This window comes from Campylobacter sp. RKI_CA19_01122 (assembly GCF_025771325.1).
GTDB lineage: Bacteria > Campylobacterota > Campylobacteria > Campylobacterales > Campylobacteraceae > Campylobacter_D > Campylobacter_D lari_D.
Window position 1 is genome coordinate 1 of sequence record NZ_JAKMPZ010000003.1, and the last position, 57,671, is coordinate 57,671.

The following is a 57,671-nucleotide window of genomic DNA, read 5'->3' on the forward strand; positions in this document are numbered from 1 at the left end:
TCTTTAAAGATGAAAATGATAAATTTGTTTTAGAGATTGTTTAAGGCTTTTCACCTTAAACACCAGCTAAAGCTAAAAGATCGCTTACTTTTTCACATTTTTTAAGATCATCACCGCTAATTTGTTTGCCAAGTGAGTTTTTAAATAATACCATGATAGATACAAAAGCTAAGCTATCCCATTCATCAATATCATCTAAAATCATATCTTCTTTTAGTGTTTCATCCATATGCATAGCTTCGCTAATAGCTTCTAATAATTCTTCTTTAGTCATTTTTTTCTCCTTTATAAATTGAAATTGTATCAGTTTTAAAGTTTTTATCAAAATTTATATAAGCACTCCCCCAGGCATATCCAGCACCAAAAGCACTTAAAATGGCACTAAAATCATTTTTTTGTATTTCACAAAGTAAAGCAGGTAAAGAGCAGGCACTTAAATTAGCATATTTTGACATCAAAAAATTTGGTGCTTTAGAGCTATCAATACCCAAGTCATTTATAATAGAATCAACTAAAAATTGATTGGATTGATGCAATAAAAAATAATCCACTTCATCTTTATCTTTTTCACAAAAATCAAGTATTTCTTTTATGCTTTGGCTCTCAAGATTAAGCGCTTGATTAAAAATTTCAGCCCCATCCATGTAAAGATTATCTAAGCTCCTATGCTTATTGGTTTGAAATATTTCTTTATTGGAGCTTTTACTCTCATCAAGTTTAGCAAAAGCTCTATTAGGTATGATGAGTTTATCAAAACCTTCTCCATTAGAATAAAGTTTAAAAAACGATTTTTCATTTGCACAGCTTATGAGTGTTGCGCTTACTCCATCGCCAAAGATTGGAGCTAAATTTGGATTTAAAGGGTTTATGGTTTTGCTTAAAGTATCACCACAAATTAATAAAATATTTTTTGCATTTTGATTTTCTAAAAAAGAAAAAGCTATAAATAAGCCATATAAATACCCAGAACATGCTTGATTTACATCAAAAGCTATGGTTTGAGGTTTTAAATTTAATCGTTTGTGAAGATAGTTTGCGCATGATGGCATAAAAAAATCAGGAGTTTGTGTAACAAAAATCACCATATCAAGCTTATTTTTATCAAAATCAAGCATTTTAAATAAATTTATACTTGCTTCATAGGCTAAATCTGTTGTGCTAATATTTTCATCAGCAATAAATCTTTCTTGTATGCCTGAAATTTTTTTCATTCTTTTTAGCATTTTGACATCATTTTGAAAAACATCTTCTAAGCAATCATCTATATTTATACATTTATTAGGCACGCAAACGCTTATACCTGCTATTTTGGCTTTATTAAAACTAGCTTTCAATTATAAGTCCTTCGTAATTTATCATTTCTTTTTGGATTAGAGCAAAATTTTCTTTTATATTTGCATTTAAACTATATAAAAATTCTAAAAATGGCATATTTCTTTCGCCCTTTTGAAAGTATAAAATACATTCTTTTGTATTAAAATGCACATGTAATAACTCTATAGCCTTATATAACATAATTTTTTCAAGCTTTCTTCCTAAGGCTCTACAGCTTATACAAAGATCTTTTATGATTAAATTTGTTTCATCTTTATAAGCTAAAAAAATTGCTATAATACCACTATCACTTAATTTATCACTCATGCTTATAGTCAAAATAGCATGTTTTTGCATAAATTCTTCACATTCTTTTAAGCTTAATCTTGAGTAATTTGATATAAATTGATTAGTTTTATTAAGTAGTTGTGAAATTCTTTCAAGTTCATTCGCGTGGTTGATATGAAATTTCAAACAAATCTGTAATTTTTCAAAATACTCTTTAGGGCTAAGCTTGCTAAGTTCTTGTCTTTGTAAATTTGCTTTAATATCAGCACTTCTTAACTCATCTTCTTTGCTAAAGCTTGTTTTTAAAAGTCTAGGATGGAGCTTTAAACTATAAGCACTATTTTCATCAGCTAGCAAGGTGTTAATATGAAGGTGTGATACATTTTCAATTTCGGCTATATTATCATCAATAAATAGCACACTATCAAAAGCTATATTAAAAAAATTTACAATTTCTTTAATATTTTCGTCTTTACTTTTCCAATTAGCCCTGATCATACTAAAATCATCAAGTTGTAATAAAAAGTCTTTTCTTTGTGAAAAAAGTTTTTTTACATCTTCTTCTTCATTTTTTGAAGCGATGGCAAGTAAAAAACCTTGATTTTTTAAATTTAAAAGCTCACTTTGCAAGGCTTTATGATTGCTAGATAAAGTAAGATTTTCAATACCATCTTCGCCTAAAATTCCTTGGTATAAGGTATTATCAAGATCTATGATGATTGCTTTTAAAGTTGGTTGTAAAAGGCTAGGTAGGATTTTTAGTCCTAGAATTTGGGCTAATTTTACACAAGCTTTATTACTAAGTCTGCTTGCATTTATTTCAAAATTACTATCATCTATGATGAGATTTTCATCTAAAAAGGGCTTTAGTATTTTGCAAATACTATATTCTTTTAAGCTTGTATCGCCAAGTAAAAGTGTGATGATAGGAGCGTTGCTAATGCTTGATAGTTCTTGTATTTTTTCTTTGATAAAATCATCTACATTTTTTTTATAATTGTTTAAATCTATAAATATAATATTTAAATCTGCTTTTTGAAAATTATCATAACTTAAACTATCATCATAAGAGCTTATGTTAAATTCAGCCTTTAATTTACTAAAGGCTAAAAATGCATTTAGTATGCTTGAAATCACTTCAAAAGAGTGATTTCTAAAAACATTAATAGTAATTTTTTTATAATGATTTTCCTTACTAAGTTTTATGAGATCATTTCTTTTTAAATTTGGTGAAAAAAGATTCATTTTAGCTCTACTAATTCTATTAATAAATTATTACTCATCATCACAAAGCAAAGTTTTGCAAAATAACTTGCTTTCATTATGTCAACAACTAACAAACCATCATTTAAAAGCAAAGATAAATCTTGCTCTATATTTTTGCTTTCATAAGCTATATGATACATTTTAGTTTTATTTTTCAAATAGCTATCTAAAACGCCTTTTTCATTTAAATTTGACAAAAGTTCAAAGCGATATTGGGGGAATAAGTTATTTTTTGGAATGATAAATTCTCCTTTTACCCCTTGTTGTTCGTCTATAAATTCAGCTTCTTTAATAAAACCTAGCTTTTCAAATATTTTTCTTTCTTTTTCTAAAGATTTACATGCTACACCTATATGGTGGATTGGTAAATTTAAATTCATTTTTCAAATACCACAGCCATAGTTATAGCATTTTTAAATTTTAAAGCTTTTTCTAAAGAATAGTCATTTGCCATAAAACATTCATATTGTTTTATTTTTAAATCTGCTTTTTTTGCCATTTCAAAAATTTCAGTTGGATGTGTAAATAAGTATATATGATCAATTGCAGGTGCGTTGATAGGTATGGTTGCAAAAATTTCACCTTCATCGCTTAATAAGTCTTTTGCTCTTTTTAAAAATTCTAAAGGCTGTTCAACATGTTCTAAAACTTCTCCAATTACTATTAAATCAGCTTTTTTGTGAAATTGAAATTGAAAAAAATCTTTACATAAAAATTCACAATTATTAATTAAATTTTTAACTTGATTTTCCACCATATTTTTTGTCAATTCGCAACTAGTAGGGGATAAATCTAAACCTAAATAATAATCAAATTTCAAACTTTTAACAGCTTTAGTAAAAAATTCTCCATGTCCTGGGCCTATTTCAAAATAATTATCATGTTTGCTTTTTGATTGAAGATAATTTTCAAAATACTTTCTAACTTTTATATGAGCAATCCAAATATAAGATGAAAGCGCAAGCCCTATCATGTATTTTTTCATATAAGTTTCATTAAAATAGACTTTATCTTTTACTTCTTCAAAACTTTTATATCTATATGAGTTATTTTCTATGAAATATTTTGTTTCTTCTAAAGTGTCATTAAGTATAGTTAAATAGCATTCGCACTGCTCTTGTAAAGAAATATTGTTTTGAAGATAATATGAAATGAGATTTTCAAATTCCATTTCATCTTCATTTGTTAGACTGATTTTATTTAAATATTTTGCGTGAATTGGATTTTTTATAGCTATTAACTCAAATAAGTTTTTAATATTTTTCATTTTTTACCTTTGATTTGATAGCTTGCAAAAGTTCATTTTGTGATTTTAGCTGACTTAATTCATCTTTGCTAAATTTGATTTCAAATTCTTCTTCTAAGCTCATGATTATATCAATATGATTTAAAGAAGTCCAATTTTTGCAATTTTGCATGCTTAAATTTGAATTTTCATCAACTTTTACTTCTAGTATATTTTCTAAAATTTCATAAAATTTATTTTCCATTTTTTAACTATCCTTTAGAATAAGTACATTTTTATTCATGTTTAAGGCTCTTATTATGGCATTTTCATATTCTTGAGCAATAAAAATACTTATGTAATCATTGGCAAATTTTATCATATCGCTTTTAAAAGATGATAAAGCTATTTTAATAATATTTTTAATATTAGGAAGAGAGTGTTTGTTTAAATCTCTAACAAAATATAAGATTTCTTTTTTTTGTTTTTCTCCATTTTCATCAAGAATAAAACCCTGGAATTTTTTAAAATATCTATAATCTACTTGATATTTTTCTTCAATATGGTGGGTTATGGTGTGTCCAATACCCCCAAAAGTAAGAAATTTTCCATTTTCTTTTATTAAAACATCATACACACAATTTTCACCAAAACAACTTGTAGTGTCTTTTAAAAACAATTCTTCTTTGGCTCCTTTTATAGCAAAGGAAAATATAGGATCATTAGTGCGTTTTACCCCTGCTTGTTTGCGAAAATATTCATTTAAAGCACCCATTTTTGTAGGAGAATTTAATTTATCATAAACTTCATTTTTGCAAAAACTATAGGTAAAAGTAGGCATGATTAAAGTACCTTCTTTACCTATAACTTCAAAAAAACAATCTAATATAGTTTGTAAAAATTCATTTCTAGGAAGCAAGGGTGTGCCAAAATTAAAAAGTTCAGTATGCGCACACAAAATATCGCCTTTTTTGATACTAAGTTTTTTAAAAGCTTCTATTAAATCTACATTAGAGTATTTTTTATCATTGTATTTTAAGAAATATTTCATTTTATCAATCTGTGAAATTTTAATTTTTCTATTAAATCTTTTAATTCATAAGCTTGCATGTTTAGTTTTGAGGCTATATCTAAAACATCGTTTTTACCATCACAATATGCTAAAAAATTACATGATATTGGTATATCATTGGTTGAAGAAGTATTGATAGTATGGTATAAGCCTCTTTTACCTAAATTAGGTTCGCAAAATATCGTATTTTGATAAATTTCATTAACCTCTAAATTCATAATGATTTTTTGCATAGCTTTTAAGCCACCTTGCAATCCCTCTTCACTGATGAAATTTAAGTCATCCTTGCTAGTATGATATTCTTTATACTCTAGATACTTACTTCTACAAATTCCGACTACGGGTAAATTTACTAAAGGAGAGCAGTATTGTCTCTCATCGCTTCCTCTATCTAAAAAGCTAAATTCTTTAAAATTATTTTTTTCTTTTAAGGTATGCAAAGCTACTTTATCTGCTAGGGTATTTTCACTTGGAGTGTGAATGAGTGAGTAAGCATTATCATCACCTATGCAAGAGAGTACAAATCCTGCTTTAGTGTGTTTTTGCAAATACTTTAAATGTTTACTAAGATAAACTATACTTCCTATAGTTTCAGGAGCAAAAACAAAACGATAATTATATTTTCTCTCTTTAAGTTCTAAAAGCCATTTAGCTAAAAATGCAGCTACCACAGGACCACTTAACTCGTTATTTGCCATAGATGGATGGCAAAGATAAGTGGAAATTAAAATTTCATCTTTTGTTTCTTGCGTGCTAGGTATGAGCAAGTCAGCATAGTTTAAAACTCCATTTTCATGGTGCTTTGCATCTATGAAAACTTTATATTTTCCTTCTTTTAGTTTAACTCTATCTTCATGTTTTATACAAAACCCCCAACGCCTTTTATAATAGCTTGTCACATAAGGTATAGCATCAGGTATTTCTTCTATAGAGTAAAGGTGTTCTTGTAAGCTTGCTAGATTAAGCTCTGTGTCTATGCCTGTGCTATAGTTTAACACATGAAGATTATTTTGCTTAAAATCACAAATTTTTTCTCCATCTGGAGTGATGATATAAGCATCGTTTATCTCCCATTCAGCAGGCACTTCCCAATCAAACACTTTGCTCCCGCTTGCTATAGAATGAATTTTTAATATACCCCCCCCCATAGCTTCATCAAGTATTTTTAAGCTTTGTCTAAAGCCTTTCCCGGTAATACTTCTGCATATAGGAAAAAGCTCACAAGCTAGCTCATACATACCTTTACTCACAACAAGCCTTTTTAGTTTCTTCTAAAATCTTAAATAAACTATCTTTAATAAATTGTGCTTCTTTTAAATTCATTTCTTGATGAGCAGGTATGCTAAGTTCAGCTTTATAAAAATTATCCGCATTTTCTAAGAATAAATTTCCATATAAGTTTTTATAATAACTAAACTCATAAGTAGGCTTATAATGCACTTGTACACCTATGCCCAAATTTAATAATTTTTCAAAAATAATCTCTTTTTGGCAATAAAACTCAGGAAAAAGCAAAATAGGATATAAATGTCTTGAGCTTTTTTTATAATCTTTGATTTTTATAGTGCTAAAATAAGGATTTTTTTCAAATTCTTTATCATAAAAACTTGTGATGATTTCTCTTTTTTCTAGCATATTGTCAAGTTTTTTAAGTTGATTTATACCTAAAGCACAAGCTACATCACTTAAACGATAATTATAGCCTAGTTCAATCATATCACTATCCCAAAGCCTCTTTTTGACTATGCCATGACTTCTTAAAAGCTTGATTTTTGAGATTAATTCCTCATCATTGCTAACGACCGCACCACCCTCAAAGGTTGTGATAGGTTTAACCGGATGAAAAGAAAATATGCTCAAATCCCCCATAGAACCTACTTTTTGATCTTTATAAATAGCACCTAGGCCATGACTTGCATCATCAATTAGTGGGATGTTGTGTTGTTTAGCTAAGGCTAAAATTTCATCCATTTCTACACTATTTCCCGCAAAATCAACCACGCAAATTGCTCCTATATTAGAGCTATCTTGGCTTAATCTTAAAGCAAGTTTTTTCTCATCAATATTTCCATCGCTTTTTACATCTATAAACTCAACCCTAGCACCTGCCATTAAAGCTGCATTTGCAGTTGCAGCAAAGGTAATGGGGGTTGTTAAGACAATTTTATCTTTTATATTTAAAGATAAATATGCAAGGTGTAAAGCAGAAGTAGCTGAATTTAGCACGCAAGCATATTTTACACCTATATATTCACAAAGGGCTTGTTCAAATTCTTCAACCTTTTTTCCACCGGTTAAAAAATCATCTTTTAAAGCCTCACAAACTACTTGTATGTCTTGTTCGTCGATATTTTGATGAGAATAAGTTATCATTTTTCAAGCTCTGTATGATTTATTATATTTAAAAGCTCTTCTTGGTTAATCCATGATGGATTATTATCAGAGCTATAAGAAAAGCCATTAGAAACTTTTTTGCCCTTTTGCCCTTTTGCATTTATGCTAAAATCAACATTAATGTTATTAAATTGAATACTTGGACTAATGGCATAATAATTTTCAAATTCATAAGTTAAATGACTATCATCACTTGAAATCATAATTTCATGTAGTTTTTCACCTGCTCTTATACCTATGATTTTATGAGCTAAATTAGGAGCCATAGTTTTAGCTAAATCAACGATTTTCATAGAAGGAATTTTTGGTACGAAAATTTCCCCTCCATGCATATAGGCAAAATTATTCAGCACGAAATTAACCCCATCTTCTAAGGATATCCAAAATCTTGTCATTCTCTCATCTGTGATAGGAAGTTCTTTAGCACCTTCATTGATTAGTTTTTTAAAAAATGGTATGACAGATCCTCTTGAACCTACTACATTACCATATCTTGTAACGCTAAATTTAGTATGAGAATTTCCTGCGATGTTGTTTGCTGCTACAAAAAGCTTATCACTTGCAAGCTTTGTAGCTCCGTATAAATTAATAGGATTACAAGCTTTATCGGTTGAAAGAGCGATACATTTTTCTACATTATTTTCCAAACACGCATCGATTACATTTTGTGCTCCATGGATATTAGTTTTTATACATTCCATTGGATTGTATTCTGCAATTGGCACATGTTTCATAGCAGCTGCATGAATGACAAAATCGACATCTTTCATTGCTATGCTCAATCTTTCTTTATCTCTTACATCACCTATAAAATAACGCATACAATCATCATTAAATTCTCTTGCCATTTCAAATTGTTTTAACTCATCTCTTGAATAAATGATGATTTTTTTAGGTTTGTATTTTTGAAGTAAAGTTTTAGTATAAGTTTTTCCAAAACTTCCTGTACCACCGGTGATTAAAATGCTTTTTCCATTAAACATATATATTTTCCTATTACTTGACTAAGTTTTTATATCGGTTGAAAATAAAATTATTTTAAAATTCTTGGTAAAGTTATACCTGTTTGAGCTTGGTATTTACCCTTTTTATCAGCATATGTTACATCACAAGGCTCATCTCCTTGTAAAAATAAAACTTGAGCTATACCCTCATTAGCATAAATTTTAGCAGGTAGTGGGGTTGTGTTTGAAATTTCTATAGTGATATGTCCTTCAAAACCTGGCTCAAAAGGAGTTACATTTACTATAATGCCACATCTTGCGTAAGTACTTTTGCCAAGACAAATAGCCAAAACATCATTTGGCATTTTAAAATACTCAACCGTTCTTGCAAGCGCGAAAGAATTTGCAGGTACTATACATACATCGCCTACAAAATCTACTACATTTTCTTCTACAAAATTTTTAGGATCTACAACGGTGGAATTTACATTAGTAAAAATCTTAAATTCTCTTCCAACTCTTATATCATATCCATAGCTTGAAAGCCCATAACTAACTATACCTTTACCTATATTTGCTTCACAAAATGGCTCTATCATATTGTGCTCTAATGCCATTTTTTTGATCCAATTATCCGCTTTTAAGCCCATTTTTGTCCTTTATAATTAAAGTGAATTTTTAAATTATATCTTAAAATAAAAGTAAAAAATAAATAATTGAAGTTATTTTTAGTATTTTTATATATAATTATAAATTAAGTCTTATAAATTAAGGAGAATATATGACAAAAGAAGAAATCAAAGAACTAATGCAACTTTTTGCAGAAGCAAATATAAGTAAGATTAAAATAAAAGAACAAGATGGATTTGAAATAGAACTTGAAAGAGATATGTGTTGTGAATTACCAGCTCCAGCTCCTGTTGCTCCAGCTCCACAGCCAATTAATGTAAATGTAGTTAATGAAACCAAAGCAAGCTCAAACTCTTCTAATAAACCGACCATCAATAGCCCTATGGTAGGTACTTTTTATCAAGCTCCAAGCCCAGGTGCAGCACCTTTTGCCAAAGCAGGACAAACTATCAAAAAAGGAAGTACTATAGCAATTATTGAAGCGATGAAAATTATGAATGAAATCGAAGCCGAATATGATTGTAGGATAGTAGAAGTATTAGTTGCAGATGGTCAGCCTGTAGAATTTGGTATGCCTTTATTTGTGGTGGAGAAATTATAAAATGGAAATTAAAAAAGTTTTAATAGCAAATCGTGGAGAAATTGCATTAAGAGCTTTAAGAACTGTAAAAGAAATGGGAAAAAAAGCAATTTGTGTGTATTCTACTGCAGATAAAGATGCTTTGTATTTAAAATATGCTGATGCGAGTATTTGCATAGGAAATGCTAGAAGTTCAGAAAGCTATTTAAATATCCCAGCTATTATTAGTGCAGCTGAAATTAGCGAAGCGGATGCGATTTTTCCAGGATATGGATTTTTAAGTGAAAATCAAAATTTTGTTGAAATTTGTGCAAAACATAATATCAAATTCATAGGCCCTTCAGTAGCTGCTATGGCACTAATGAGTGATAAAAGTAAAGCAAAACAAGTAATGCAAAGAGCAGGTGTGCCTGTAATCCCAGGAAGCGATGGGGCTTTAAATGGGGTTGAAGCAGCAAAAAAACTTGCTAAAGAAATAGGCTATCCTGTGATTTTAAAGGCAGCAGCAGGTGGTGGCGGCCGTGGTATGCGTGTAGTTGAAGATGAAAAAGATTTAGAAAAAGCTTACTGGTCAGCAGAAAGTGAAGCGATGAGTGCTTTTGGCGATGGAACTATGTATATGGAAAAATACATCCAAAACCCACGCCATATAGAAGTGCAAATCATAGGAGATAGCTTTGGAAATGTGATACATTTGGGTGAGAGAGATTGCTCTATGCAAAGACGCCATCAAAAACTTATAGAAGAATCTCCTGCAATTTTACTAGATGAAAAAACAAGAGCAAGACTTCATGAAACAGCAGTTAAAGCTGCTAAGGCTATTGATTATGAGGGTGCGGGAACTTTTGAGTTTTTAGTGGATAAAAATTTAGATTTTTATTTTATCGAGATGAATACGCGTTTGCAGGTTGAGCATTGTGTGAGTGAGATGGTAAGCGGGGTAGATATTATTGAACTTATGATTAAAGTAGCAGAAGGGTATCCTTTACCAAAACAAGAAGAAATTAAACTTAAAGGTCATTCTATAGAATGTAGAATTACTGCTGAAGATTCTAAAACTTTCTTACCTTGCCCAGGTAAAATCACAAAATATGTAGCTCCTGCAGGACGCAATGTAAGAATGGAAAGCCATTGTTATCAAGATTATAGTGTGCCTCCTTATTATGATTCTATGATTGGAAAATTAGTCGTTTGGGGAGAAGATAGAAACACAGCTATAGCTAAAATGAAAATAGCCTTGCAAGAGCTTATCGTAGGTGGGATAAAAACAACCAAAGATTTTCATTTAGCAATGATGGATAATGCAGATTTTATCAATAATAATTATGATACAAATTATCTTTCAAGACATTAATTGAAGATAGGTTTTAACCTATCTTAATTCTTCTATATGAGCATTTGCTCTTATTTTATCAAGATGATTTTTTAAGGCTTGTTCTTTTTGAGTTAGGGTATAGACATTGCTAACTTGATCTTTGATTAAATCAAATTCGATAGGATTTTTACCATATTTTTCTTTTATAAAATACACTATATAAGCGTTTTCGCCATTTAACACTGGAGTAAATTCTCCTATTTTTGTATTATTTAACAAAGCAAGTAATCTTGGATCTAAACTAGCTGCGTTTAAACTAATAGCTTTTGATTTAATTTGAGAATTTTTATACATAGGATTTTGTGCAAGCTGTTGTAAAAGTTCAGGATTAGTAGAATTATAAACAACTAAGTCTATATTTGAAAAAGTGCTAAATTTATCAAGATTGCTTTCATAAAAATGTTTTAGTGTTTCATCATCAATATTGATTTTTGCATTTTGCATTATGCTTCTATAAAGTTTTTCTCTTTCAAGATCTTTTCTAACTTTGTTTTTAAAAACTTCAAAACTTAAACCATCTTTTTCTATCTTTGCTTGCAAACCATTAATGTCAGTTTTATTGCCTTTTGCTATTTGGGCTAATTTTTCATTAAGTTCAAAAGTGCTTACATAAATTCCTAGCTTTTTAGCTTCACTTTGTTGAACTTTATCATCTACTAAAAATGCTATAGCTTTTTGTTTGTCATTAGTTTTTAATTCTTTCATAGTTTGTTCTATATCATAAAGAGTAATAGGTTGATTTTCTACTACCATTGCTACACCACCAAGGGTTTGAGCATATAAAATATTTGCAGCAAAACAACAAGATATTAAAAATTTTCTCATATAAAACCTTTATTTAAGTGTAAATATAGCATTATAACAATAAAAATTTAAAAAAGGTAAAAATATGCAAGAAATCACAACGCGTTTTGCTCCTTCTCCAACAGGATATTTGCACATAGGAGGGCTTAGAACAGCTTTATATAATTATCTTTATGCAAGAAAAAATAAGGGTAAATTTTTATTGCGTATTGAAGATACGGATTTAAAAAGAAATTCACAAGAAGCTACGCAAGCTATTATAGAAGCATTTAAATGGTGCGGACTTGATTATGATGGGACGATTGAGTATCAATCTCAAAGATTTGATATTTATAAAAAATACATTCAAAAATTATTAGATGAGGGCAAGGCTTATTATTGTTATATGAGCAAAGAAGAGCTTGATGAGTTAAGAGCTAAGCAAGAAGCAGCTAAAGAGCGTCCAAAATATGATGGTAGATATAGAGATTTTAAAGGAATTCCGCCAAGTGGTATTGAGCCTGTGGTGCGTATAAAAGCACCACAAAGTGGAGAGATTAAATTTATAGATGGCATTAAAGGCGAGGTTAGTTTTAAGGCTGAAGATATCTTAGATGATTTTGTAATTGCAAGAAGCGATGGTAGCCCAATTTATAATTTAACCGTTGTAATTGATGATGCACTAATGGGTGTGAGTGATGTTATAAGAGGAGATGATCATTTATCAAATACCCCAAAACAAATTGTCCTTTATGAAGCACTAGGCTTTAAAATACCTAAATTTTATCATGTAGCTATGATACATGGTGAAGATGGTAAAAAACTTTCTAAGCGTCATGGAGCAACTGATGTGATGGAATATAAAAATATGGGGATTTTACCTCAAGCCTTGCTTAATTTCTTAGTGCGTCTTGGTTGGAGTCATGGCGATGATGAAATTTTTTCTTTAGAAAGTATGCAAGAGCTTTTTGATCCAAATCATATTAACAAAAGTGCTTCTTGCTATAATTTTAAAAAATTAGAATGGCTTAATGCTCATTATATTAAAACTTTACCTTTTGAAGAAATCAATAGACAATTAAAAGATTTAGGTTTTGATTTAAGTCAGTATGAAAAAGCGGGATTTTTACTGGATATGTTAAGAGAGAGAGCTAAAACCTTACATGATATTATTAGTGGGGCTAAAGTGTTACTAAATAACCCAAAAGAATATGATCAAAAGGCTGTAGATAAATTTCTCAATGTTACAAATTTAACTTATTTGGAAAAATACGCTATGGTTTTAAATGAGCAAAAAAATGCTTGTGAATTTGAAGAATTAACTAATCAATTCTTAGAAGAAAATAATCTTAAGTTAAAAGATCTAGCTCAAGCTATACGCATCGCACTCACAGGAAACTCGGTTAGTCCTAGTATATTTGAAGTATTGGAATTTTTAGGAGTGCAAAAGGCTAAACTTAGGATAAAAAATTTACTAAATTATATGAAGGAAAAATAATGAATTTAAAAGAAGAGGCTTTAGAATATCACTTAGGTGGTAAAGTAGATATTGTTGCTAGAAAGCCTATGGATAGTGCACATGATTTATCTTTGGCGTATTCTCCTGGGGTTGCTGAACCTTGCATTGAGATAGCAAAAGATGAAACTTTAGCTTATAAATACACTAATAAAGCTAATTTAGTTGCTATAGTAAGCGATGGTAGTGCAGTTTTAGGGCTTGGCAATATAGGAGCGAGTGCAAGCAAACCTGTTATGGAAGGAAAAGCTTGTTTGTTTAAAAAATTTGCTAATGTTAATGCTTATGATTTAGAAATTAATGCTCATAGTATAGATGAAATTGTTACTTTTTGTAAAGCTATAGCGCCTACTTTTGGAGGGATTAATTTAGAAGATATTTCAGCACCAAAATGTTTTGAAATAGAAGCTGCCTTGCAAGATCTTGGAATTCCTGTAATGCATGATGACCAACATGGAACCGCGATCATTTCTACAGCAGGATTAATGAATGCTATGGAAATTAGTGGTAAAAAATTTGAAGATATTAAAGTAGTGGTAAGTGGTGCAGGTGCAGCAGGTATTGCAAGTGCTAGAATGTATAGAAATTTAGGGGTTAAAAATATCGTTTTAGTAGATAGTAAAGGTGTAATTAATACTCAAAGAGATGATTTAAATAAATATAAACTAGAATTTGTAAGCGATACCAAAGATAGCACTTTAAGAGAAGCTTTAAAAGGTGCTGATGTATTTTTGGGTTTGAGTGCACCTAAGATTTTAGATGATGAGATGATTTTAAGTATGGCAAAAGATCCCGTGATTTTTGCATTAGCTAATCCTGTACCTGAAGTAATGCCAGAAGATGTTAAAAGAGTTAGGAACGATGCTATAGTTGGAACAGGTAGAAGTGATTATTCAAATCAAATTAATAATGTTTTAGGTTTTCCTTTTATCTTTAGAGGAGCTTTAGATGTAAAGGCAACTAAAATTACTGAAAATATGAAAATAGCAGCCGCAAAAGCTTTGGCTGATTTAGCTAAGCTTGAAGTAACTGATGAGGTAAAACAAGCTTATGGAGTAGAAGAGCTTAGTTTTGGTAGAGATTATGTGATACCAAAACCATTTGATAGCAGAGTAAAAGCTGTAGTTAGTGCTGCGGTAGCAAAAGCTGCGGTTGAAGATGGAGTAGCTTTGATAAATAATTTTGATTATCAGAGATATTTTGATAGTTTAAAATAATTTTTTATAAATTAAGTTTTATTTAAAATAATTTTTTATTATAAAACTTAATTTTATCTATTTTTTATTGTTTATATGAGTTATAAAAACATATTTTTTAAAAATCATTTAAAAAATATGTTTTAAATGTTACTTTTTTTCTTTTTAAATTATATAAATTTGATATTACTAGTGTTTTTAATAAAATTAATTTATATTTAAGATATTTTTTAATAGGATATTTTTACTTAATCATAGAAAGGTCGAGATGATTTTTGGTAAGATAGATTATCTTAATTTACTCCCTTTGCATATCTATCTTAAAAAATCAGCTTTTCCTAGCTATGTTAAGCAAACTACAGAATACAAAAAAGGGGTTCCTAGTAAGCTAAATCGCCATTTGTATTTTAGACGCATTGATGCAGCGATTATCTCAAGTGTTGAAAGTCGTAGAAAAAAATACAAAACCTTAAATGTGGGGATTTGCGCAAGCAAAAAGGTAAAAAGCGTTTTAGTGAAAAAACAATCTGAAAGCAAAGAAGATGCAAGCTCTGCAACTTCTAATGCTCTTGCAAAAGTTTTAAAGCAAAAAGGGGAGGTTATCATCGGTGATAAGGCTTTAAAACTTTATTTGCAAAATCCAAAAGATTATATTGATTTATGCGAATTATGGTATGAAAAGACAAAACTACCTTTTGTTTTTGCTCGATTTTCTTGTATTAAAAATTTTTCTATTTATAAAAAAATGATGAAAAATTTCACAAAAAGTAAAATTTTCATTCCGCAATATATTTTGCTAGATTATTCTAAGTCAAGAAATCTTTCTCAAAAAGAAATTAGTGCATATTTAAAGCTAATTTACTACAAAATAGGAACAAAGGAGCAAAAGGCGCTAAAAAAATTTTTAGCTAATGCAAACAGCAAGATACTATAAAAAGGACAATTTATGAGTATAGCTAAACAATATATCAATGAAACCTTAGAAAAAATTCAAGCAACTTCCCCAAGACAACCTATCTTTTTTCAAGCAGCAACTGAAGTGTTAAATTCTTTAGAACCTTTACTTGAATCTAACAAAACTTATCAAGATCATGCTATATTAGAGCGTATTGTTATGCCTGAAAAAACGACTATATTTAGAGTTGTATATATCAATGATGCGGGTAAAGCTCAAACGCATTTTGGTTATAGAGTGCAGTTTAATTCTAGTTTAGGACCTTATAAAGGTGGGATCAGATTTCATCCTAGTGTAGATTTAGATGTTTTGAAATTTTTAGGTTTTGAACAAATTTTCAAAAACTCTCTAACAGGTTTAATGATAGGGGGAGCTAAAGGTGGAGCAAATTTTGACCCTAAAGGCAAAAGCGAAGCAGAAATTATGCGTTTTTGTCAAGCTTTTATGGCCGAGCTTTCAAAAATCATAGGTGCAAGCACTGATGTGCCAGCAGGTGATATAGGGGTTGGCGCTAGAGAAATTGGATATATGTTTGGAGCTTATAAGAAAATTAGCTCTAATTTTGATGGAACTTTAACGGGAAAGAAAATTCCATGGGGTGGAAGTTTAGTAAGAACAGAAGCAACAGGGTATGGTTGTGTGTATTTTACTCAAGAAATGCTAGCAAAATACAACAATGCATTAGAAGGAAAAGAGTGTGCAGTTTCAGGTAGCGGAAATGTGGCAATTTATACCATAGAAAAATTACATCAACTTGGTGCAAAAGCAATCACAATAAGCGATAGCGATGGATTTGTTTATGATAAAGATGGGGTAGATTTGGATTTATTAAAAGAAATTAAGGAAGTAAAAAGAGCTAGAGTGAGTGATTATGCAATGCTTAAAAAAGGTGCTATTTTTACTCCAAAAAGTGCGTATAAACAAGGTTGTAATGGAGTATGGAGTATACCTTGTGATATAGCTTTTCCAAGTGCTACGCAAAATGAATTAAATTTAGAAGATATTAAAACCTTATATCACAATGGTTGTCGTATGGTAGCAGAGGGAGCTAATATGCCAAGCACACTTGAAGCGATCGATTTTATGTTAAATCAAAAAGACTTTTTATTTGCGCCAGCTAAGGCTGCTAATGCAGGTGGTGTAGCGACTTCTCAACTTGAAATGCAACAAAATGCAAGTATGTGTCAATGGAGCTTTGAGGAAGTTGATGCAAAATTACATAAGATTATGAAAAATATTTTTGAAAATTCATACGAGTGTGCAAAAGCTTATAATCATGAAGGAAATTTAGTAGTAGGTTCAAACATAGCAGGCTTTAAAAAAGTAGCTGATGCGATGATTGATCATGGTTATATTTAAAAAGATGGCTTAAATGCCATCTTTAGTGTATATAAAAAAAGCTTGTTATTTGATTGGCGATTTTTTCTTCTAAAGACTCTTTGGCTCTGTCTATATTGCCAAGATAAGCAGTTCTTGCTAAAAGCGAGGTGCTTTGAGTAGAGTTTTTGGAGCTAATTTGTAAATTAACTTGCAAAAGATAGTAATTTTCTACTTCCATTTCAAAAACATCATCTATTTTATCAAAGTCATTATAAAAAAATCTCGCATTAGAAGCGCGTAATCTTTGTGCGTAAGAAAATTTCTTAAAATCTACTATATTGATATAAATTTTTATAATCACTTTGAACATTATTTAAAACTAAGCCTAAATTTTGTAATTTTTGAGCGAGCTTGGCTTCTAAATTTGTGTTTAATTTTGAAGGATTATTGATGTGTAAAGAAAAACTTTGATTTTTATTAGCATGCAGGAAAATACCTTCATTATTTGTTTGGATAAAAGTTTGCATAGAGCCTGTGCAAGCACTTAAAAATAGTGCAAACACAAGCAAGAAAAAATTATTTTTGAGCATCGATTATAGTTGGCACAGCACGAAGACCAAGTTTAGAGTATTTTGCGAAAGTTTCTCTTACTGCTTTAACCTCAGCTTCACTAGGTTTTTTATAATCTTTTAAATTTTTATCATAATATTTTTTCATGATAGCGATTTTTTGTGCATCATCTTTAGCATTTTTACTTTCTTTGTAAATTAATGCAGATTTTTCAAAAGCACTAGTATCATGGATAGGGGTTAAGATAAATTTCACTTGATGGGTTTTTAGTGTTTCTTCTATTTTATCTAAATGCATTCTACAATATGGACATTCAGGATCGCTAAAAACATAAAGTAAAGGTTTGTTTTTATCGCCTAAAGAAATAAACATTTTTTCTTTTTTAAGTTCAACTAGAGCTTTTTTTGAAAATTCAGCTTGTTGTTTTTCCATGAGTTTTGCTTGATAAACTTGAGAGTAAAATTCACCTTTTTTTACATCAATTACTTCAGTTGTGATGATATTATCTTGAGTGAAAACGATTTCTTGGAAATTTTTACCACTAATTTCAAAATTAACTATCACAGCTTCAAAGTTAGTGTCAGGAATTTTTTCTCTACTAGAAACACTAATGTTTGCATTTGATAAATTTGGATTTTTCTTAAAAAAATTAATAATTTCTTCATTGCTTGCAGCAAATAAAGAGCTAGCAAGGGTTAAGAGAGCTAAAGATTTTTTCATCATTTTCCTTTGTTTTAAAATTTTTGCACATTATAAAATGTAATCTTTAACACTTAGATTTTTAATATTCTTTTTTCCTCTATTTTTTTAACTTGAGGGTAGTTTTTATCAAGATATTCTAAATAAGCTATGGCATATTTTCTCGAAATTTTAAAATGATTTTTAACAAAAGCTACATCTAAATGATGATTTTGTAAAAGTTTTAAAAACTCTTGCATGAGATTTTCAAGAGTATTTTTTTCTATAAAAAGATTATGTGCTAATCTTTTGACTTTGTTTTCTTTGGTGAGTTTTTTTAAGATAAGATCTCCATTTTTCCTATCAAGCTCTAAATATTCATAAAGATTGTAAGGTGCGGTAGGTTTTATACCTTCTTTTTTTAAAATTTCATAAAGCTCACAATGAGCCTTTTCTTGTAATTTTTCAAAATCTTGTCCTTTTAAAAACCATATGCCATCTTTAAAATCTAATTTTTCTTGCATTTGCTTGAGTGTATAAGCGCAAAAGCTCTCACTTGCCCAGCTAAGCCTTAAGGCGATAGAATGAGGCGAGATTAAAGCATAAGGATTTTTAGAGAAAATAAAATCAATAAATTCTTTCAAAGTTTGCATAGCATTTAGATCATATACATTTAAAGCTTGCTCATCGACAAAAACATGATTTAAGCTTTTTGCTAGGTTTAGGGCTTGCTCATGAGTGAGTTTAAAGCGTTGATAGCTTGAAAGTAATCCAAAGCCAAGTTTGTGAGTTTGTTTTAAAAACTCAAATACCTTTTTTAAATCTTTTTGTTCTAAAAGTGCTAAATACTTAGCTTTTATATCTTTTTTTAAAGGCTCACTTACCGCATTAAGAACCACACCACCGCTTTTAATACGCCCATTTTCAAGCAAGATGAATTTATCATCAAAACACAAAGGTAAGCTTTTATCAAATTCTAAGTTAATATAAGTTTTATCTTCAAATTCTTTGATTACACTAATTTTTGTATTAAGCTTTTTTGAGCCGCTGCAAAATTCTAAAATACTTCCGTGTTTAATCTCTGCATTAAAAACAACCCCATCGATACTTTTAAAGCTTTTAAAAACACCTTTTTTACTTAATATATAGCCTTTTTTTAACTCATGATAATCACAATTTAAACTCAAAGCAACTCTATTATAAGCTTTTGCTTCTAAAACATTTTCTTCATGAATTTGTATGTTTTTTACAATGATATCTTTTTGATTTTCAAGGCAAAATATTTTTTCATTTTTGCTTATTTTTCCTTCATTTAAACTCCCTGTTACTACCGTTCCTATACCTTTTAGAGAAAAAACCCTATCAATGTAGTATCTAAAAATCAAATTTTCATCATTTTCTTTAGGCTTTAAACTAAGTAGATAGTTTTTTAAATTTAATATACTTTGCTCATCATAAATGCTAGTTGGAAAAACTTTTAAGATATTGATTTTAAAGGCTTTTAATTCTTTTAAAAGCTCTGCTTGCTTTTGTACTAAATCCTTGCATAAATCAACCTTACTCAAAATAAGCACTACATCTTTTACGCCTAAAAATTCCAAAACCCTTAAATGCTCTATACTTTGAGCCTTTAAACCCTCGTTTATATCTATGACAAACATACACACTCTAAAGCCAAAAGCACCACTTATCATAGTTTTAATTAAACTTTCATGCCCAGGCACATCGATAAAAGCAATATTTAAATTTTCACTTTTTAAATTTGAAAAGCTAAGATTAATCGTAATGCCTTTTTCTTGCTCTTCTTTTAAATCATCGCCTTCAAAACCATTTAAAGCTTTAATAAGCGAAGTTTTACCATGGTCAATATGCCCAGCAGTGCCTATGATGATACTATGCATGAAATACCTCTTTAATAATGCTTATTATTTTGTTTAAATCTTTTTCTAAAATACTTCTAAAATCTAGCACAAAATGCCCATTTTCAACACGGCCGATTACGCCTTTTTTTCTAAATTTTTCTTGTAAAAGCAAAGCTTTCTCATCAAAACTTAACACAAAAGTATCTAAGCTTTTATCAGGCATAGAGCCACCACCTACTAAACTTTTAGAAGCTTTTAACTCACATTTTATAGGAATTTTTTCTTTGACAAAGAGTGCTTTTTTTTCTATGGTTTTTAAATCATCATTTAAAAGTTTTAGTGTGGGGATTTTTTCATATTCTTTTTCTAAGTAAGCTTTGGCAGTTTCATTTAAAAAAGCTAGAGTGATTTTATCAACCCTTAGCATTCTTAGAAGTTGATTTTTCTTTAATTGTTGAATGTATTTTTTCTTTCCAAGTATAATGCCTGCTTGAGTAGAACCAAAAAGTTTATCACCGCTAAAACTTAAAATATCACAATGTTTTAAAAGCTCTTTCACACTCGGCTCGTTTTTACTAAGTTGTTTATTAATCTTTTCACACCAGCCAGCACCCAAATCATAATAAGATATGAGCTTTTTCTTTTTTGTCAAAGTGTGAATTTCGCTTAAGCTTACTTCTTCAAAAAATCCTTTAAAAGCAAAATTAGAGCGATGAGTTTTTAAAATCATCTTAGTATTTTCATTGATAGCTTTTTCATAATCATACAGATGAGTTTTATTAGTCGTACCTATTTCTTTTAGTTTAACCCCAGCTGCTAGCATAACTTCAGGAATTCTAAAATTTCCCCCAATCTCAACTAACTCACTTCTTGAAGTAATAACTTCTTCATTTTTTGCTAAGGTGTTTAAGATTAAAAATACAGCTGAAGCATTATTATTAACAACCAAACAATCTTCACAATTAAATAATATTTTTAAATTTGCACTAAGTGCGTCATACCTTGAACCTCTTTTGCCACTTTGCATGTTAAACTCTAAATTAGAATAAGAGCAAATGATTTCTTTAGTTCTTTCAAAAATACTCTCATCAATAATACTACGACCAAGATTAGTATGAATGATAACTCCAGTAGCATTGATCAAACTTTGACTTTGCATGTTTAAAAATTCATCAATACTTTGAGCAATTTTACTTAGCAAATCTTGCAAGCTAAAATTTAAATTTTCATTTTTATTTAGTTCTTTTTTACAATTTGAAACAACTATTTTTGCAAAATGAGATCTTAAATACAAAGGGTAGCTAGCCAAGTTTTCATCGTTTATGAGTGTGTTTATGGGTGGAAAATTTCTAAATTTGTTCATCTTAAACCTTAAGAATAAATTAGTAAAATTATAACTTTTTTATAATGAAATTTATATAATTAAGATTAAAAAAATTTAAAAGAGAGTGTTATGAAAGATTTTGTATTTTTAGAAAATGAAGATTTAATTCCTTTAAGTGATGATATTAGCATAGTTCAAAAAGCCTGTAATGAAGAAGTTTTTATAGGAAATTCAAAGCTTTTAAATCCTGAAGTTTATGCACCTGAGATTAATTTTTACCTTAAAAACTCACAAGATGATGTGCTTAAAAAAGCCAAAACTATTGAGTCCTTATATAAGATTAGATCTAAAGTTTATGATTTAGGGCTTGATTTAGAATACACCAAAGAAGTGGGTAAAAATGTAATTATTGTAAGCAATGAGGATCAAAATGAGCTTATTGAAAGCTTAAAAAAACAAGAATACAAGGTTTTAAAACTAAGTAATGAGCAATGTTTGGGTGTTTTAGGTTGCGTGGGCGAGCTTTGTGTGATAGCTTTAAAAGATAATGAGCAAGTAGAGATTGATTGTGATTTTTTCTTATATGATGTAAAAAAAGAAAGTTTTGATCAACAAAGTGGTTGCTATGATTTAACCACCTTAAGTCAAGAAGAACTTATAAAACTTTTAAATTCTAATTCTCCAAAATATAAATTTAGAAATTATACTAGTTATGATGATAGTATTTGTCAATACCATGAAAGAAGAAGTATTCATTGTGGAAAATGTGCTGAAATTTGTCCTAGTGTGGCTATTTTAAAAGATGATGAGCAAAGAAAATTAGAATTTTCTCATGTGGATTGTTTAAGTTGTGGTGATTGTGTAGGAATTTGTCCTAGTGGAGCGCTTGATTATGCACCTATGCCACGCAATAGCTTTTATGAAATTTTAAAATTTTATGAAGATAAAATCATTTTAATAATCCCTGAGAAAATGTCTATAGAAAATTTAAATATCACTTTAAAAGAAGATGTAATGCCTTTTATGATTAAAGGCGAAAACTATCTTGATCAAGCACATTTTTTAGCTATGCTTCAAACAAGTGGTGCGAGTGTGATTTTTTATAGTGATGGCTTATCGCAAGGTGCTTTAGAAGTGATAGCTTTGATGAATGAAATTTTTCAAAGAAAATTTAAACAAAATGCAATTTTTCTAGCTAAAGATGAAAAAGAACTTTTAGAAGCTATAAATCAAGCACATTTTATAGAAAATCTCAAATTTATTTCTTATAATCCTGCGCTTTTAAAAAGAGAAGATTTTGCTATAAGATTAAGAGAGCTTATAAAGGAAGAAAATTTAGGCAATATCCCAAGTAAAGAATGGATACGCTATGGAAAAATCACTATCAATACAGACACCTGTACCTTATGTCTGTCTTGTGTGGGAGCTTGTAATGTAGGAGCTTTAGTGGCTGATACTAAAGATAATTCTTTGAAATTTAACGCAAGTTTATGTACTACCTGTGGGTATTGTGAGGCAAGTTGTGCTGAAAAAGATACTTTAATGCTTCAAAGAAGTGGGATAGATTTGGAAAAAGAGTATTTTTCTTTTATGGTTTTAGCTCAAGATGAACTTTTTGCTTGTGTAGAGTGTGGGAAAGAATTTGCTACTAAAAAGGCTATTGAGAAAATCGCTAGCATTATGAAACCAAGATTTATGGGCGATGAAGCTAAGATAAAAACACTATATTGCTGTGCTGAATGTAAAGCAAAAGTAATGATACAAAGTATGAATGTGCTTTAAGCCAAAAGGCTTAAGCACTAAGTTTTAGCTTGTATTAAAAATTTTATATAATTTTTTAATATACAAGTTAATTTAAATTATAGTTTTTATGCTTTGCTTAAATTTAGCGCAAAAGCTTTTTGGCTCAAAAGCACTTCATCGTTTTCTTTAAAATCTTTAGCTTCTAAAGGGCTTAGTGCTACTTGGCTGATTTGATTACCTATGGCAAGTATGGCTATAAATATGCTATCTTGCTTTTGTAGTTTTAAAATGCGTGCTTTTATGGCAAATTTTTGCGAGCCTTGTGTCTTTAAAAAAACTTCATTAGGCGAGCCTTCTTTGATGATGGCTCCATTTTCTAAAATGATGACTTTATTAGCTAGTTTATAAACTTCACTTACATCATGGCTGATTAAAATAGTAGTGATTTTATAAGTTTTATGTATATTTAAAAGATAATCATGCAAGTGCAGTTTTATCTCATTATCTAAGGCACTAAATGGCTCATCTAAAAGTAAAAGTTTGGGTTTTTGCATAATGGCTCTTGCTAAAGCTACGCGTTGTTTTTGTCCCCCACTTAGTTCTAAAATATGACTTTTTTTGTGTTTGCTTAAATCTAAAAGTTTTAAAAGTTCATTAGCAAATTTTAGATCTTTTTTAGCAAAAAGTAAGTTTTGCTCTACATTCATATTTTCAAATAAAGCATAATCTTGAAAAACAAAACCAAGTTTTCTTTTTTGTGGGCTTAGAAAGTTTTTATCATCAAAAAATATCGTATTATTAAAAGTGCAAATTCCTTGTGCTTTTTCAAAACCTGCTAAAATTCTCAAAAGCGTAGTTTTACCACTACCACTTTTTCCAAAAATAGCACAAAATTCTCCTTCTTTAACTTCAAATTTAACCTTAAGTTTAAATTCTTTTTCTTTATTTTTAAAGATTTTTTCAAAGTCAAGTTTTAGCATAAATACTCTTTGATAAATAAAGCACTAGGATGTACATAAGCAAATACAAAATCATTTTTTTGATAATTTTGCTCTAAAAACTCATGGGTGCTAATTTGAGCTTCGAAAGTGCAAATTTCATTTTCTAATCTTACGATAGTGATGATTTGTCCTTGAAAAATATCAATGATTTTTGCATAAAAGGTATTTAAAAATGAATTTTCTAAATTTTTTTTACTAAGCAAGCACTCGCTACTTTTAAAAGCTAGTAAAACTTCTTGATCAATGCTTGCTTTTTCATCAAGTTCTAAAGCAAGCATAAATAATTTATGTTTATTTATAAGAAATTCTACCCAGTTTATATTTTCATGATTTTTTATAATATTTATTTTAGCTTTAATCATGGGATATTATAGCCATAAGCTTTGAAAATTTCCTTAGCCTTTTTGCTTAAAATAAAATCATAAAATTTCTTAGCTTTGGCATTATCTTTACCATAAGAAGTGATGATAATACCTTGATTGATTGGTTCATAAAGCTTTGGATTGATTAAAATATAATTTTTTCCTTCTTGGAGTTTATAAGATTTTAGCGTATCTTCATATAAAGCACTTGCTGCTATAAAACCCACATCGGCTGCTTTTAATGTTTGAGTAAGTGCTTCTCCTATGGATTTTGCCTCGATGATTTTAGTTTTTGTTTGCTCATAAATTTTAGCATTTTGTAAAGTTTCTATACTAGCTTGACCATAGGGAGCAGCTTTGGGATTAGCTATGGTGATGATTTTTACCTTTTCTTCTTTAAGCGTGTCTAATCCTTTGCTTAAATCCATTCTAACACTTAGTAAAGCTAAAGCTCCTTGAGCATAAATAACAGGTTTTGTACTAGCAAAATTATCTTCATACAAACTTTGTGCAAATTTCATATTTGCAGCCATAAATATATCAAATGGCGCTCCATTTTTGATTTGCGAAACTAAATTTCCACTAGCACCTAAGCTTACATTGATACTAATATCAGGGTTTTCTTTTTGAAATTCTTTTTGTAAGGCTTTAAAAGCGTAAGCTACATTTGCAGCTGCAGCGATATTTACATCAGCACTATAGCCAAAAATACACAAAAAAAGTAGGGTAAAAATTTTTTTCATTTTTTATCCTTTTAATAGTAAATTTTAAAAAAATTATAGCTTATTTTTAAAAGCAAAAATAAATTTATATTTTTTGCATATTTTCTAAGACTTATTTCATAAGCAAATAAAAATTACTAATTTTTTTTAAAGAATATTTTTAATGTAAAAATTTATTTTAATTTTTGTATAATATAAGATTTCAATTTATGAAATTTTAAAAGGAAAAAGCTTGTTAAAATACATACTAACTTTGTGTTTATTTTTTAACACTTTGATTTTAGCAAATGACTTTGAAGATTTTGAACAAGAATATCAAAAAAAAGAAGTCAAAGATAGCTTTTATACTTACAATAAAGCTATGAGTAAATTTAATTATGATCTTTATACTTATTTTTTAAGACCGGTTGTGCTTTCTTATAAAAGCATTACTCCAAGCTTTATAAGAACAGGTGTAAAAAATGCTTTTGATACCACAAGATCACCTTTTAGATTTATTAATCATCTTTTAAGTTTAGAATTTAGAAAAGCTGGTGAGGAATTTGGAAGATTTTGTGTGAATGTGATTTTTGGATTTGGTTTGTTAGATAGTGCGAGTAAAACTCCTTTAAAAAGTTATGAAGCTGATTTTGGAACGACTTTGGGTAAATGGGGGGTAGGTAGTGGACCACACTTAGTGCTTCCACTTTTAGGTCCTTATAATGTAAGAGATGCTTTAGCTTTGCCTGTAAATTGGTTTATGGTGCCTGAGGGATATATTGAGAATTTTTGGGTTGGTGTGGGTGTAAATGCTGCATTAAAACTTAATGAATTAAGTTTTGAGTATGAAAAAATAGATGATATTTACCAAAATAGTGTAGATTATTACATTTTTATACGCGATGCATATGAACAAAGACGCCAAGAACTCATCAAATAAGGAGATAAAATGAAAAAAATCATAGTTTTGCTTTTTAGCGTAGTATTTGCTTTTGCTTTAAATTTGCAAGATATTTCTAAAACCATGCAAGAAAAAATTGATGAGAGCTTAAAAATTCTAGATCAAAATAAAAACGATAAAGCTAAAGCAGCGGAAAAAATCTTTGCTTTATTTGATGGTGTTTTTGATTATGAACTTATGGCTAAACTTAGTCTTTCTACAAGATATGAAAAATTAAGTGAAAATGAAAAAAATGAATTTAACAAAGCTTTTGAAAAAAACCTTAAAAAAAGTTTCACAGATAAGCTTGCTTTGTATGATTCTCAAAAATTAAAAGTGATTAATTTAGAAGAAAAAAATAAAAGAGCCTTTTTAAAAACTTCTATGATAGTAGATGGTAAAGAAAATTTTGTAATCTTTAAATTTTATGATAAAAATAATGATTGGCAAATTTATGATGTGGATATTTTTGGTATAAGTATTATACAAACTTATCGCTCACAATTTAAAGATGTCTTGCAAAATGGCGATTTTAAAACCTTGCTTGAAAAGCTTTCTAGTGTTGATTTTTCTAAATAATGCTAAGTAAAATTTTAAAAATCTTTCTTAATTTCCCAAAGCTAACTTTGGGGATTACTTTAATCTTTTGTATATTTTTTAGTTTTTTTGCTAAAAATTTAAGTGTTGATGCAAGTGCTGAAAGCTTGCTTTTAGAGCATGATGAGGGTTTGAAACTATATAGAGAAGTTTCAGCGCGTTATGGCAATGATAATTTTTTAATGCTTGCTTTTGCTCCTAAAAATAAAGATATTTTTGCTAAAGAAAATTTAGAAACTATAAAAAACTTAACTCTTGATTTAGAAAAAATCAATGGTGTACAAAAGGTATTTTCTATCACTAATGCGCCTTTACTTGCAAGTTCTAAAGGTAAAGAGTTAAAAGAGCTTATCCAAAATATACCTAATATTTTTAGTCAAGATGTGGATATTAATCTAGCTAAAAAAGAAATTTTAAATCAACCCTTTTATAAAAATAATATCATCTCAAAAGATGGAAAAACAACGGGAATTTTGATTTATCTAGCACCTGATCTTGTTTATAATGACTTGATTAATTCAAGGGATAATGCGCAAAATGAAAATGAAAAAGAGCATTTTAGAGCCTTGATTAAAAAGCACCAAGAAAGCTCAAGGGAATTTAGTGCAAAAAGATTAGAAGAAATTACTAAAATAGTATCTAAATATAGTCAAAATGGAGACTTTTTACACCTTGGTGGTGTTGAAATGATCGCTAATGATATGATTAATTATGTAAAAAGTGATTTAAAAATTTATGGACTTAGTTTAATAGGGCTTTTATTTATAGCACTTTGGTGGTTTTTTGGCTCTTTGCGTTTAGTGTTTTTGGCTTTGGGAATTTGTGTGGTTTCACTTTTTACTTCAAGCGGGATTTTCGCGCTTTTGGGCTTTGATATTACTGTGGTGTCTTCAAACTATGTAGCTTTGGTACTCATTATCACTGTCTCTGTTGTGATACACTTAATCGTGCATTTTATAGAAAATTTACACAAACACCCAAAAGCTAGCGTTTATAAGCTTTTGCTCTCAACCTTACTTGATAAAGCAAGTCCTAGTTTTTTTGCTATTTTAACCACGGTTGTTGGGTTTTTAAGTTTTGTTTTTTCAGATATTGAGCCTATTATTAAACTTGGTATTATGATGAGCCTTGGCATCAGTGTGAGTTTGATTTTAGCTTATATTTATTTTGCAAGTATTTTAGTATTAATGCCGCGTTTAAATTTTAAAGAGCTTAATCAAAATTCGTTGAAATTTTTAAGTTTTTGTGCAAATGTAAGTTTAAAACATAGAAAATTTATCTATAGTATAAGTTTATTTTGTGTAGCTTTTGCTTTGTATGGAATTTTGCAAATTAAAGTAGAAAATAGTTTTGTGAGTTATTTTAAAGATAGTTCTAGGATTAAACAAGGTTTGTTGATTATAGATAAAGAGCTAGGTGGAACTATGCCTTTAGATGTGATTGTCAAATTTAAGCAAAATCCAAAACAAAATGAAAGCTTAGATGAGTTTGAACAAGAATTTGATGATTTAGCCAAAGATGATAGGTATTTTTTTAGTAGTGAAAAAACAAGAATAGCTGCTAAGGTTCATGAGTTTTTAAGTAAGCAAAAATATGTAGGCTCTGTGCTTAGCTTGCAAAGTTTGCTAGAGCTTGGAAAAAGCATTAATGATGGTAAGACTTTAGATGATTTTGCTCTAGCGTTTTTGTATGAAAATTTAGATGAGAATTTTAAAAAGCAAGTTTTAACCCCTTTTGTTAGTGTAGAAAATAATGAGTTGCGATTTAGCGTGCGTATGCTAGATAGTGATCCAAATTTAAGACGCGATGCTTTTTTAAAACAGCTTGAAAAAGACTTAAATGAGCTTTTGCAAAATGATAATGTAGAGGTTAAAATCAGTGGTATTATGCCTTTGTACAATAATATGCTTCAAAGTCTTTTTTCATCACAATTTGACACTTTAGCCTTTGTGGTGCTTGTGATTTTTGCTTTGTTTGTGGTGATTTTTAGAAGTTTTGTTTATGCTTTTGTGGCAATTTTGGCCAATCTCATACCTTTAGCTTTGGTGTTTGGCTTAATGGGTGTTTTAAATATACCACTTGATATTATGAGTATTACCATAGCTGCTATTTGTATAGGAATAGGGGTTGATGATATGATTCATTATATTCATCGTTTTAAAGAAGAATTAAAACATAAAAGCTTAGAAGAGGCCATAAAAGCTTCGCATATAGGTATAGGAAGTGCGATTTATTATACTAGTGTTACGATTATTCTAGGTTTTTTAGTGATGATTAGCAGTAATTTTATCCCGACGATTTATTTTGGTTTGCTTACGGTTTTAGCTATGAGCTTGCTTTTGTTTGGCTCGCTTTTTTTATTGCCAAGTTTTATTTTAACTTATCATTATTTTAAAGCAAAATTAAAATAAAGTAAAATCCAAATCACATAAACACCAAAAGCAATAAGCATATATTTTATAAATTGTTTCATCAATACTCCATTTTTTCTAATACCCTTAAGATATAAGTAGCAAACATTAGCGCTTGTGAGCGGTGTGAAATTTTTAATTTTACTTGCTCATCTAATTCACCTAAAGTTTTATCAAAACCTTTTGGGATAAATAAAGGATCATATCCAAAGCCATTATTACCCCTTGGAGTATCAATAGCAAGGCCATGCATATATCCATGCGTGCTAAAATGTCCATATTTTGAGCTTATGGCTATGGCTGCAGTGTAAAAAGCTTTGCTTTGATGTAAGTTTTTTTTATGCAGGGCTTGGATGAGTTTGTTTCTATTGGCCTCATCAGTGCCTTCTTGAGAGTATCTTGCAGAAAAAATCCCTGGTGCATTGTCTAAAGCCTCTACGCTTATACCACTGTCATCACTTAAGGTGATAAATTCATTTTGTTTTTTGTCTAAAGCATTAAAAATAGCTTTAGATTTTATCAAAGCATTTTCTTTAAAACTTGTGCCATCTTCGATGATTTCAAAAGGAGTGATGATTTCATTTAAGGCATAAATTTCATAAGAAGTTAAAAATTTTTTGATTTCTTCTACTTTGTGTGCGTTAGAAGTTGCTAGAATGATTTTTAATTTTTTCTTCATAAATTACTCTTTTTATTTTGACTTTAAAAAAAGTTTATCAAAATCATAGTAAAATTATCCTTTATAAGGAGAAAAGATGTTAAAAACCGTTTTACCTTTGTCTTTTATTGTAGGAACTAGATTTTTTGGATTATTTATAGTTTTGCCGGTTTTAAGTTTATATGCTTTAAATTTAAAAGGAGCCAATGAGTTTTTAGTAGGGCTTTTAGTAGGTGTGTATGCTCTAACTCAAATGGCATTGCAAGTTCCTTTTGGTATTATTTCAGATAAAATAGGGCGTAAAAAAACTATGCTAATAGGACTTGTGGTGTTTATCATAGGTTCTTTGGTATGTTCATATGCTGATGATATTTATACGATGATGTTTGGAAGGCTTTTACAAGGTGCAGGAGCCATAGGAGCAGTAGCTACTGCTATGATAAGTGATTTTATCAATGAAGAAAATCGCGGTAAGGCTATGGCTATCATGGGTTCATTTATAGGACTTTCTTTTGCAGCTTCTTTAGTGCTTTCTCCTTTAATGAGTGCTAAATTTGGACTTTCAAGTTTGTTTGATTTAAGTGCTATTTTGAGTTTAATTTGTATCGTGCTTTTATTTAGCGTTGTGCCAAAAGAGCATACAATAGTACATGAAAATACTAAAACCCCATTAAAAAAACTTTTAAAAGAAAAAAACTTAGCTTTGATGAATCTTACTAATTGTATGCAAAAAATGCTTATGAGTATTGCGTTTTTAAGTATTCCTTTGGTTTTAGTACATGAGTTTAATTACCCGAGTGAGAATTTATGGCATGTTTATGTTAGCTCTATGGTGCTTGGGTTTTTAGCTATGGGTTTATCAGGATCTTTGGGAGAAAAAAGAGGCTTAAGTAAAGAGATATTGCTTTTAGGTGTGGCGTTTTTTATCATTGCTTATATTATATTTGCTTTTTCGCATAATGCTTTAGTGTTTATGGTGGGTGTTGTAGTGTTTTTTATAGGATTTAATTTACATGAGCCTATTATGCAAAGCTGTGCAAGTAAATTTGCTAAGGTAAATGAAAAAGGCGCAGCTTTGGGTGTGTTTAATGCTTTTGGCTATTTTGGAAGCTTTTTAGGTGGTGTCGTTGGAGGGTATTTTTTACACCATTTTAGTTTAGTTGCTCTTGCTTTTATTTTGATAGCTTTGTCTATAATTTGGTTTGTATTGCTTTTGTTTTTACAAAGTCCGGCAGATTTTAAAAATGTCTATTTATCTTTAGAAACAAAACATGATTTAAATATGATTAAAGGCATAAATGGAGTTTTAGATGTGTATAAAAACTCTAAATTTTTAGTGATTAAATACAACAAAAAACTTACAAGCGAAGAAGAAATTTTAGCGATTATTGAAAAATAATCGCTTTTATACAAAATGCTTTTCTTTTAAAATCACATATAATTTTAAAGTAGAAATAAAGAAAGTTAAAATAGCAGGTCCAAGGATAATACCCCAAAAGCCAAAACTTGAAATTCCTGCTATCATCGCAAAGAAAATTAAAAGTTCGTTAATTTGTGTTGGAATTTGAACAAGTTTTTCATTGATCCATTTAATGATATAGGGTTTTACTAAAGTATCTGCGATAAAAGATATCATTACCACGCTATAAATGAAAATCACTAAAGCACCGCTTAGATTGTTATTTGCAAATTCATATAAAGAGACAGGCACATAAACTAAAGCTCCACCTACCACAGGGATTAAAGAGCTAAAGCAAAATAATATTCCCATTAAAATCGCATCATAACCATAAAATTTAGTAATGATAGCAAAAAGCACCCCTTGTAAAATGGCATTTAGCACCATAGAATAAAACACCACAGACATTACATTACTCACTTCACTTAAAATGCCTTGAGTTTCTTCTTTTTTCATAGGCACTATGCTTTTTATATAGCCAATGAGTTGGGCTCCATAAAGATTAGCAAAGAAATAAAATACGCAAATTAATACCATGTCAGTTAGAAATTTAGTGCCAAATTTAGTTGCGCTTGAAAGATAGGTTAAAACATTTTTAGAGATAGAATTTAAGTCAATACTTGCTAATGCTTCTTTGATTTTGGGTTCTATAAAGCTTAAAGATTCGGGTAGGTGTAGGGAATAATTTTTAAAATATTCTATGGTATTGTGAAAATAGCTTATATCAAAACCTTTTGCAGCCTTTGCTAGCTCTATAATAGCATATACAAAAGGGATAAAAAATAAAGCCAGCATAAAAGCAGTAGTAGCTGCTGCAGCAACGACTTTTTTACCTTTGAAAATACTTAAAAATTTAACATTAACATTAGAAGTAGAAACAGCCATTAAACTTGCTATGGCTATATTCATCAAAAAAGGTTTAAATAAAAAAAGTACCCAAAATAAAATGATCAAAATAAAACTAATCAAGAAAAAATTACTACTTTTCATCAAATAAACCTTTGTTATATTTTAATTTTAAAACATCAAAGCTTTTTAAGCTTGCAATGCGACCTTTGGCTGTTCTTTCTATATAGCCATTTGCTAGTAAATATGGCTCTATCACATCTTCTATGGTATTTTCATCCTCACTTAATGCTGCAGCTATACTAGAAAGTCCTATAGGTTTTCTTTTAGCTTCAGTTAAAAGCTCTAAATACCGCAAATCCATCGCGTCAAAACCAAGCTCATTTACCCCTAAAGAATCAAGTGCTTGTTTAGCTCTTTTTTCGCTAATGATTTCTTCATCATTTACATCAGCAAAGTCTCTTACACGCTTAAGCAATCTTAATGCTATTCTTGGGGTTGAGCGACTGCGTTTGGCTATTTCTAAAGAAGCTTTTTTTTCACAAGTTTTATTAAGCTTTAGAGCTGCTTTTTCTAAAATGATAGCAAGCTCTTCATTTTTATAAAATTCCAAGCGAAATTGCATACCAAAGCGATCGCGTAAAGGATTACTTAGCATACCTGCTCTTGTAGTAGCACCTATTAAAGTAAATTTGGGCAAATCGATTTTTATCGTTTGTGCAGCAGGGCCACTACCGATGATAATATCAAGACGAAAATCCTCCATAGCAGGGTAAAGTACTTCTTCTATGGCGGGACTTAAGCGATGAATTTCATCGATAAATAAAATATCTCCCTCGCTAAGATTAGTTAAAATCGCAGCTAAGTCCCCGCTTTTTTCTATCATGGGTGCAGCGGTAGTTTTGATATTTGCATTCATTTCATATGAGATAATGTTTGCTAAAGTTGTCTTACCAAGTCCTGCAGGCCCGCTAAAAAGGATATGATCTAGACATTCATTTCTTTTTTTAGCAGCTTTGATAAAAATTTCTAAATTTTTTTTAATGTTTTCTTGTCCTATGTAGCCATCAAAATTTGAAGGTCTAAGGCTTGTTTCATAAGTTTCATCAGGGGAGAATTTTTCAATCTCTACGATTCTATCCATATTTTTTCCATTTTATTTTGCTAAGAAATTTTAATTTTATCTAAAATTTGCTAAAATAAACATTTAAACTTAGATTATAGAAGTTTTTATGGGAATTTTAGAGCAATTAGAGTTAGATTACGAGCTTGAAGAAATCGAGCGTTTTTTGTATTTTTTTAGAAGTCTTTGCGATGTTTTAGAGCCTTTGATAGTAAAGCTAAGCAGCGATAGCTCAAAATACAAAGAAGCTTTAAAAGACTTAGAGCAAAATATCCACAATGTAGTTTGGGCTGCTAAAAGATTAAATTTAGATGAGATTGCAAATTTTTGTACATTTTGTGAGGAAATTATGCAAGAAGCAGCTAAATTTGATGGGCCTGCTAGCGATGAATTTGTGGATTGGATGTTTTTAGTGGGTGAGCAGCTTGATAGATATTGCAGTGATTATGAAAAAAATGCTTCTTTTTTAAGTGTATTTAACCCTCAAATTGCAAATGTTCCTGATAAAATTTCTAAATAACGGGGACGACTTGGCTTCGACAGGAGTAGAGTGGCCTTGGTGGCATGTCGCTTTGAGCAAAGCGTATAAAGCTCAAATTAAAATTAAACGCAAACAACGTTAAATTTGCTCCTGCTTACGCTAAAGCTGCGTAAGTTCAGTTGAGCCTGAATTTTAAGTGATACTATCTAGCTTAGGATTTGGTCATTTTCGATAGTGTAGATTGAAATTTGACAAGTTTTGATTGAAGTTAAAGTCTTAGTCTAGCTTGAAATTTTGGAAGGTGAGTTTGGCTAGATGAAATTTTCACCTTTGCTAAGCATGTAGATGCCGTGGTTGTTTTATTTTTGGACAGGGGTTCAATTCCCCTCGTCTCCACCAAATTTAATCTTTCATATATCAATTTATTAGAATTTAGTATTTTAATAATTTAATTTCATCAAAGGTTTCTTATTATTGATAGGACTTCAAGGAAGGCTTCTTTTTAGATAGATGGTAAGGTTTTTATTAATTCTAAATTTAAATTCATTATAAAGCTTGATAGTATTTCTTAGCATTTTAAAAAGTTCTTTTTTATTATCATTTTAAAAAATACTAAGGCTGTTCTATGAATTTTTATGAAGAAATTAAAAAATATCTTGATAATAATCTTTTTACCAACTATGCTCTAGAGGTGGATTTTCCAAATATTTATAATTTTACTAAAAATGAAAACACATATAAAACAACCTTAGATAATATAATCTGTCTATACAACGCCACTCAAAGAAATTTTCAAAATTATAATGAACATCAATTTGAAGATGAATTTATATCAAAAGTGTTAGACATTTTAGGGTGGAAATTTATAAGACAAGATGAAAAGATCATACAAGGTAAATTAGAAAAGCCCGATTTTTTGCTTTTTAGTGATGAAAATATAAAAGTAAATTATGAAAATTTAGACAAAGAAACAAAAAAATCAAGTAATGAATTTACTATCATCATGGAATCAAAAGCCTATGATGTGCAAATAGATAATAAAAAAGTAAAAGAAAATCCCCATTTTCAAATTTTAAGATATCTTAGTAATCTTAAGAAAAATTATGGCTTTTTAACTAATGGTAGATTTTGACGTTTTTATGATAACTCTACACTTAGTGCAAACAAGGTATTTTATGAGATAAATTTAGAACAAATCATAAAAGATAAAAACTACCAAGCTTTTGCGTATTTTTATAGTATTTTTGCTTCAACAAGTTATACAGAAGAAAAACACATAGAAAAATCTTTACAAGTTAATAAAGAATCAAAAATAAAAATAGAAGATGATCTAAAATCTATTATCTATGGAACTAATGGCAATGAATCTTTATTTGAATTTATAGGTTCTAGGATTTATAACAAAACTAAAGCTGATTTAAAGCTAATCTATGAAAATTCTTTATATTTTGTATTTAGGCTTTTATTTATTGCTTATTTTGAAGATAAATTTGAAAATATCTTAAAAAAGCATAAATACTTCAAAAGCAAAATTAGCATAAAAACTTTATTGTAAAATTTAAGCGATGATGAAAGCTCAAGTGCTGGCTTTGGTGATTTAGAAATGATATTTCAAATTTATAATAAAGGCAAAGGCAATTTTGACATGCCTGTTTTTAATGGCGGGTTGTTTGATGAGAGCAAAACCACTCTTTTAAGCACACCAAAGATTTTCAGTGATAAAGACTTGAAGAAAATTTTAGAAAAATTATTATACTACAAAGATAAAAATTTAACTTTTAAAAGAGACTATAAAACCTTAAGCATAGAGCATTTAGGCACGATTTATGAAGGCTTACTTTCTTACTTTTTTGAAGTAGCAAATGAAGATATTTACTATGTAAGCTATAAAGAAAAATCAAAAGAAATAGAGTGTTATTTTGATAATTATGACTTTAAAATTTTAGAAAAATCAAAAAAATTAGAAAAATATACCTTTTATGAAAAAGGACAAATTTATCTAAAAAATACCAGCAACTCAAGAAAAGCAAGTGCAAGCTTTTATACACCTCAATCTATTGCTAATTTTTTAATCCAAAGTGCTTTAAAAGACAAACTAAACAATGAAAACATTTTGAAATTTAAAATTCTAGACAATGCTTGCGGTAGTGGGCATTTTTTAGTTGGAGTTTTAAATGCTATCACGCATATTGTTTTATCAGATTTTGAACATTTTACAAATTTAAAGCAACTCCACGAACAAGAAAAAGAAAATATCGCAAATCATATAAAAGATTTCACGCAAGATTATGAGTTAGATGAAAGTGATGTTTTAAAACGACTTTTGCTAAAACGCATTATTTATGGAGTGGATTTAAATCCATTTAGTATAGAGCTTACTAAGCTTAGTCTTTGGATAGATAGTTTTATCTTTGGAACCCCACTTTCTTTTATAGAACATCACATAAAATGTGGCAATGCTTTGCTAGGCTCAAGTATAAGTGATTTTGAAAATTTAATAAAGCAAAATAAAGAAAATATTTTCACAAATTCCATTACTCAAGAATTTGAAATTTTACAAGAAGTATTTGAAAAGCTTGATAATCTACAAGATACCAACGAAGAACAAATCAAACAATCCAAACAAATCTATCAAAATGAAATCATACCAAAACTTGATAAGTTAAATTTATATCTAAACTATATCAACTCACTTCATTTTGCTAACAAAGAAGAATTACAAATTCTAAAAGCCCTAAGTCAAGATGATATACAAAATTTAAGCCAAAATAAACAAGCAAAAGCTATCATTAGCAAATATCAAAAAGAATTTAACTTCTTTAATTATGAGTTAGAATTTCCTGAAATCATAGAAAATCAAGTCTTTAAAGGCTTTGATATTATCATAGGTAATCCACCTTGGGATAAAACTAAATTTAGTGATGATGATTTCTTTCCACAATATAAAAGCGATTATAGAAGCTTAATTGCTAGCAAGAAAAAAGAAATTCAAGACAATTTGCTAGCAAAAGATTATATAAAGCAAAATTACGAAAAACAAAAAGCATATATAAATGATTTAAACGAGTATTATAAAAAAGCTTATCCGCTAAATAAAGGTAGTGGAGATGGAAATTTATTTCGTCTTTTTGTAGAAAAAATCTTTCTCTTTTAAAACAAGATGGAAATTTAGCTTATGTGCTTCCTAGTGCTTTGATGTTTGAAGATGGAAGTTTGACTTTAAGAAAAGAAATTTTAGAAAATAAAACTTTAGAATATTTTTATAGTTTTGAAAACAACAAAGCTATCTTTATAGATGTTCATAGAAGCTATAAATTTGCTCTTATGCTTATAAAAAACACGCAAGCAAATAATGCCCATAAAATCAAAACGATGTTTTATAAAACAGATATAAACTCATTAAAAAACAAAGATGAAATTTTAACTCTAAATTTAGAAGATATCAAAAAGTTAAGCCCAACTCACCTAGCCTTAATGGAGCTAAAAGACAAGCAAGCTTTAGAAATTCTAAGAAAATCTTATAATGCTTTTCAAACCTTGTCTTTTGATTATATAGATTTTATAAGAGAGCTTGATATGACAAATGATAAAGATTTGTTTATAGAAGAGTTTAGGGAAGGACTTTTGCCCTTATATGAAGGTAAAATGATACATCAATTTAATGCAAATTTTAGCCAAGCTACTTATTTTTTAGAAAAGGCTAAATTTGATGAGCGTTTAAAAAGCAAAGAACTTTTAAGAGCTAAAAAGGCCACCAGCAAAGAACTAAAGCCTGAATTGATAAAGTATGATAGAGAATTTTTTAGATTTGCTTATAGGGCTGTTGCAAGAGATACTGATGAGAGAACTTTGATAGCTTCTTTATTACCAAAAAATTGTGGTTTTGGACATAGTATGTTTGCAAATGTACCAAAACTATATATTTTAAAAGATGATGAAATTTGTATAGATGTAGTGTCTTATGAAAGAATTTTGCTTGTTTTGGCTTTGTTAAATTCTTTAGTGGTTGATTTTATCATAAGAAATATGGTGCAAATCAATGTAAGCAAAACCTATTTAGAAAGAATTCCTCTGCCTCAACCAAGTGATAAAGAAATTCAAAACAATGAAATCTATAAAACCCTAGCTAAAAATGCCTTGCTTTTACAGCTTTATAATGATAAAAATCATCATTTTGATGAGCTAAAACAAGAATTTAACATAAAAGATGATGAAATTCCAAAAACTAAAAAAGCTTATGATATTTTAAGAGCAAAAAATGACTTATTAGTTAAAGAACTTTATAGTTTAAGTGATGATGAATTTTCTTACATGATAAGCACTTTTAAAGTCTTAAACGAAAAACAAAGTGAATATATAGCATTATTAAGGAATTAAGATGGAAGATACAAAGATCATAAGCGATTTACTCGAGTTAGACTTAAATGGCTGTGAAAATATAGTTTTATTTAGTGAATTAATAAGTAAAATCAATGAAAATGAAAAAAATATAATATATAAAGATAGTATTAATTTTTTATGTTATTTTTATAGCTATAATCCTAATTATTTTGAGTATAAATATAATGATTTTATATTAAAAGAAGAAGTTTTAGAGCAATTTAATAATATAGTTTATGATGTAAAAAATCCTTTATTGCAATTAAAAATTGCAACATGCTTATTGATAGAATATAAAAATATAAAAAATAAGCCTGAAATAGCTAGGCTTATTATAAAAAATACTATTTTATTTTTAGATAAATTATTTCTAAAAAATTCTTATGGGCTAAAAGAAGGGGTGTTATTTGCACTTGATGTAAATCATATCTTTAATTTAAAAAAAGAATTTGAATATATAAAAAAACTAAAAGAAGCTATAAATAATTATTTACATAGCAAAGAATCTGAAAATATAGATTTTGCTTTTATAAAATTATTTGAAAATTTAATTAAAAGATATAAAAATTTTTATACTAAAGATGAATTAAAAGTGATAGAATTAAAACTTTATGAAATCATTGAAATAAAACTTAAACATATCAATGAGATAAACCAAGATAATTATTTATTATCAAATTCTGATGTTATATGTGGCTTATATGAAAATTTGCATTTAATAGATAAAAATAATGAAAAGGACAATTATCAAAAAATAGTTAATATGTTTTTATTGATATTTTCTAAAATTAAGTCATCTGATATGAAAATGGGAATTTTAGATAGTGCTTTAAAATATGCTCAAAAAATAAAAAATAAAAAACAAATATCAAAAATTAATTCACTAATACAAGAAAATAATAAAAAAATCACTTTTGATTTTAAACCCGTATGTTTTAATATTCCAAAAGAAATTCAAGAAGCAATAGGGCGATTTGAAAATGATGTGGATAGTTTTTTAAATTCTAATTTATTTCAATGCTTTTATGGAATTTATCCATGCTTAAAAACAAATTTTAAAAAAATAGAAGAAAAGAATTCTATTGTCGATTTATTGAGCTGTGTGATGTATTTTGATAGTGATAATTTAAGAGAAAATATTGATAATTCTGGATTATTTAGGAAATATTATAATTATATAACGACATCTTATCCTTGGATAAATATCTTAAAATCAAAATTGCTACAAAGATTTTACCCAAATAAAGAATATTTTTATTATTTAACTTGCGATAATAATATAATTCCAAAAGGGTATGAAGAAATTATAGCTAGAATGTTTTGTGCTGGGATACACAAAGACTATATGGACTTTTTTATATATGCTTCAGTAAGCATTGAGGCTATATTAAGACATATAATAGGCGAAGATATTATAAAGAATGACAAAAAAAATCATCAAATACAAGAGTATGAAACTTTAGAAAATTTATTAGACAAAATTGAATCACAAAATCTTTTAGAGGAAGATACTGTAAAAGAATTGCGATTATTGTTTTGTAAAGATGGTTTTAATATTAGAAATAAAATAGCACATGCAAGATTTTCACAAGATATTTTTAACGGGCATTATATGTTGGCTGATTATATGTGGTGTTTTTTGATGAATTTTTTTATTAGAAATTATTATAAATCTAAATAGAAAATAAGTTTTCTTTGCAAGGCTATCCTTGCAAAGAATTTATACAAATAAAGAATTCACACTTTCATTATGATAAACTCTGCGTATTACCTCACCAAAAATAGGTGCTACGCTTAGGACTTTGATTTTATCCATTTGTTGTTTTAAAGGTATAGTGTCAGTTACTACTAGCTCATCAAGCGCATCTTTGGCTATTCTTTCATAAGCTACGCCACTAAGCACAGGGTGGGTACAGCAAGCTATAACTGACTTTGCACCTTTGCTTTTAAATACTTCAGCAGCTTTTACTATGGTTCCTGCTGTATCGATAATATCATCTACTAAAATCACTTCTTTATCTTTTACATCACCGATGACATTCATTACTTCGCTTTCATTAGCCTTTTCGCGTCTTTTATCTACTATAACTATATCAAGTCCTAAAGCTTTTGCTACGCTCCTAGCTCTTGCTATACCGCCTATATCAGGACTTGCGATGATAGGGTTTTTATAGTTTTTATTTTTAATATAATCATTAAAAATAATACTCCCATAAAGATTATCCACAGGTATATCAAAAAAGCCTTGAATTTGTCCAGCATGTAAGTCTATGGTAGCTACTCTATCTACCCCTGCTGATTCTATAAGATTTGCTACTAATTTTGCAGTAATAGGCACCCTAGGACTTGCTTTTCTATCTTGTCTAGCGTAACCAAAATAAGGGATGATAGCTGTGATAGAGCTTGCACTTGAGCGACGCAGAGCATCTGTCATGATTAAAAGTTCCATTAGATTATCATTTGTTGGAGCACAAGTACTTTGAATGATAAATACATCTTTACCACGCACGCTTTCATCTATTTGAATGCTAATTTCACCATCACTAAAACGCTTCACACCCGCATTGCTTAGAGGCAGTGAAAGGTATTTTGAGATTTTTTTAGCAAATTCCTCATTTGCTGAACCAGAAAATATTTTATATCCGCGCATATATAAGCCTTAGAAAGTTTTCTGTGATGATATAAAATTTTTTTTGAAAATACAATAAAACATATCAAAAGCCGTGCAATCTTTTTAAATCCGCATCAATAGGAAGTTTATTTCCGTCTTTATCTACACTTACATAAGTTACCACAGCTGAAGTTACATGCATGCAATATACACGGCCATAATCATTGGCTCTTTGGGTAACTACTTCTACTTCTACGGTGATAGAAGTATTACCTGCTTTGATGATTTTTGCATAGCAAGATACCAAATCACCTACGAAAATTGGTTCTTTAAAAATGATTTTATCCACTGCTACAGTTACTACTCTTTGCGGAGAAAGCTCCCTTGCTGCAATGGCTCCAGCTAGATCAATTTGTGACATGATCCAACCACCAAAGATATTACCAGCGGGGTTTGTATTGCTTGGCATAGCTATAACTCTTAGTTTAGGTTCTCCCATATCTTTCATACATTCTCCTTGTGTTTTAAAAAAAGCATTATAATTAAGTTTTAAAAATAAAGAAAGGTAAAAAATGAATGATTTTAAGCAAATAGCAAAAATTGTGAAAAATAGGAAACAAAATATCAATAGTCTTTATAATATACTTCAAACTAATCAAAGTCATCCTTTGATAGATAGAGCTTTAGAACTAGCTAATCTTGAAAATGAAAAAAGCAATGTTTTAGCAATGTTGCGTCGTTTGGTGGATTTAAAAGAGGAAAATTTAGTCCAAGAACTTGAGAAAAAAGGTTTAAATGAAGAAGAAATTTCTCAAATAAAATATAAAGTTTTTTCTTTAGTAAGAGCCTTTTATGAAGTAGAACATCAAGATTTAATCGATGAGATTAAGAGTAAAAATTTACTTGATGAGTTTTATTTGGCTTTAGTTCAAGGTGTGCATAATATAGGCGTAGTTATGAATTCTTTTGAGCTTGTTTGGAGCAAGCAAATTTTAGATACAAATAATAAAATCTTAAAAGAACAATTTCCAAATTTAAGCGATGCTTTGGAGTTTTTAAAACAAAATGAGCTTTATCAGCTTAATCAAGATGGTGAAATTTGTGAAAGAAGCTATGGAGCTTTAGTTAAAATAGGAACACTTTGGAGGTTTTTACCTTATGCAAAAGCTTTTGAAAATGAAGTTTTAAAGCTTGAATATGAGTTTGATAAACTTTTAGAAAAACTAAGAAATTGCACGTTAGATGATGAAAAAAATGCTTATATTGATTATATAGAAAAATTAAAATTTGCTTTTTGTGAAAAAGATAATAATGAAGTGGTTAAAAAATGGCAAGAAGCAGAGCTTGCGTGGATGGAAGTAAAATGTCCATTGCAAATTGGCCATCCTTTAGAATACTATGAAGACTCTTATACGCATGCAGTAGCTCTTGAGTGGGATATACGCTTAGAAGATGTGAGTGATTTTAATGGGAGTGAGTTTAAAGATAAAATCAAAGAAAGTTTTGCAATAGTGTATGCAAATTTAGATGAAGAAGATGAAGCTTTGTTTGATGAAGTGAATTTTAATCTTGAAAAAACTCAGCTTTATATTTGTATGCCTATGATTTTTTATGGAGCAGAGCTTAAGGGGCTTTTTTCCGCTCAAGTAGTGCCAAATGATGAGTATGTAAGCAATATAGCAGGTAAAAAGATCTTTGCTTTTTTAAATTATGTTTATGAAAATGCTAAAACCAAGCCTTTTATGAAGCTTTCTTCTATGGTATTTGAAAAAGAATTTTTAGATTATGGTAGAGAAATTTTATTTTACAATGAAAAATTATGGAAAAGAATTTATGAAGTTTCTACCATAGGTCATGAGTTTGGGCATATTTTCTTTGTGGCAAATGATAGCGAAAAGAAAATGAATGAAAGTGGCGTGTTTAAAAATATAGAAGAGTTTAAAGCTACTGCGGGCGGGCTTGTAAATTTCTTTTTACATGAAGAAGATGTTTTAAAGCTTCCTGTATTTTATGAGCTTATTAAAAGGGCTATAGGATTGATTGCTTGGCAAAGAGTAGAGGAGGTTAAGCCTTATTATACAGAAGGTTTGATTCATTTGTCATTGTTGTTTAAATCAGGGGTGTTATCTTTTGCAAATGAGAAATTAAACATTAAATTTGATGAGGAAGCTTACGAGAGTTTTAAGGCTGTGTTTATGCAAAATTATTATAAGCTAGCAAGACATTATATGTTAAAAGAAGATGCTAAAAATTATTTAGATGAATTTTGTGTTTTAGAAGATGGGGTATTTTTACCACTTGATGAAGAGTGTAAGGAATTTGTAAAATACTACTATGAATTACACAAACTTTATGGCAATGAAATCGATGAAAGTGGAGAGTTTGAAAAATACTCTAATGCAAAATAAAATTTTATCAAGAAGAACTTAGCTTTCTTCTTGATATTTACTATTTTCTAATGCTTTTTCCATATCTTTTTGCGTTTTTAAAATAGCTTTACTAAAGCCATTTGGTACTGAAAATGGAGCAAATTGTGCCGCTCTTTTTTCTCTTGACATTGGTGGAAATTGTTTTGATTTTTGATATTTTATATCTATTATATCTTTATAATCATCATGCATTATGACCTCCTATTAAAGAAGTAATTTCTTTAGTCTCATCATCCAAGCTTGAAGCTTTTAAAATAGCTTTTTTACCAAATTTTTGCATGATTTGAAGTCTTGCTTTTTGGAGCTTTTCTTCTTTTTCAAGTTGATTTTTTTCTTGTGAAATTGCGTTAAAATCACTAAATAAATTTAATTCTTGGAAATTTTCTTGAGCTTTATCTGTGATATTATTTAAACTTAGGCTGATTTTTCTAATACTTAAGTTTTTATCACTGATTTTATAAAAAAGTTCTAAGGTTTTTTTGTTGATGATTTTTAAAGAATGGGTAAAATTTTCTAAATTCATACTTCCGTGAGCATTTTTAGGTATAGCTCTTCCGTAATTATCTTTAGTAATAGCTCCTTTATAAGAACTCAAAAAACTTGAATTTTCTAAATTGCTTTTATCATATTGTATATCTAGTGTGATATGGTTTGTTTTAAGGTTATTTTGTATAAGTTCAAGTACCAAATGATCTACAAGTTCTTTTAAAACCTTTATTGTTTGATTATTATCATATGCAAAAGGTAAAACTTTAGCCATGATTTTAGAGTGATTTTGTGATTTGTAATTTTTAATATCTTTCATTGTGCAAGTTTCAATACCCCATGCATGATCGATCAAAAGTTCAGCATTAACACCAAAGTGTTTATAAAGCAAGTCTTCATGTTTTAAAGAAAATCTTGCAAGATCTCCCATAGTATAAATGTTTAAATCTGCAAGTTTTAAGGCAATACCTTTACCTATACGCCAAAAATCTTTTAAAGGTTTATGCTGCCACAATTTATATCTATATAATTTTTCATCTAAAAAGGCTATAAGCAAGCCATTTTCATCTACTTTTTGTCTTTTAGCGAGTATATCCATAGCAATTTTAGCTAAGTATAAATTTGTGCCTATACCTGCTGTTGCGGTGATTTTACTTGTGTGTGAAATATCAAGTAAAACCTTAGTAAGTAGCTCATAAGCTGAAAGTTTGTATTTTTCAATATAAGAACTAAGATCGATAAAGACTTCATCAATAGAGTATATATGAATATCTTTAGCATCAAAATACTTCAAATAAATGCTGTATATTTTTGTGCTAAATTCTATATAAGTAGCCATTCTAGGCTTAGCAATAATGTAGTCTAATTCTAAATTTAAATCATTTTCAAGTTCCAATATATTAAAACTTTTAGCTTTAAAGTGGTGTTTTTGAGCTTGTTTTAGTCTTTCTTGGTTGATTAAATGGATTTTTTGTTTAAACTCAAAAAGTCTTAATCTACCGGGTATATTGTAAGTTTTTAACGCGGGTGAAACTGCTAGTATGATGGTTTTGTCCGTTCTTGTTTCATCTGCTACAATAAGATTAGTTGTTAAAGGATCTAAATTTCTTAAAACGCACTCAGCTGATGCATAAAAAGATTTCAAGTCAATAGAAGCGTAAATTTGCATAGTATGTGAAGCTTGCCTTTAGATTTATTAAGTTTTGATGGTATTAATTATAACAATAAAAATTACTAAAATAGATGAAATAAAATGAAATTTATAAGGTGGCGGACAGAGAGGGATTTGAACCCTCGAGACCCGTTGAGATCTGCACCCTTAGCAGGGGTGTGGTTTCAGCCACTCACCCATCTGTCCGTATTAAAAGGGAAAGTATATCTTATTGTTTATAAGATATACCTTAAATTTATACACTGAAATAAGCTATGATTAAAGTTATAATAAAACCAGCACCTAAAACTGCTATTTGTTTACCTCTATCTTTGCGTATAGCTATAATAGTGATTAAAAGTCCTGAAATATAAAGTATTATCATAGCAAGTGCAAAAGCTAACCCAAGTACAGAAAAGTACCACATACCTTTATCTTTATGAAGCAAAATCATATTTCCAAGCAAGCTTCTATCTTTTGTTGTAATTTCATAGTCATTCTCATCTAATTTTATAATACTTGCTATATAATTTATAGTCCCAAGTTCTATGCCATCGCCTTTTTTGTTGAGTTTTGGTTCTAAAGATGAAGGAATTTTTAAGTTGTTTTTCTTTAAAAAATCAATTAAAAATTCAGCTTCAGCACCCTCTTGAATAATAGCTTGAACTTTGTAATTTTGAATTTTAGCTCCACTTTCTCCATCAAAACCAGCTATATAAGCAAAACCTGTGATTGCATATAAAAATGCAAGTGGTAAGAAAAATAAACTAATGTAAATGTGAATTTGTCTGAATAATTTGTTTTTATTCATTTTTACTCCTTTTTGAAAAATAATAAAAAGTATATTGATAGAAAATGAAGTGAAAATAAAATTAATATTTTTTAAATTTACGAGCTAGGGTAAAAAAACTACGAACAATCCCATAAAGCACATATAAACTAGCAATAATCAATGCACTTTCTAAAAAATACAGATAAAGCATAGAAAATAAAATCACTAAAAGGATTAACACCTTCAAAACATTTGCTCTTTTTAAATCGATTTTCTTAAAACTTGGATACCTTATGTTGCTTACCATTAAAAAGGCTAGAAGCATTTGGATACATATTATTATTAAAGAAAAATCATGTAAAAAATCATAATATAAATAAGCACTTACCCATAAAGCACTTACAACTGCTGCTGTTGGTATAGGTAGACCTATAAAAACCGATGGTTCATAAGTTCCTGTTGTGACATTAAATCTTGCCAAGCGTATAGCGCCAAAAACTACAAATAAACCAGCTATTAATGAGCCAAAACGACCATATTCATAACCTATGCTCATATAAAAAAGCATAGCAGGTGCTACACCAAAGGCTATTAAATCAGCTAGTGAGTCAAACTCAACTCCAAATTTAGAAGTAGAGTTGGTAGCTCTTGCAACGCGTCCATCTAAACCATCGCAAATTAATGATAAAATGATATAAATTAATGCTTTATCAAAGTTTTGATTAATAGAAGCAATCACTGAAATAATACCTAAAAATATGGAAGCGGCTGTAAAAAGATTAGGTAAAATATAAATTAGTTTAAAATTCATGGATTTAAATACCCTATTAATGTACCAATGCGTACTTTATCATTTTCATTTACGCAAATTCTAGTGTCTTTTGGAAGTAATAAACTCACACTACCATCAAACATAAAACCTATATTTTGTCCATGGCTTAAATGATGACCAAAATCATCAATATGAGCTTTTCTATTTAATGCTCCAAAAATAACGCGTAATGCCCATTGTTTGCTCTTGGAATTAGCTAAAAACAACATTCTTTCACCCATTAAATTTGTATTTTTCATAAATGGACATAAAAAAAGTCCGTGCCTTATTCTAGTTTCTTCTATATTCATATCAAGCGGAGCTATGATATTTCCTTGGGAAAAAATATTATTGATAATTTGCACTTCTATACACTCGCCAAGTTCTTTATACGAGCTTGTTTTGATACATTTGATTTTTCCTTCTATGGGAGCTATAATGGTGTTTAGATCTGCTATATAATCAATTTTTTTAGCTCTAAAAAGATAAATAAAAAATATAAAAATACACCATAAAAGCCAAGAAAATCCCCATATAAATTGAAATATTGCAAAAACTATAGCTAGAACTATAAGCAAACTCCAACCAGTTTTTGCAATAAAATTTGTTTTCATTAGTCTTCCTTAGTAGCTTCTTGCTCTTTTTCTTCTAGGCGTGTTGGAAGATTATTTTCTTCTTCATAGTTTTTAATAATCTCTCTTACTTTGGCACCATCAATAGTTTCTTCTTCATAGAGTGCTTGTACCATCACCTCTATAGCACCGCTATAGGTTTTTAAAATTTCTTTTACACCTGCATAGCGTTCATCCAATGTTTTCTTTACATACTCATCTAAATCTTGAGCCATTTTATCAGAATAATCTTTTACAGTTTGCCCACCACTTAAGAAAGTATTTCTTTGCTTTTCAAGTACCATTAAGCCAGCAATTTCACTCATACCATACATAGAAATCATAGCTTTGATAATATCAGTTGCACGCTCAAGGTCATTGCTTGCACCTGTTGAAATTTCTTTAATGAAAATTTCTTCAGCTGCACGTCCTCCTAAAAGCACATCAACTTCAGCTAAAAGTTCATGTTTTTGCATTAAAAATTTATTTTCTTCAGGGGTATTGAGTGTATATCCTAAAGCTGCTAAACCACGAGGAATAACAGAAACTTTACTTACTTTTTTAGCACCTTTTGTAGTTTCAGCTATTAAAGCATGGCCGCACTCATGATAAGTTACGATTTTTTTCTCTTTATCATTAATTCTGCGTGATTTTTTCTCAAGTCCTGCTATAGCTCTTTCTACTGCCTCTACTAAGTCTTTTTGCTCCACATGTTTTTTAGAATCCCTACCTGCAAGCAAAGCCGCTTCATTAATGATATTTGCCAAATCAGCACCCGCAAGACCTGCTGTTAATCTTGCAATATCTTCTACTTTTACTTCAGGTGAAATTTTAACATCTTTCATATGGACTTTTAAAATATCACATCTACCTTTAAAATCAGGCTTATCTACCAAAACTTGCCTATCAAAACGCCCCGGTCTAAGTAGTGCTGCATCAAGTACTTCAGGACGATTTGTCGCTGCTAGAACAATTACTGGTGAGCTTTCGGTACCAAAACCATCCATTTCAGCTAGAAGTTGATTTAAAGTTTGCTCTCTTTCATCATTTCCGCCCATCATACCGCTTGCTGCACGTGATTTACCTATAGCATCGATTTCATCTATAAATACAATAGCTGGAGCTTCTTTTTTAGCATTTTCAAATAAATCTCTTACTCTAGAAGCACCAACTCCTACAAACATTTCTATAAAAGATGAACCTGATACGCTAAAAAATGGCACATCAGCTTCGCCTGCCACTGCTTTTGCAAGCAAAGTTTTACCTGTACCTGGAGGACCAACAAGCAAAAGTCCTTTTGGAATTTTTGCTCCAAGATTAATGTATCTTTCAGGATATTTTAGAAAATCAACAATTTCTTTAACTTCTTCTTTTGCTTCTTCAACACCTGCAACATCATTAAATTTAACCTTCGGTTTTTCTGAATTTACAAGTTTTTTAGAACTTCCTATACCAAGTATAGATCCACCCATATTTTTTTGCATACGAGAAGCTAAAAACATCCATATACCAAAGAAAATAAATACTGGCAAAACCCAAGAAAGTAAGATATCTATAAACCAATTGCTTTCATTAAAAGCACCATAGGAAACGCCTTTTGAGTCAAGTAAAGGAACAAAAGTAGCATCATTTGGAACTTTTTTGGTAATATATACCATATTTCCTGCTTTAGATACAGCTTTTATAGTAGTTTGACCTATATTAACTTGGGCAATTTGATTATTTTCAATTAAAGTTTTTAATTCAGAATAAGTAACTTTTTTAGTGTTTTCTCCGTCCATAATACCCATGCTACCATCATCTGAAAATCCTTTAAATAAAAGAATCATCACAATGGCAAAAATAGCAAAAATAAAAATGGGATTTTTGTTAAAAAAGTTATTATTGTTTTGATTATCTTTTAAATCATTTGGTTTTTTATTCATTATTGCAATTCCTTTTTATAAACTAAACTCAACCATTCTCCTTTGTGTTTGCATTCTAACAAAGTGAAATCTTTGAATTTATTTTTAATCCTTTCTTCATATTTATTTAATATACCAGATAAGATCAAAATTCCACCTTCTTTGGTTTTTTCTTTAAGATCTTTTTCTAGTATGATCAATATATCGGCAATGATATTTGCCACAACTATATCATATTTATGTAAGCTTTTATTAATAGAACCTACCCAAATATCATCAAAGCTAATTTGATTTAATTTTGCGTTTTCTTTACTTGCAACTATAGCTAATTCATCTGTATCGCAAGCTTGTACTTTGGCTCCAAGTTTTGCCATGATAATGCTTAAAATTCCACTTCCACAACCCATATCTAAGCAAAATTTGGAATTATCTGTATATTTTTGTAGAAATTCTATACAAGTATAAGTACTCTCATGATGTCCTGAGCCAAAAGCTAGAGCAGGATCTATAATGATATTAATTTTATCTTGTTTAGCTTCTTGCCAAGTGGTGTGAATATGGATATTATCGATCGTCAAAGCTTGTATACCTTTTTTATACTCTTCTATCCAATTTTTATTTTCTTTTTTTTCTAAGGTAGAGTGGTAATTAATATGAGTATTTAGTTTTTGACATAATTTTTGATGAAAATCATGCAAGGCTATTTTAATGAGTTCTATATCTTCTTCTGATCTTATATAAATACCATTGTTTTTTTCTTCTATAGCGTCTATCTCTAGAGAAAAGATAAGATCAAGGAATAAATCTAAATATTCCTTGTCTGTTTGAAAAAAAAGTTCGTAATAATGTGTTTGCATAAAAACTTATAATTAGCCTTCGTTTGTTCCTAAAACATCTTCAAGTTTTTCTTTTAACACTTGAGGAGTAAAAGGTTTTACAATATAGTTATTTACGCCTGCTTTTAAGGCGGTAATAACTTCTGCTTTACCACCTTCTGTAGTTACCATAATAATTGGCATATCAGCATATTTTTCTTCCGCTCTTACTTTTTTTACTAATTCCAAGCCATTCATTTCAGGCATATTCCAGTCAGTAATTAAAATTTTAATATCATCATTTTGTGAAAGTAAATCCCAAGCTTCAACCCCGTGTTCAGCTTCTAAAACATCCTTGTGGCCTAATCTTACAAGGGTATTTTTGATTATTCTTCTCATGGTAGAACTATCATCAACTACTAATAACTTCACTTTTTTTCCTTTATCTTGATGTAATTACATAAAACTGTAATTGTATCGTTTTTATTTTTATTAATCAATTAAAAGTTTATATTATATCATTTTAAAATAAAATTAGAATTTAATCACTCTCCGTTTTTATTGTGATTAAATTCAGGCACAATCTCCTTTAAAACTTTTGCAGGATCTGTGCTGTGGAGTAATTTTTCTATTTCTTGATTTAAAATTTTTAAATCTTTAAGATCACTAGTGGTAACAAATATACTTTCATATTGAGTTTTTAAATCATTTTCATGGATTAAAAGCTCTTCGTAAAGTTTTTCGCCTTTTCTAAGCCCAGTGATTTTGATTTCTAACTTTTTATTAGAAAGTAAAAGCATTTTTTTAGCTAAATCCATGATTTTAACAGGCTCACCCATATCAAGTACAAATAATTCTCCACCTTTGGCAATAGCCGCAGCTTGTAAAACAAGTTGCACAGCCTCATCTACTAACATAAAATAACGCACTATATCAGGATGAGTAAGAGTAAGTGGCTCATTAGCTGCAATTTGAGCTTTAAATTTAGGTATTACACTTCCACTTGACCCTAAAACATTACCAAAACGCACACAAGCTACTTCAAAATTTTCACAACTTGAGCTTAATGTATAAAGTTCACAAATTCTTTTTGTGCAACCCATGATGTTAGTCGGTCTTACAGCCTTATCAGTGCTTATCATAACAAATTTAGCAACCTTATAAGCTTTTGCAAGATCGATTAAATTTTTAGTACCTATGATGTTATTTAAAATAGCTGAATGTGGATTTTGCTCACATAAAGGCACATGTTTGTAAGCTGCTGCATGTAAAATCAAATCTATGTTTTTTTCTTGTAAAAGTTTTTCTAACGCTTCTTTGTCTAATATACTCATCATAATAGGTTCGATTTTTTCTTTATGTAAGCTTAATTCTTCATTTATTTTATATAAATTATACTCACTATGATCAAGCATGATTAAGTGTTTTGCACCAAATTTAATGCATTGTTTGCAAAGCTCACTTCCTATAGTTCCACCAGCTCCACTAACTAAAACTACTTTATCTTTGATAAAATCAATCACGCAAGCATTATCCAAATCTTTTGGCTTACGCGCCAATAAATCTTCGATACTTATATCTCTTGCTTCATTTTGCGTAAAAGAAAAAAGCTTTATATCGTTAATCCCATAAGCAATGAGTTCGTCAAAAAGCTTTTTTAATTCTTCTTGCTCAAGTTTTAAAGCAATGATAGCAGTATGAATTCCTTCAGCGGTATATTTTCTGATTGCTTCTTTTTCTTCAACTATAAATTTATCACAATAAGTACCTATTAAATTTTTACGCTCATCTACCACAGCTACAGGAAAAAGTCCTAAGCTCCCTTCTTTAGCTCCTTTTAATAAATGCAAAGCCTTTGAAGTGGCGCCAACTACTATACAAGGATGTTCTTCGTTGTATTTTGGCTTTCTAAAATCAACTATCATTCTTTTGCTTATACGCAAACTTCCAATTAGCATACAAGATAAAACAAAGTCTATTCCTATAACGCTTCTTGGAAAAGGATTAAAAAAATCATCATAAAAATAATAAATTGCTAAAAATACAAGCTCAGCCAAAGCTAAAGCGATGACTAATTTACGCGCTTCATTAAGGGAGAAAAATCTCCAAGCAACTTGATAAATTTTAAAAAAAGCTAGAAAAATGATTTTAAGTAAAATCAAAATCACAGCACTTTTAAACATACCTTCATAAAATTCACTTGGGATGTCTGCACTAAAGCGTAAAGAAAAAGACAAATAAATACTTATAACAAAAAGTAAAATATCAGCACCTAGAAAAAATCCTAAGCGTTTGCTTTTATAATCCATCTTAGTCCTTTAAGGTGTTTAAGATTAAAGTAGAAACTTCCTCTACATCAGCTTTGCTCATAGTAGTTGCACTTGGAAGGCAAATTCCATTACTAAAGAAAAACTCACTATTACCATTTAAGTAAGCATCGCAGCCTTTGTAAAGTTCTTGCAAATGCATTGGCTTCCAAAGTGGACGACTTTCGATTTTATTATCTTTTAAAACTTGTATGATTTTTAAAATTTTATCTTGAATTTGAACATTTTTATTTTCACATATACAATGTTTTTCATAAGTATTAAGTTTATTTAAATCAAAATCAAGTAAAGCAGTGCTTAACCAGCGATTTGACTTGGTATTTTCAAGCTCATTTAAAAAAGTAAAAGTTCCACTTAAAAATTCTTTATACCAGCTATAAATTTCACGCTTTTTACTCACTCTTTCTTCTAAAACTTCCATTTGAGCAGTACCGATTGCACCTAAGATATTGCTCATTCTATAATTATAACCATATTCTTTATGCTCATAATGAAGGCAATTTTCTCTAGCTTGGGTACTATAAAATCTTGCTTTTTCAAGATTAGTATGACTTTCACTCACAAGCATGCCACCACCACCTGTTGTGATGATTTTATTACCATTAAAAGAATATACTCCAAAATCCCCAAAAGTACCTAAAGCTTTATTTTTGTAAAAACTTCCCAAAGCTTCAGCAGCATCTTCGATTAAAAAAATCTCATTTTCTTTACAAATTTGGACAATCTCATCCATTTTAGAAGCATTACCATAAAGGTGTGTTAAAATGAGAGCTTTTGGCTTTTTAGGACTTTCTTTGATAGCTTTTTTTAATAAATTTACATCTAAATTATAAGTTTCATCACAATCAATAAATACAGGCGTAGCATTCATGTAAGAAATAGGTGCTACTGAAGCAATAAAGGTAAAACTTGAAGCTAGAACTATATCGCCTTCTTTGATGCCCAAAACTCTTAAAGCTAAATGAATAGCTGCAGTGGCTGCATTTAGAGCAAGTGCGTTAGAACTTTTTGTATAATCTTTAATACTTTGTTCTAAGGCATTAACAAATTCACCCAAAGGTGCTATATAATTACTTTCAAAAGCTTTGTGTATGTATTCTAATTCTTTTCCACTCATATGTGGTGCTGATAGAAAAAATCTCATTTTACCTCCTTTATTTTCTTAGCAGGAACTCCAGCATAAATACCTTTAGAAGTTAAGTTTTTAACTACAACTGCTCCTGCACCTAAAGTTATATCATCATTTAAACTTATACAAGGAATAACGCTTGAATTAACTCCCAAAAAACAACGCTTTCCTATTTTTACATTTCCTGTTAGTTTAGCCCCAACGCTAATATGGCTAAACTCATCTACAAAACACTCATGCTCAATCACACAAGCAGTATTTAAAATCACACCTTTTGCAATACTAGCTTTAGCATTAACTACGACATTTGGCATGATTAAAATACCCTCATCATCTAAAAAAGCACTTGGGCTAATAATAGCACTTTTGTGTATCAAATTAACTAATCTAAACCCATCATCTTTTGCTTTTTTGAAAAGTTTTTCTCTAATAGAGTTTGCGCCAATAGCAATAAACATATCGTGTTTTTCTAAATTGGAGTGATATTTTAAGCCTTTATTATCATCCAAAAAGATGATTTTTTCATATCCTAAATTTCTAGCTACATCAGCACAGACTAAACCATGCCCACTAGAACCATATATATAAATACTTTTAGTTGTGTCCATTGAATTTATCCGTTGTAGCTACTCCTTCTTTATTAACCCCGCTTCTTTTTAAAACTTTAATAATGGTCATAAAAAAGATTTTAAGATCAAATAAAAAAGAGCAATTTTGCACATATTCTACATCATATTTAAATTTTTGCTCCCAAGAAATAGCATTGCGTCCATTAATCTGTGCCCAACCTGTAATGCCTGGTCTTACATCGTGGCGTTTTTTTTGCTCTTGATTGTATAAGGGCAAGTATTCTACAAGTAAAGGTCTTGGGCCTATGAAGCTCATATCGCCTTTTAATACATTAAAAAGCTGCGGTAATTCATCTAAACTCAAGCTTCTAACTAGCTTACCAAAAGGCTTTAAGCGTAATTCATCAGGAAGTAATTCTCCATTTTCATCGGTTTCATCACTCATAGTTTTAAATTTATAAATATAAAAAATTTTTTCATTTAATCCTGGTCTTGCTTGTTTAAAAAGCACACTTCCTTGAACGATTTTTAAAACAATACCTATAAGCACTATAAAGGGTAAAAAAATAATCAATAAAATCAAAGCCAAAAAAAAGTCAAAAACACGCTTTAAACCATTTTTATACATTTATAAAACCCCTATAAAAGTCAAGATATTTCAAAGCTATGATATTTTCATCATAATTTTGCGCTCTAAGAAAAGCATTTTGTGCTAAAGTATTTTTTAGTTTTTCATCTTCTAGTAAAACTGCGATTTTTTCAGCTAAATCCTTGCTATCTTTGCTTTTACAAATTAAACCGTCTATGGCATTATTCACTGCTTCAATGCAACCTTCAGCATCACTTACCACACATGCTTTTTTACAAGCTTGTGCTTCTAAAACCGTTCTTGGATAGCCTTCTTTATAGCTTGGTAAAACAAAAATATCGCATAAATTTAATAAATGTGCAATATCACTTCTTGCGCCAAGATAAAAAACATCATTTGAGTTTAAAAATTCTAATGGTGCACAAGATTTATTATCATCTCTTCCACCCACTAAAACAAAATTTGCCTTATCTTTTAAAATTTGGCTTACTTCATAAAATTCTTTAATTCCTTTATGCCAAAGTGCTCTTGAAATCATTAAAACGATAGGTTTATCAGGCATATTGTGTTCTTTTAAAAAAGCTTGTTTTTCTTCTGTGCTAATTTTTAAAGGTAAAAATTGTTTTAAATTTAGCCCTACGGATTTTATGATTTTGATTTTTTCTTCTTTTAAGCCTAAATTTTTCATAAATAAAGCATTGCTTTCATTGACAAAAATAAAACCATTTGCAAGTTTAAAAGAAATTTTATAAAGTAAATTAATGCTTATTCTTACTAATTTGCTTTTAAAATCATCATCTATGTAAAAACTTCCTAAGCCTTCAACCAAACCAAAAGTGTATTTAATGCCCGCCATTTTAGCTGCTATAATACCTGTTGTATTGCTTTTGTGAGCGCTTGTTTGTAAAAGATCTAAATTTAAACTTTTGAGTGTATTTTTTAAACTAAGTAGATTTTTAAAAACAATTAAAGGATTGACACTTGATCTAGCTAAATCATAAAAGCAAACCTTATAGCCTAGCTCTTGTAACTTAATAGCAAAATCATCTTTTGGAGTGATGATTATAACTTCATGATTATTTTTTTCTAAAGCTCTAATGAGTGCAAGACGAAAATAATACACACTCATTGCACTATGGGTTAAAATTCCTATTTTCATCTTTTTAGCCTATAAATTTTTGCTCTTGCATCATTAGTGACTTGCTCAAATAAATCTTGATCGTATTGATTTAATAAAAACATTTGTATGTAGGCACTATTATAAAGATTTTCATCTAAAATCACAAAGCTTTTATATTCTCTTAAAAAGAGTAAATAAATTTGAGCTTTTGAATCAATTTCATTGTAATAAAATTTGCCATTAGTGATGGATTCTATATCTACAAAAGCTTTTAAAGGTATAGTTGTACCTTCTAGTTTTAAAGCTCTAAAATCATTAATAATTTCTACTCCATTATCAAGCATAACAGAACCTGTTGTTTTATCTTGAGCTATGGCATTAGCTTGAGAGAAAAATAAACTTTTTTCTTGTTCTCCATTGTCAGGATTTGTATTTGCAAATTGTGCTACCACAGGCATGATACGCAACATTCTATAAGGCATGTAAATATATACATCTCTTGTTTTATTGGTATCAAATTTAAAATTTTTATCATTTAAACTTTCTAAAAAATCTTTAGCACTTGTTTGGTTATAATCTTTTACCATAGCTTTTAAAACATCAGGATAATTTTCTTTGAAAGATTTTTCAGTGTATTCTACGCTAAGTCTTGCCATATTGGCTGCTGGAATTTGTTCTTTACTTAAGACAAAAGATGAGAAAAAATTATCTTTTCCTAGGTGTTTTCCACCATCAATTAAGGTTTTTACATCGCTATAATAGCGTATTGGATAACCATAATCCCACCAAGCAACGACATAATCTTCTCTTTGAACTTTATTTTTTAAATCATTTAAAATACTAGCTTCATAAGAAGTAAAAACAGTAGAGGATTTATAATAATAAATATGCATTAGGGCAGGGCTTATGCTAAAAAATGTAATGAGCATGAGTAGGATATTTTTATTTCTTAGACTAAGTTTGATTTGTTTTTTTTCTAAAAAATTAAAAAAAGCATATAAAAAATACCCAAAACCCAAAGCCATCACAGGAACTGCATAAATGGTAAATCTAAGTCCAGCTCTTAAAGCCATAAAACCTAGTGCAAGCATAGGTAGAGCCAAAAGCATACTTTTGTGATCTTTGCAAAGTAAGATAAAACCTATAAAAGAAAGGATAAATACTAAAACACTAGAGCTAATTCTTTGCATAAATACTTCAGGATCGATAGTATTTACTTCCATAATAGTTTCATTAACATTAAAATACATAAAAGCAGCATCTTTTAAATTTTGCACATCAGAAGCTTTGAAAACATAAAATTTAAGTTGATATAAAACAGGATCTAAGCCACCACTTAAATGTAATATCAAAATGCTAATAAAAATCAAAGCCCAAATCATATAAAAATTAATTTTTTCTTCTTTAAAGGCAAAAATAGCAAATAACAATACAATCAAAGCAAGTTTATATTGCCATGCTAGTATACTTAAAGCTATGATCATTAAAGCAATAGCTAGATAAAAAATCTTTTCTTTTCTATGAAATACTAAAGCATAAAGACCAAAAAGTCCTATCATAGCAAAATTTAAAGAATAACTTGATGGATACCACCACAAATAAATCATGATGAAAACCGGACTTAAAAGTAGGGTAAAAATGTCTTTATTAATAGTTAAGCGTATAAAGGTAAGCAAAATAAGCATTGGCAAAACTAACACTAGCATATCAGTATCATAATACCCACTCATAGTGCGGTTATAATAACTATTTGCAATGCTTCCAAGTAAGGCTGCTATAAAGCCATAGGTAGTGAGTTTATACTCTCTTGCGATTAATATAATAGGCACAACAATCAAAGAAGCAAAAAAAGTACTCATATATAAAATAATACTTTCAAAGCTAAAAGGCAAAATACTATAAAGCCAATAAGTTAAAGTAGAAAGTGAGCTTCCAAAATAAGATAAGTCATTAGGTTGATGAAAACCTGCTATCATATCCCTTGCACCTTCTGCAAAAGCATAGCCATCATTAGTAGTAATCATAAGTTGATCATTAAAGAAAAACTCATAAAACTCACTTGCCCAAGCTGCCCAGTATAACCTACACAAAACACTAAAAGCAAAGGCTATAAGGATTAAAATACAAGTATATTTTATAGAATTATTATCAGTGAAATTTTGTTGCAGTTTCATTTTATGCCTTGTTGAAAAATTCAAATAATTGCTTTGCTACGCTAATTTTATCAAATTCTTTTGCACGCAAAAAAGCCTTTTGTCTATATGAAGCTTTTAATGCTTCATCATTGCACATTTTCTCTAAGCCTTCTTGCATGGCTTTTTCATCATCTACTTTTACTAAAAGTCCAAACTCAT

Annotated in this window: 52 protein-coding genes, 1 tRNA gene, 1 other RNA gene and 2 pseudogenes (1 of these 56 running past the window's edge); 16 read left to right on the forward strand and 40 right to left on the reverse strand. The window is 29.4% G+C overall.

The window, feature by feature from the left end; translation table 11 throughout:
• Nucleotides 1–55 precede the first annotated feature (55 nt).
• The 11 genes from L8U37_RS02220 to dcd are packed head-to-tail and all read right to left on the reverse strand — an operon-like array spanning nucleotide 56 to nucleotide 9,153.
• Nucleotides 56–274: an acyl carrier protein gene (locus tag L8U37_RS02220; RefSeq protein WP_214100219.1), complete on the reverse strand. Its 219-nt coding sequence runs from the start codon at nucleotides 272–274 to the stop codon at nucleotides 56–58.
• Complete coding sequence (locus tag L8U37_RS02225) at nucleotides 267–1,334, reverse strand: beta-ketoacyl-ACP synthase III (protein ID WP_263728472.1); 1,068 nt, start codon at nucleotides 1,332–1,334, stop codon at nucleotides 267–269. Before L8U37_RS02225 ends, L8U37_RS02220 begins: the two co-directional genes overlap by 8 nt.
• Nucleotides 1,324–2,847, reverse strand: coding sequence for an HAD-IIIC family phosphatase (locus L8U37_RS02230; RefSeq protein ID WP_263688633.1), 1,524 nt, complete (start codon nucleotides 2,845–2,847; stop codon nucleotides 1,324–1,326). The genes L8U37_RS02225 and L8U37_RS02230 overlap by 11 nt, the downstream gene beginning before the upstream one ends.
• Nucleotides 2,844–3,248, reverse strand: a complete 405-nt coding sequence (locus L8U37_RS02235; RefSeq protein WP_220566909.1) for a VOC family protein — start codon at nucleotides 3,246–3,248, stop codon at nucleotides 2,844–2,846. Before L8U37_RS02235 ends, L8U37_RS02230 begins: the two co-directional genes overlap by 4 nt.
• The gene (locus tag L8U37_RS02240) at nucleotides 3,245–4,135 is read right to left on the reverse strand and encodes a class I SAM-dependent methyltransferase (protein WP_263688632.1); all 891 of its coding nucleotides are present in this window, start codon (nucleotides 4,133–4,135) and stop codon (nucleotides 3,245–3,247) included. Before L8U37_RS02240 ends, L8U37_RS02235 begins: the two co-directional genes overlap by 4 nt.
• Nucleotides 4,122–4,358, reverse strand: a complete 237-nt coding sequence (locus L8U37_RS02245; RefSeq protein ID WP_220566911.1) for an acyl carrier protein — start codon at nucleotides 4,356–4,358, stop codon at nucleotides 4,122–4,124. Before L8U37_RS02245 ends, L8U37_RS02240 begins: the two co-directional genes overlap by 14 nt.
• Before the next feature lie 3 nt (nucleotides 4,359–4,361).
• Nucleotides 4,362–5,144 (reverse strand): AAC(3) family N-acetyltransferase, encoded by a 783-nt coding sequence (locus L8U37_RS02250; RefSeq protein WP_263728474.1) that lies wholly within the window; start codon nucleotides 5,142–5,144, stop codon nucleotides 4,362–4,364.
• Complete coding sequence (locus tag L8U37_RS02255; RefSeq protein WP_263728543.1) at nucleotides 5,141–6,403, reverse strand: DUF4910 domain-containing protein; 1,263 nt, start codon at nucleotides 6,401–6,403, stop codon at nucleotides 5,141–5,143. Before L8U37_RS02255 ends, L8U37_RS02250 begins: the two co-directional genes overlap by 4 nt.
• A gap of 4 nt (nucleotides 6,404–6,407) precedes the next feature.
• On the reverse strand, nucleotides 6,408–7,538 hold the full coding sequence (gene pseC / locus L8U37_RS02260; protein WP_263728475.1) for a UDP-4-amino-4,6-dideoxy-N-acetyl-beta-L-altrosamine transaminase: 1,131 nt from the start codon (nucleotides 7,536–7,538) through the stop codon (nucleotides 6,408–6,410).
• Entirely contained in the window at nucleotides 7,535–8,542 is a 1,008-nt protein-coding gene (gene pseB / locus L8U37_RS02265) for a UDP-N-acetylglucosamine 4,6-dehydratase (inverting) (protein WP_263669886.1), read from the reverse strand. Before pseB ends, pseC begins: the two co-directional genes overlap by 4 nt.
• A 50-nt stretch (nucleotides 8,543–8,592) precedes the next feature.
• Nucleotides 8,593–9,153, reverse strand: coding sequence for a dCTP deaminase (dcd, locus tag L8U37_RS02270; protein ID WP_012661997.1), 561 nt, complete (start codon nucleotides 9,151–9,153; stop codon nucleotides 8,593–8,595).
• Nucleotides 9,154–9,284: 131 nt separating this feature from the next.
• Here dcd and accB point away from each other — a divergent pair, with 131 nt between their 5' ends.
• Both accB and L8U37_RS02280 read left to right on the forward strand, forming a co-directional pair.
• A complete protein-coding gene (gene accB / locus L8U37_RS02275; protein ID WP_039626958.1) occupies nucleotides 9,285–9,734 on the forward strand; it encodes an acetyl-CoA carboxylase biotin carboxyl carrier protein in 450 nt (149 codons plus the stop codon).
• 1 nt (nucleotide 9,735) lies between these two features.
• Nucleotides 9,736–11,067, forward strand: a complete 1,332-nt coding sequence (locus L8U37_RS02280) for an acetyl-CoA carboxylase biotin carboxylase subunit (RefSeq protein ID WP_258108146.1) — start codon at nucleotides 9,736–9,738, stop codon at nucleotides 11,065–11,067.
• Nucleotides 11,068–11,085: 18 nt separating this feature from the next.
• On the opposite strand, the gene L8U37_RS02285 is transcribed toward L8U37_RS02280, so the two are convergent.
• Complete coding sequence (locus L8U37_RS02285; RefSeq protein WP_263728476.1) at nucleotides 11,086–11,913, reverse strand: peptidylprolyl isomerase; 828 nt, start codon at nucleotides 11,911–11,913, stop codon at nucleotides 11,086–11,088.
• A 64-nt stretch (nucleotides 11,914–11,977) separates the two neighbouring features.
• Between L8U37_RS02285 and gltX the strand changes: the two genes are divergently transcribed.
• The 4 genes from gltX to gdhA all read left to right on the forward strand — a co-directional run bounded on the left by gltX (nucleotide 11,978) and on the right by gdhA (nucleotide 16,897).
• Entirely contained in the window at nucleotides 11,978–13,369 is a 1,392-nt protein-coding gene (gene gltX / locus L8U37_RS02290) for a glutamate--tRNA ligase (RefSeq protein ID WP_263659261.1), read from the forward strand.
• Entirely contained in the window at nucleotides 13,369–14,604 is a 1,236-nt protein-coding gene (locus L8U37_RS02295) for a malic enzyme-like NAD(P)-binding protein (protein WP_263728477.1), read from the forward strand. The genes gltX and L8U37_RS02295 overlap by 1 nt, the downstream gene beginning before the upstream one ends.
• A 247-nt stretch (nucleotides 14,605–14,851) precedes the next feature.
• Nucleotides 14,852–15,517: an MqnA/MqnD/SBP family protein gene (locus L8U37_RS02300; RefSeq protein WP_133319772.1), complete on the forward strand. Its 666-nt coding sequence runs from the start codon at nucleotides 14,852–14,854 to the stop codon at nucleotides 15,515–15,517.
• A 12-nt stretch (nucleotides 15,518–15,529) separates the two neighbouring features.
• Nucleotides 15,530–16,897 carry an NADP-specific glutamate dehydrogenase gene (gene gdhA / locus L8U37_RS02305; protein ID WP_263728479.1) on the forward strand — a complete coding sequence of 456 codons (1,368 nt, stop codon included), beginning with the start codon at nucleotides 15,530–15,532 and terminating at the stop codon, nucleotides 16,895–16,897.
• Nucleotides 16,898–16,919: 22 nt separating this feature from the next.
• Here the strand turns inward: gdhA and L8U37_RS02310 are convergent.
• The 4 genes and pseudogenes from L8U37_RS02310 to selA form a co-directional block, all read right to left on the reverse strand.
• Nucleotides 16,920–17,448 (reverse strand): annotated as a pseudogene (locus L8U37_RS02310) (hypothetical protein).
• On the reverse strand, nucleotides 17,435–18,148 hold the full coding sequence (locus L8U37_RS02315) for a thioredoxin fold domain-containing protein (RefSeq protein WP_220566922.1): 714 nt from the start codon (nucleotides 18,146–18,148) through the stop codon (nucleotides 17,435–17,437). Before L8U37_RS02315 ends, L8U37_RS02310 begins: the two are co-directional and overlap by 14 nt.
• Nucleotides 18,149–18,201: 53 nt before the next feature.
• Complete coding sequence (selB, locus tag L8U37_RS02320; protein ID WP_263662580.1) at nucleotides 18,202–20,007, reverse strand: selenocysteine-specific translation elongation factor; 1,806 nt, start codon at nucleotides 20,005–20,007, stop codon at nucleotides 18,202–18,204.
• Nucleotides 20,000–21,331: an L-seryl-tRNA(Sec) selenium transferase gene (selA, locus tag L8U37_RS02325; RefSeq protein ID WP_263728480.1), complete on the reverse strand. Its 1,332-nt coding sequence runs from the start codon at nucleotides 21,329–21,331 to the stop codon at nucleotides 20,000–20,002. Before selA ends, selB begins: the two co-directional genes overlap by 8 nt.
• 90 nt (nucleotides 21,332–21,421) lie before the next feature.
• On the opposite strand from selA, the gene L8U37_RS02330 reads away from it, so the two are divergent.
• Nucleotides 21,422–23,074 carry a 4Fe-4S dicluster domain-containing protein gene (locus L8U37_RS02330; protein WP_263728482.1) on the forward strand — a complete coding sequence of 551 codons (1,653 nt, stop codon included), beginning with the start codon at nucleotides 21,422–21,424 and terminating at the stop codon, nucleotides 23,072–23,074.
• An 86-nt stretch (nucleotides 23,075–23,160) separates the two neighbouring features.
• Here the strand turns inward: L8U37_RS02330 and L8U37_RS02335 are convergent, their stop codons facing one another.
• From L8U37_RS02335 to modA, 3 genes are read right to left on the reverse strand one after another with little or no spacing between them, the layout of a single operon-like run.
• The gene (locus L8U37_RS02335; RefSeq protein ID WP_263728483.1) at nucleotides 23,161–24,015 is read right to left on the reverse strand and encodes a sulfate/molybdate ABC transporter ATP-binding protein; all 855 of its coding nucleotides are present in this window, start codon (nucleotides 24,013–24,015) and stop codon (nucleotides 23,161–23,163) included.
• Nucleotides 24,009–24,398: a hypothetical protein gene (locus tag L8U37_RS02340; RefSeq protein ID WP_263662211.1), complete on the reverse strand. Its 390-nt coding sequence runs from the start codon at nucleotides 24,396–24,398 to the stop codon at nucleotides 24,009–24,011. The genes L8U37_RS02335 and L8U37_RS02340 overlap by 7 nt, the downstream gene beginning before the upstream one ends.
• Entirely contained in the window at nucleotides 24,395–25,141 is a 747-nt protein-coding gene (gene modA, locus L8U37_RS02345) for a molybdate ABC transporter substrate-binding protein (RefSeq protein WP_263666372.1), read from the reverse strand. Before modA ends, L8U37_RS02340 begins: the two co-directional genes overlap by 4 nt.
• A 211-nt stretch (nucleotides 25,142–25,352) precedes the next feature.
• Here modA and L8U37_RS02350 point away from each other — a divergent pair, with 211 nt between their 5' ends.
• The 3 genes from L8U37_RS02350 to L8U37_RS02360 are packed head-to-tail and all read left to right on the forward strand — an operon-like array spanning nucleotide 25,353 to nucleotide 29,047.
• Nucleotides 25,353–26,039, forward strand: coding sequence for a VacJ family lipoprotein (locus tag L8U37_RS02350; RefSeq protein WP_133319762.1), 687 nt, complete (start codon nucleotides 25,353–25,355; stop codon nucleotides 26,037–26,039).
• A 9-nt stretch (nucleotides 26,040–26,048) separates the two neighbouring features.
• Complete coding sequence (locus L8U37_RS02355; RefSeq protein WP_047208573.1) at nucleotides 26,049–26,618, forward strand: ABC transporter substrate-binding protein; 570 nt, start codon at nucleotides 26,049–26,051, stop codon at nucleotides 26,616–26,618.
• Complete coding sequence (locus tag L8U37_RS02360) at nucleotides 26,618–29,047, forward strand: efflux RND transporter permease subunit (RefSeq protein WP_263728485.1); 2,430 nt, start codon at nucleotides 26,618–26,620, stop codon at nucleotides 29,045–29,047. The genes L8U37_RS02355 and L8U37_RS02360 overlap by 1 nt, the downstream gene beginning before the upstream one ends.
• Nucleotides 29,048–29,108: 61 nt before the next feature.
• Here the strand turns inward: L8U37_RS02360 and rdgB are convergent, their stop codons facing one another.
• Nucleotides 29,109–29,726 (reverse strand): RdgB/HAM1 family non-canonical purine NTP pyrophosphatase, encoded by a 618-nt coding sequence (gene rdgB / locus L8U37_RS02365; protein ID WP_263680110.1) that lies wholly within the window; start codon nucleotides 29,724–29,726, stop codon nucleotides 29,109–29,111.
• Nucleotides 29,727–29,802: 76 nt separating this feature from the next.
• Here rdgB and L8U37_RS02370 point away from each other — a divergent pair, with 76 nt between their 5' ends.
• Nucleotides 29,803–31,104 (forward strand): MFS transporter, encoded by a 1,302-nt coding sequence (locus L8U37_RS02370; RefSeq protein ID WP_263680109.1) that lies wholly within the window; start codon nucleotides 29,803–29,805, stop codon nucleotides 31,102–31,104.
• 6 nt (nucleotides 31,105–31,110) lie between these two features.
• On the opposite strand, the gene L8U37_RS02375 is transcribed toward L8U37_RS02370, so the two are convergent.
• Nucleotides 31,111–32,154: an AI-2E family transporter gene (locus L8U37_RS02375; protein ID WP_133319757.1), complete on the reverse strand. Its 1,044-nt coding sequence runs from the start codon at nucleotides 32,152–32,154 to the stop codon at nucleotides 31,111–31,113.
• The gene (gene ruvB, locus L8U37_RS02380; RefSeq protein WP_220566281.1) at nucleotides 32,144–33,154 is read right to left on the reverse strand and encodes a Holliday junction branch migration DNA helicase RuvB; all 1,011 of its coding nucleotides are present in this window, start codon (nucleotides 33,152–33,154) and stop codon (nucleotides 32,144–32,146) included. The genes L8U37_RS02375 and ruvB overlap by 11 nt, the downstream gene beginning before the upstream one ends.
• An 88-nt stretch (nucleotides 33,155–33,242) precedes the next feature.
• On the opposite strand from ruvB, the gene L8U37_RS02385 reads away from it, so the two are divergent.
• From L8U37_RS02385 to L8U37_RS02400, 4 genes and pseudogenes are all read left to right on the forward strand, one after another.
• Entirely contained in the window at nucleotides 33,243–33,653 is a 411-nt protein-coding gene (locus L8U37_RS02385; protein WP_039619086.1) for a hypothetical protein, read from the forward strand.
• Nucleotide 33,654: 1 nt separating this feature from the next.
• Nucleotides 33,655–34,013: a transfer-messenger RNA gene (gene ssrA, locus L8U37_RS02390) on the forward strand.
• 226 nt (nucleotides 34,014–34,239) lie between these two features.
• Nucleotides 34,240–37,991, forward strand: a pseudogene (locus tag L8U37_RS02395) (Eco57I restriction-modification methylase domain-containing protein).
• A 1-nt stretch (nucleotide 37,992) separates the two neighbouring features.
• A complete protein-coding gene (locus L8U37_RS02400; RefSeq protein ID WP_263728486.1) occupies nucleotides 37,993–39,675 on the forward strand; it encodes a DUF4209 domain-containing protein in 1,683 nt (560 codons plus the stop codon).
• Nucleotides 39,676–39,714: 39 nt separating this feature from the next.
• On the opposite strand, the gene L8U37_RS02405 is transcribed toward L8U37_RS02400, so the two are convergent.
• Nucleotides 39,715–40,644, reverse strand: a complete 930-nt coding sequence (locus tag L8U37_RS02405) for a ribose-phosphate pyrophosphokinase (protein WP_039619082.1) — start codon at nucleotides 40,642–40,644, stop codon at nucleotides 39,715–39,717.
• A gap of 64 nt (nucleotides 40,645–40,708) precedes the next feature.
• A complete protein-coding gene (locus L8U37_RS02410; protein WP_133319755.1) occupies nucleotides 40,709–41,113 on the reverse strand; it encodes an acyl-CoA thioesterase in 405 nt (134 codons plus the stop codon).
• 64 nt (nucleotides 41,114–41,177) lie between these two features.
• Between L8U37_RS02410 and ciaB the strand changes: the two genes are divergently transcribed.
• On the forward strand, nucleotides 41,178–43,013 hold the full coding sequence (ciaB, locus tag L8U37_RS02415) for an invasion protein CiaB (protein ID WP_263728488.1): 1,836 nt from the start codon (nucleotides 41,178–41,180) through the stop codon (nucleotides 43,011–43,013).
• A gap of 18 nt (nucleotides 43,014–43,031) precedes the next feature.
• Here ciaB and L8U37_RS02420 read toward each other — a convergent pair whose 3' ends face one another.
• From L8U37_RS02420 to L8U37_RS02495, 16 genes are all read right to left on the reverse strand, one after another.
• Nucleotides 43,032–43,226 carry a hypothetical protein gene (locus L8U37_RS02420; RefSeq protein WP_263728489.1) on the reverse strand — a complete coding sequence of 65 codons (195 nt, stop codon included), beginning with the start codon at nucleotides 43,224–43,226 and terminating at the stop codon, nucleotides 43,032–43,034.
• Entirely contained in the window at nucleotides 43,219–44,688 is a 1,470-nt protein-coding gene (locus L8U37_RS02425; protein ID WP_263728491.1) for a DNA methylase, read from the reverse strand. Before L8U37_RS02425 ends, L8U37_RS02420 begins: the two co-directional genes overlap by 8 nt.
• A gap of 99 nt (nucleotides 44,689–44,787) precedes the next feature.
• Nucleotides 44,788–44,877 (reverse strand) — tRNA-Ser (locus L8U37_RS02430).
• Nucleotides 44,878–44,926: 49 nt separating this feature from the next.
• Entirely contained in the window at nucleotides 44,927–45,481 is a 555-nt protein-coding gene (locus tag L8U37_RS02435; protein WP_133319744.1) for a hypothetical protein, read from the reverse strand.
• A 61-nt stretch (nucleotides 45,482–45,542) separates the two neighbouring features.
• Entirely contained in the window at nucleotides 45,543–46,253 is a 711-nt protein-coding gene (gene pssA, locus L8U37_RS02440; RefSeq protein WP_133319743.1) for a CDP-diacylglycerol--serine O-phosphatidyltransferase, read from the reverse strand.
• Nucleotides 46,250–46,867 carry a phosphatidylserine decarboxylase gene (locus tag L8U37_RS02445; RefSeq protein ID WP_263728492.1) on the reverse strand — a complete coding sequence of 206 codons (618 nt, stop codon included), beginning with the start codon at nucleotides 46,865–46,867 and terminating at the stop codon, nucleotides 46,250–46,252. The genes pssA and L8U37_RS02445 overlap by 4 nt, the downstream gene beginning before the upstream one ends.
• A complete protein-coding gene (gene ftsH, locus L8U37_RS02450; RefSeq protein WP_263728494.1) occupies nucleotides 46,867–48,789 on the reverse strand; it encodes an ATP-dependent zinc metalloprotease FtsH in 1,923 nt (640 codons plus the stop codon). Before ftsH ends, L8U37_RS02445 begins: the two co-directional genes overlap by 1 nt.
• Nucleotides 48,789–49,625 (reverse strand): 50S ribosomal protein L11 methyltransferase, encoded by an 837-nt coding sequence (locus L8U37_RS02455; RefSeq protein ID WP_263728495.1) that lies wholly within the window; start codon nucleotides 49,623–49,625, stop codon nucleotides 48,789–48,791. Before L8U37_RS02455 ends, ftsH begins: the two co-directional genes overlap by 1 nt.
• Nucleotides 49,626–49,637: 12 nt before the next feature.
• Entirely contained in the window at nucleotides 49,638–50,015 is a 378-nt protein-coding gene (locus L8U37_RS02460; protein ID WP_039619063.1) for a chemotaxis response regulator CheY, read from the reverse strand.
• A gap of 113 nt (nucleotides 50,016–50,128) precedes the next feature.
• Nucleotides 50,129–51,892, reverse strand: coding sequence for a UDP-N-acetylglucosamine 4,6-dehydratase (configuration-retaining) (pglF, locus tag L8U37_RS02465; protein WP_220567226.1), 1,764 nt, complete (start codon nucleotides 51,890–51,892; stop codon nucleotides 50,129–50,131).
• Nucleotide 51,893: 1 nt separating this feature from the next.
• Complete coding sequence (gene pglE / locus L8U37_RS02470; protein ID WP_220567225.1) at nucleotides 51,894–53,054, reverse strand: UDP-N-acetylbacillosamine transaminase; 1,161 nt, start codon at nucleotides 53,052–53,054, stop codon at nucleotides 51,894–51,896.
• Complete coding sequence (gene pglD, locus L8U37_RS02475; protein WP_133319737.1) at nucleotides 53,051–53,647, reverse strand: UDP-N-acetylbacillosamine N-acetyltransferase; 597 nt, start codon at nucleotides 53,645–53,647, stop codon at nucleotides 53,051–53,053. The genes pglE and pglD overlap by 4 nt, the downstream gene beginning before the upstream one ends.
• Entirely contained in the window at nucleotides 53,634–54,236 is a 603-nt protein-coding gene (gene pglC, locus L8U37_RS02480) for an undecaprenyl phosphate N,N'-diacetylbacillosamine 1-phosphate transferase (protein WP_039626890.1), read from the reverse strand. The genes pglD and pglC overlap by 14 nt, the downstream gene beginning before the upstream one ends.
• Nucleotides 54,229–55,356: a N,N'-diacetylbacillosaminyl-diphospho-undecaprenol alpha-1,3-N-acetylgalactosaminyltransferase gene (gene pglA / locus L8U37_RS02485; protein ID WP_263666387.1), complete on the reverse strand. Its 1,128-nt coding sequence runs from the start codon at nucleotides 55,354–55,356 to the stop codon at nucleotides 54,229–54,231. The genes pglC and pglA overlap by 8 nt, the downstream gene beginning before the upstream one ends.
• Nucleotides 55,353–57,491, reverse strand: a complete 2,139-nt coding sequence (locus L8U37_RS02490; protein WP_263728496.1) for an STT3 domain-containing protein — start codon at nucleotides 57,489–57,491, stop codon at nucleotides 55,353–55,355. The genes pglA and L8U37_RS02490 overlap by 4 nt, the downstream gene beginning before the upstream one ends.
• A 1-nt stretch (nucleotide 57,492) precedes the next feature.
• On the reverse strand, nucleotides 57,493–57,671 hold the 3' end of the coding sequence (locus L8U37_RS02495) for a glycosyltransferase (RefSeq protein ID WP_263728497.1). 922 nt of this gene lie beyond the right edge of the window; only the last 179 of its 1,101 coding nucleotides appear in the window; its start codon lies off the right edge, out of view; its stop codon occupies nucleotides 57,493–57,495.

What these genes read in the sequence shown, in the direction of transcription:
- L8U37_RS02220 (WP_214100219.1), bottom strand. Translation starts at nt 274, where the DNA reads ATGACTAAAGAAGAATTATTAGAAGCTATTAGCGAAGCTATGCATATG.
- L8U37_RS02230 (WP_263688633.1), bottom strand. Translation starts at nt 2,847, where the DNA reads ATGAATCTTTTTTCACCAAATTTAAAAAGAAATGATCTCATAAAACTT.
- L8U37_RS02235 (WP_220566909.1), bottom strand. Translation starts at nt 3,248, where the DNA reads ATGAATTTAAATTTACCAATCCACCATATAGGTGTAGCATGTAAATCT.
- L8U37_RS02240 (WP_263688632.1), bottom strand. Translation starts at nt 4,135, where the DNA reads ATGAAAAATATTAAAAACTTATTTGAGTTAATAGCTATAAAAAATCCA.
- L8U37_RS02245 (WP_220566911.1), bottom strand. Translation starts at nt 4,358, where the DNA reads ATGGAAAATAAATTTTATGAAATTTTAGAAAATATACTAGAAGTAAAA.
- L8U37_RS02250 (WP_263728474.1), bottom strand. Translation starts at nt 5,144, where the DNA reads ATGAAATATTTCTTAAAATACAATGATAAAAAATACTCTAATGTAGAT.
- L8U37_RS02255 (WP_263728543.1), bottom strand. Translation starts at nt 6,403, where the DNA reads ATGTATGAGCTAGCTTGTGAGCTTTTTCCTATATGCAGAAGTATTACC.
- pseC (WP_263728475.1), bottom strand. Translation starts at nt 7,538, where the DNA reads ATGATAACTTATTCTCATCAAAATATCGACGAACAAGACATACAAGTA.
- pseB (WP_263669886.1), bottom strand. Translation starts at nt 8,542, where the DNA reads ATGTTTAATGGAAAAAGCATTTTAATCACCGGTGGTACAGGAAGTTTT.
- dcd (WP_012661997.1), bottom strand. Translation starts at nt 9,153, where the DNA reads ATGGGCTTAAAAGCGGATAATTGGATCAAAAAAATGGCATTAGAGCAC.
- accB (WP_039626958.1), top strand. Translation starts at nt 9,285, where the DNA reads ATGACAAAAGAAGAAATCAAAGAACTAATGCAACTTTTTGCAGAAGCA.
- L8U37_RS02280 (WP_258108146.1), top strand. Translation starts at nt 9,736, where the DNA reads ATGGAAATTAAAAAAGTTTTAATAGCAAATCGTGGAGAAATTGCATTA.
- L8U37_RS02285 (WP_263728476.1), bottom strand. Translation starts at nt 11,913, where the DNA reads ATGAGAAAATTTTTAATATCTTGTTGTTTTGCTGCAAATATTTTATAT.
- gltX (WP_263659261.1), top strand. Translation starts at nt 11,978, where the DNA reads ATGCAAGAAATCACAACGCGTTTTGCTCCTTCTCCAACAGGATATTTG.
- L8U37_RS02295 (WP_263728477.1), top strand. Translation starts at nt 13,369, where the DNA reads ATGAATTTAAAAGAAGAGGCTTTAGAATATCACTTAGGTGGTAAAGTA.
- L8U37_RS02300 (WP_133319772.1), top strand. Translation starts at nt 14,852, where the DNA reads ATGATTTTTGGTAAGATAGATTATCTTAATTTACTCCCTTTGCATATC.
- gdhA (WP_263728479.1), top strand. Translation starts at nt 15,530, where the DNA reads ATGAGTATAGCTAAACAATATATCAATGAAACCTTAGAAAAAATTCAA.
- L8U37_RS02315 (WP_220566922.1), bottom strand. Translation starts at nt 18,148, where the DNA reads ATGAAAAAATCTTTAGCTCTCTTAACCCTTGCTAGCTCTTTATTTGCT.
- selB (WP_263662580.1), bottom strand. Translation starts at nt 20,007, where the DNA reads ATGCATAGTATCATCATAGGCACTGCTGGGCATATTGACCATGGTAAA.
- selA (WP_263728480.1), bottom strand. Translation starts at nt 21,331, where the DNA reads ATGAACAAATTTAGAAATTTTCCACCCATAAACACACTCATAAACGAT.
- L8U37_RS02330 (WP_263728482.1), top strand. Translation starts at nt 21,422, where the DNA reads ATGAAAGATTTTGTATTTTTAGAAAATGAAGATTTAATTCCTTTAAGT.
- L8U37_RS02335 (WP_263728483.1), bottom strand. Translation starts at nt 24,015, where the DNA reads ATGCTAAAACTTGACTTTGAAAAAATCTTTAAAAATAAAGAAAAAGAA.
- L8U37_RS02340 (WP_263662211.1), bottom strand. Translation starts at nt 24,398, where the DNA reads ATGATTAAAGCTAAAATAAATATTATAAAAAATCATGAAAATATAAAC.
- modA (WP_263666372.1), bottom strand. Translation starts at nt 25,141, where the DNA reads ATGAAAAAAATTTTTACCCTACTTTTTTTGTGTATTTTTGGCTATAGT.
- L8U37_RS02355 (WP_047208573.1), top strand. Translation starts at nt 26,049, where the DNA reads ATGAAAAAAATCATAGTTTTGCTTTTTAGCGTAGTATTTGCTTTTGCT.
- L8U37_RS02360 (WP_263728485.1), top strand. Translation starts at nt 26,618, where the DNA reads ATGCTAAGTAAAATTTTAAAAATCTTTCTTAATTTCCCAAAGCTAACT.
- rdgB (WP_263680110.1), bottom strand. Translation starts at nt 29,726, where the DNA reads ATGAAGAAAAAATTAAAAATCATTCTAGCAACTTCTAACGCACACAAA.
- L8U37_RS02370 (WP_263680109.1), top strand. Translation starts at nt 29,803, where the DNA reads ATGTTAAAAACCGTTTTACCTTTGTCTTTTATTGTAGGAACTAGATTT.
- L8U37_RS02375 (WP_133319757.1), bottom strand. Translation starts at nt 32,154, where the DNA reads ATGAAAAGTAGTAATTTTTTCTTGATTAGTTTTATTTTGATCATTTTA.
- ruvB (WP_220566281.1), bottom strand. Translation starts at nt 33,154, where the DNA reads ATGGATAGAATCGTAGAGATTGAAAAATTCTCCCCTGATGAAACTTAT.
- L8U37_RS02385 (WP_039619086.1), top strand. Translation starts at nt 33,243, where the DNA reads ATGGGAATTTTAGAGCAATTAGAGTTAGATTACGAGCTTGAAGAAATC.
- L8U37_RS02400 (WP_263728486.1), top strand. Translation starts at nt 37,993, where the DNA reads ATGGAAGATACAAAGATCATAAGCGATTTACTCGAGTTAGACTTAAAT.
- L8U37_RS02405 (WP_039619082.1), bottom strand. Translation starts at nt 40,644, where the DNA reads ATGCGCGGATATAAAATATTTTCTGGTTCAGCAAATGAGGAATTTGCT.
- L8U37_RS02410 (WP_133319755.1), bottom strand. Translation starts at nt 41,113, where the DNA reads ATGAAAGATATGGGAGAACCTAAACTAAGAGTTATAGCTATGCCAAGC.
- ciaB (WP_263728488.1), top strand. Translation starts at nt 41,178, where the DNA reads ATGAATGATTTTAAGCAAATAGCAAAAATTGTGAAAAATAGGAAACAA.
- L8U37_RS02420 (WP_263728489.1), bottom strand. Translation starts at nt 43,226, where the DNA reads ATGCATGATGATTATAAAGATATAATAGATATAAAATATCAAAAATCA.
- L8U37_RS02425 (WP_263728491.1), bottom strand. Translation starts at nt 44,688, where the DNA reads ATGCAAATTTACGCTTCTATTGACTTGAAATCTTTTTATGCATCAGCT.
- L8U37_RS02435 (WP_133319744.1), bottom strand. Translation starts at nt 45,481, where the DNA reads ATGAATAAAAACAAATTATTCAGACAAATTCACATTTACATTAGTTTA.
- pssA (WP_133319743.1), bottom strand. Translation starts at nt 46,253, where the DNA reads ATGAATTTTAAACTAATTTATATTTTACCTAATCTTTTTACAGCCGCT.
- L8U37_RS02445 (WP_263728492.1), bottom strand. Translation starts at nt 46,867, where the DNA reads ATGAAAACAAATTTTATTGCAAAAACTGGTTGGAGTTTGCTTATAGTT.
- ftsH (WP_263728494.1), bottom strand. Translation starts at nt 48,789, where the DNA reads ATGAATAAAAAACCAAATGATTTAAAAGATAATCAAAACAATAATAAC.
- L8U37_RS02455 (WP_263728495.1), bottom strand. Translation starts at nt 49,625, where the DNA reads ATGCAAACACATTATTACGAACTTTTTTTTCAAACAGACAAGGAATAT.
- pglF (WP_220567226.1), bottom strand. Translation starts at nt 51,892, where the DNA reads ATGGATTATAAAAGCAAACGCTTAGGATTTTTTCTAGGTGCTGATATT.
- pglE (WP_220567225.1), bottom strand. Translation starts at nt 53,054, where the DNA reads ATGAGATTTTTTCTATCAGCACCACATATGAGTGGAAAAGAATTAGAA.
- pglD (WP_133319737.1), bottom strand. Translation starts at nt 53,647, where the DNA reads ATGGACACAACTAAAAGTATTTATATATATGGTTCTAGTGGGCATGGT.
- pglC (WP_039626890.1), bottom strand. Translation starts at nt 54,236, where the DNA reads ATGTATAAAAATGGTTTAAAGCGTGTTTTTGACTTTTTTTTGGCTTTG.
- pglA (WP_263666387.1), bottom strand. Translation starts at nt 55,356, where the DNA reads ATGAAAATAGGAATTTTAACCCATAGTGCAATGAGTGTGTATTATTTT.
- L8U37_RS02490 (WP_263728496.1), bottom strand. Translation starts at nt 57,491, where the DNA reads ATGAAACTGCAACAAAATTTCACTGATAATAATTCTATAAAATATACT.